The organism is Mesorhizobium sp. CNPSo 4671 (assembly GCF_057784245.1).
Window position 1 is genome coordinate 1 of the sequence record NZ_JBWLUW010000014.1, and the last position, 55,832, is coordinate 55,832.

A 55,832-nucleotide genomic window follows, 5' to 3' on the forward strand; every position below is an offset into this window, starting at 1 on the left:
CGGTGAGGCCGATGATCAGCCGATGATGCCCATAATGTCGGATTCCTTCATGATCAGAAGGTCTTCGCCATTGAGCTTGACTTCGGTGCCCGACCACTTGCCGAACAGGATGCGGTCGCCAGCCTTGACGTCCAGGGGGACCAGCTTGCCGCTTTCGTCACGGGCGCCGGAGCCGACGGCGATGATCTCGCCTTCCTGCGGCTTTTCCTTCGCCGTATCGGGGATGATGATCCCGCCGGCGGTCTTGGATTCGGATTCGACCCGGCGAACGACCACGCGGTCATGAAGCGGGCGGAACTTCGACTTTGCCATTTTTTCTTCCTCGAATGAGAACGGTGAGAAACAGTTCCTCCGTCCGGCGAAGCCGGACACATAGTTAGCACTCACCAGGGGCGAGTGCTAACGTGGCGCTGAAATAGGCCGCCGACCTGCGAGAGTCAAGGCGCGCGGCAGCCTCGAAAGACGGTAATTTTTTCCACGGATTGGGGCTTAGAGAAACAGCCGCAACTGTGTGTGGATGATCGACCGGTAATCCTCGATGGTCCGGCGGCTTTCCGCTTCGCCCTCCGCGAGCGCCAGGCGCACCACGCCACCGGCGAGCTGGAATATCAACAGAACCATGCGTTCGAACTGCTCGTGCTTGCCCGGTTCGATCAAGGCGGTGACATGATCGCAGAACATCTTGGCCTGATGGCGGGTTTCGGCGATGTCGAGATTCTTAAGCGCCTTGTCGGCCTGGATGGCGTTCTGCAGGTCCTGGATGGCCGGATCGCCGGCAACACGGCTGAGGTAGTCGTCAAGCAGCCGGTCGGCCGCAGCGATAACGTCCTTGGCTTCGCGGACGTCGGCGATGATCGCAGTCAATCGCGCGCGGCTGACCTCCGAGAACCGCTCGTAGAGCATCGCAAGGATCGCCGACTTGTTGGGGAAGTAATGATAGACTGTGGCGATCGGCCCGCCCGCCAGCATGCCGACCTCCTTCATGGTGACGGCGTCAATGCCCTTCTCGCCGATCAGCCGCATGGTCGTCGACAGGATGGCGTCGATGCGCTCGCGGCTGCGCTCCTGCTTGGGTTTGCGCCTCGGCTCCGTCGCTGTTCGCCTTGCTTCCATCATGCACTGATCTTTCGCACGAATTGCCAAATTCTGGTTGACAAAAAATATGATCAAGTATCAGTTTCTGAAATGCTGACAGGTTGTCAGCTTTTTTGCCGTACGGCAAGGACGTTGGGAGGCGCCTTTGACTTCGACAAGCACCGGTCATCTGGGCGACGGCGACTGGCTGGTCGGCAATCCGACCGGCGGGCAGCTTGCCTCGGCCCTGTGGATCGGCTCGGTCGGCCTGCTCATTCTCGGGCTGCAGCCCGTCCTGCTCGGCGCGCTCTACACCGAGGGCCATGTCAGCGGCGATGAGCTGGCACTGGTCGCCACCGCCGAGATGATCGCCATTGCGATCGGTTCGGCTGTTGTGGCGATGCTGCTGTCGGCCCGCAACATGCGCTGGAAAAGTGCGGTCCTGCTGCTCCTGCTGGCACTGGCGAATGTCTGGACGGCCTATGCCGCCGGCGTCAATACGCTGATGGCGGCACGTGCTTTGGCCGGTCTCGCCGAAGGCGGCTTGGTCGCGGTCGCCACCGAACTGATCGCCCGTTCGCGGCGTGCCGAACGCATCGGCGGCTATTTCGTCACCATGCAGACGCTGGCGCAATGCGCGCTTGCCTTGCTGCTGGCGCTCTATGTCATTCCAGCGGCCGGGTCGGCCGGCGGCTTTCTCATTCTCGCGGTCGTCTGCGTCCTGTCGCTCGTGATCGCCTTCATCGTCCCTGCCGATTACGCCGACCTGCCCAAGGATGAGAATCTGGCCAATGTGCTGACGGTTCCTTCTATCACCGCGCTGTCGTGCGTCTTCTGCTATTTCATGTTCTTCGGCTCGGTCTGGGCGTTTCTGGAACCGCTTGGCGCGCAGTTCGGCATCGACGGCCGCACCGTCGGGCTGATCGTCTCGGCGAGCCTCGCGGTGCAAGTCATGGGCGCGATGACGGCGACCGTGTTCGAGGCACGCATCGACTATCGCCTTGCCATCGCAGCCATTGGCACTGTCGCGCTTGTCGCCTCGCTCATCCTTGCCAGCGGACCTGGCCTCTCGACATTCTGGGTCGCCGCCCTGGTCATGGGTTTTATCCTCCTGTTCATCGTGCCCTACCAGATACGGCTGGCGATCACGGCTGATGACACCCGCACCGCCGTGCTGCTGGTGCCGGCCGCCCAGCTCTTCGGCCTGGCGATCGGGCCGGTTGCGGCGTCGCTGCTCATCGACGGCAAGGATTTTCGCCCGGTTCCGGAATTTGCCGCCGCCAGCGCTGTCGCCAGCGTAGCGCTGCTCGGCTTTTTTGTCCTCGTGGCGCGGCATCGCCGGGTCGTCGCGTGAGCGCCATGTCGAACATCTGGAGCAACTGGTCCGGCTATGTCACCGCAAAGCCGAGGCTGATCGCCAGCCCCGCCGATGCCGGCGAGCTCGGCGACCTCGTGCGAACGGCACCAGGTCCAATCCGCGTCGTCGGTGCCGGTCACTCCTTCACGCCGCTGGTGAAATCGCAAGGTACCATCCTATCCCTGGAGAGGTTGGAGGGGCTGGTTTCGCATGACGCTGAAAAGCATCAGGCGCGCGTGCGGGCAGGGACGCGGCTTGGTTCGCTGATGCACATCCTGCAAGGCATCGGCCAGGGCCTGCCCAATATGGGCGATATCGACCGCCAGGCGATCGGCGGCGCATTGGGCACCGCCACCCATGGCTCGGGACCGACACTCGGCGCCTATCACACGCAACTGGAAACGGTGCAGATCGTCGACGGGCTTGGCAAGGTTCGCGAGTTCAACATAGCAGGGGATCAGGACACGATCCACGCCATCGGCGTCGCGCTCGGTGCCTTCGGCGTGTTGAGCGAAGTGACGCTGAACAACATTGCGACCTACCGGCTGCGCCGTCGCAAATGGGTGCTGCCGATCGCCGACATGCTGCGCGACTTCGAGAAGATGATGACCGCGCACCGCTCTGCCGAATTCTACTACATTCCGTTTTCCGGCTATGCGCAGTTCATCGCCAGCGATTTCAGCACCGAGGCGACCACCACGCGCCCGACCGACGATGACGAAGGCTCCTTGCGCACGCTGCGCCGGTTGCGCACCGGGCTTGCCTGGCTGCCGTCGCTGCGCCGCCGGCTGATCCTGGGCGCCGTCGCGAAAGTGCCGTCCGAGGATTATGTGCAGGACTGGCTCAACGTCTATGCCAGCGACAGGCAAACCAAATTCAACGAGATGGAATATCACCTTCCCTTCGAGGAAGGGCCGAAGGCGCTGGCCGAGATCATAGAGCTGACCGAGAAGCGCTTTCCCGAGGTCTATTTCCCGATGGAGGTGCGCAGCGTCGCGGCCGATCAGTTCTGGCTCTCGCCCTTCTACAACAGGCGGACCTGCTCGATCGCCATCCACCATGATGCGGCCAGCGATCCGTTGCCCTTCATGCAGGCGGCCGAGCCGATCTTCCGCAGATATGGCGGCAGGCCGCATTGGGGCAAGATGCACAGCCTGAAGGCGGCGGACTTCAAGAAGCTCTATCCGCGCTGGGATGACGCCATGGCGGTGCGCCGCGACATCGATCCGCAGAACCGCTTCGTCTCGCCCTATATGGCCGGGCTGTTCGGCATCGAAGCATGAGGACCTATTTTTCCGCCCTATCGGAGGCACTGAGGCAAGCCAGCGTCTTCCAGCCTTGCCTGCTGCTCGACCTTGATCGGCTGGACGGCAACATCGCGCTGGTGAAAGGTAGGCTTGACCCCGGTCTTGCGGTGCGGCTGGTCGACAAGTCGCTCGCTTGCCTGCCGCTGCTGTCGCATATCGGAAAAGCGCTCGGAACCGATCGCTTCATGACTTTCCACCCGCCGATCAGCGCGGCGGTGCTGAAAGCGTTTCCGGACGCGGATCTGCTTTACGGCAAACCAATGCCGGTCGGCGCAGCAAGGGCGGCGCAGGTGAAGGATGACGCCGACTGGTCGCGTGTCTGCTGGCTGATCGACAGCGACGAAAGACTGGCCGAATATGGCGCTCTCGCCGCCGAACTCGGTGTCGACCTGCGTATCGCCTTCGAGATCGACGTCGGGCTGCATCGTGGCGGCTTCGCCGACCCGGAGGCCTTGTCGCGGGCGTTGGAGGTGCTTTCGACCCACAAACGGCTACGTTGCGAAGGCGTCATGGCCTATGAAGCGCATGCACCGCACATTCCTGGCCTGTTCGGTGGCCCGGCCAAGGCGTTGGCACAGGCCTCGGAACGGGCCGAAGCTTTCGTCGCATGCCTTGGTGCGGATCACCGAGGCATTCTCAACATTGGCGGTAGCAAGACCGCGCTGCTGCATCACGGCGGCATTGCCAATGAAGTGTCGATGGGGTCGGCCTTCGTGCTGCCCAGCGATTTCGACACGCCTAGCCTCGACGATTTCTTGCCGGCGGCCTTCATCGCGACGCCGATCCTGAAAGTGGTCGAGCCGATGCTGCCGGGTTCGCCGGCCGCTTCGCGTCTGCTGCAGGCGCTCGGCCGGTTTCCCCGCAAGGGCTGCTACCTCTATGGCGGCAAATGGATGGCCGAGCCTGTCTTTCCCGAAGGCATGAAGACGAATGGCCTGCTCGGCTTGTCCTCGAACCAGCAGTTCATGGGTCTGCCCGCCGATAGTGCCGCAAGGCCTGGCGACTACGCCTTCCTGCGGCCGACGCAGAGTGAGGCCGTGCTGCAGCAGTTCGGCCCGATCGCGGTGCTTTCCGGCGGCAAGATCGTCGATCGCTGGCCGGTTTTGCCGATGATGTGATCGAGCCGGGCCAGATAATTGACTCTGTCAAGTAAATGGTTGATCCTGTGCGGACAGGAGATGCTCATGACGATTCACCATCAGCCCAACAATGATGCACCCAACAAGCAACTGATCGATGCTGTGCGGGCCTTCAACCGCTTCTACACCCGCCAGATCGGACTGCTCGACGAAGGGCTCTTGAAAAGCGCCTTCTCGCTGACCGAAGCGCGTGTGCTTTACGAGCTGGCGCACCGCGACGGTCTGACCGCGACCGACCTTGGACGCGACCTCGGTCTCGATGCCGGCTATGTCAGCCGTCTGTTGAAGAAGTTCGAGCGGCTTCAGCTCATCTCCAGGTCGACGCTGGTATCGGACGCCAGGCAATCGTCGATCGCGCTGACGCCGGCGGGCAGGAATGCCTTCGCACCGCTGAACAAGGATTCGCACGACCAGGTCGCGGCCTTGCTCGATCGGCTGCCGGCGTCCGAGCAGGACCGGCTGGTGAAGTCCATGCGCACGGTCCAGGCACTGCTCGGCGAAAGCGCCGAACCGAAAATCCCTTATCTGCTGCGGCCGCTGCAGGTCGGCGACATCGGCTGGATCACCCGCCGGCAAGGCATGCTCTACGCACAGGACTATGGCTGGGACGAAACCTATGAGGCGCTGGTCGCCGAAATCCTCGCGGCCTTCGTGAAATCCTTCGATCCGAAATGGGAGCGCGGCTGGATCGCCGAGCGCGATGGCGAGGTGGTCGGCTCGGTCTTCGTCGTGCGCAAATCGCCGGAGCTGGCCAAGCTGCGCCTGCTCTATGTCGAACCCTCAGCGCGCGGCCTCGGCATCGGCAAGCGGCTGGTCGAGGAATGCATCGGCTTTGCCCGTGCGAAAGGCTACAAAACGCTGACCTTGTGGACCAACGACATCCTGACCGCCGCCCGGCACATCTACCAGGTGGCCGGCTTCAAACTGATCGAGGAAGAGCCTCACCATTCCTTCGGCAAGGACCTTGTTGGCCAGACCTGGGATCTCGACCTTTAGCGAAGCTTCTCCGCCATCCGTTTCCATGATGCGCGGTTGTTGGCGGCTTGCGCCGATGCTATGAAACGCGGGTCGAAAAGGACCCTGGAGCGGCAAACGGTAAGCCCGCTCCCTTCCACCGGCTGGAAGCTCCGTTCCCATCCAAGATGGGAACCCACGGCAAGCCCACGGCGTGCTTTTACGCCAGGCTTGGCGTTCGGAGTTTTCGCTGATCGGCGTTCCTTCGTTTGCCAGGCGCCAACGAGGAGAAGAAGAATGCCCATCATTCGCGCCGAGACCAGCGTCATCACCCAGATCAATGTCTTCACCGTACCAGAAGGCGGACAGCAGGCGCTGATCGACCTGCTGCGCGAGGCGGCGATGAGCTGCCGCGGCGTTCCCGGCTGGATGTCCGCCAGCCTGCACTGAAGTCTCGATGGCACGCGTGTCGTCAATTACGCCCAGGCGCATGACCAGGCGGCCATGCAGCGGGTGTTCGAGCATCTGCGCGGCAGTGGTTTTCTCGATCGCAACCAGGCCTTGGGTCAGGCCCAGCCCGGCCTTTATGAGGTCGCCTGCACCGTGGAATAGGCGGAGCGGCGGACCGTCTCTTGGCCATGCCAAGGGACGGTTGCCCGATACCTATGACTTGACCGGTATCCAGATCTCCAGCCCGCCATTGCCGCTGCGCGGATCGAACTCCGGGCCATAGCGTTCGAATTCGGGCGCGTCAGCTATTTCGTGCCCTGAGGCCGGCAGCCATTTGTTCCAGATCGTGTTGACGGTGCGGCGGATGGTCGAGATGTGTTCGCGATGGGCAAAGACCGCGTATTTCTGCGCGGGCACGCGAACACGGCTGAATTCCCTGGGAAGGTCGGAAAAGTCTGTCACCTCGACGCCGGCGATGTAGTCGAAATTGCCGGCATCGTCGCCATTGACGCAGACGCCATAGGCAACGTCGCCGGTCTCGCCGGGAATGTTGCCGATATAGGGGCCGAAGCGTTGCCACTGCATCGGAATGGCGGCGCTGGTTTCGCAGCTGTAGCGCTCGCCGATCCCGGCGATCAGGAACGGCCGGCTGGTCTCGAAGCGTGGCGGTTCGAGGTTGGTGAGAAGGGACTGGTCCATCAGGATCGGCTCCACGAGGTCGAGGGTCTTGGTCGAGCCTTGCGCGCGCACCAGTTCCGGCGTGGTGCCGAACTGATCGCGGAAGGCGCGGGTGAAAGCCTCATGCGAGTTGTAGCCGGCGTCGAGCGCCACCGAGAGGATGTCGGGCGCCCCGCCGGCCAGCCTGCGCGCCGCCTCGGTCAACCGGCGCGCGCGCATATAACCCATCACCGAACGGCCGGTGGCGGCGCCGAAGGCGCGCGTCACATGAAAGCGCGACACGCCGCTGCTTTGCGCGACGTCGTCGAGTGTAACAGCCTCCGGTAGGTGGCTCTCGACGAACCACAGCGCTTTCTCGGTCGGGTTCATGGCTCCTCGCATTTGGCTGGGCCATCTTGCCCTCTCCGCACGCGGCAGTTTGATCGAAATTGCGCTTGCCGTGCAATCAACGCGGCGATGATCGGCAGCGCTCGCCGAAGCCGCAGGTCAGGAAGCGGCCGGGGCGGCGCAGGAATCTCTGACGACGAGCGTCGATTTCAGTCGCACCGAACGTGGCGCGGCGGTCAATCCGTTGATCCGCTCGACAAGCATCTGCGCGGCCCTGTGGCCGATCTCGTTGCAGGGCTGCGCGATGAGGGTCAGCCGGGGTTCGAAATAGTCCGCCCACTCGAAATCGTCGAAGCCGGCAAGCGATATGTCTTGCGGTATTCTCAGGCCCGCTTTGCGGATGGCCGCCACGGCGCCGATGGTTGTCAAATTGTTGCCGGTGATGATGGCGGTTGGCGGATTTGCCAGTTTGAGCAAGGCTGCCACCGCGTTTTGAGTGGCTTCGAAATTCATGTTCGAAGGCTGCACGAGATCCGCGTCGAAACCGATGCCGTTGCGTTTGAGCCCCAGTCGATAGCCTTCGATGCGCTCCCTGGTGGTGCTGAATCCCGCCTGGGCGCCGAGCATGCCGATTCGCCTGTGGCCAAGTCCCGCAATGTGCGAAACCAGATTGGCGACGGCCTGCTTGTTTTCGACGCCGACATGGTCGAAGGCCGACTCGGCGAACCGGTCGACGAGCACGGTCGGAATGCCGCTCCTTTCCAGATAGCGGACGGTCGCGTTTTCAGGGTCGCCACAGGGGGCCAGAATGATGCCGTCGACCCTTCGCTCCTGCAGCGCCTGCACCACGGCGAGTTCATGACCGGGCTCGTCGCGCGTGTCGGCAAGGAAGACCAGCAAGCCGAGGCGCGCGCACTCGTTCTCGATGGCGCAGATGATGTCGCTGAAATAGGGATTGGTGATCGCCGAAATGGCGATGCCGACATAGTTGCTGACCTTGCGCGCCAGCGATCTTGCCAGCGCGTTCGGCTGGTAGCCGGTCGCGGCGATCGCCTCGTTGACCAGGGCGGTTTTCTCGGGGCTGACGAGACGCGTGCCGTTGATGACATGGGACACGGTGGACGTGGACACCCGGGCGCGGCGCGCAACGTCGCTGATCGTTGCAGCCGCCTTCGCCATCCCGTCACCTCAATCCGGCTTTTGCCTGTCCATGAACCTTGTGCGGATGCCGGTCCGCGCTCCGACTATTCATTGTTGCCGGCTATAATCAATGAGGTTTGTGCCGCTGTCGCCGTCGAAATAGTGGACATGGTCCATGTCGATGGAAAACAGCCGATTTTCCCCAACCTTGGAACGGTCTCTGGGCGGCAGCCGTGCGATGCACCGGTGATCGCCCGCACTGAGGTCGAGAAGAACTTCATGCCCCAGATGCTGGATCACATCGACATCGAAGGCGATGGAATCGGGCTCGGGTACGGCACCTGGCGGCAGGATGCTGAAATGCTCCGGCCGCACGCCGAGCGTGACCTTCTTTCCCTTGTGGCCGGCAAGTGCCGCACGCCGGTTCTGCGGCACCGCGATCCGCACTGCGCCGGCCTTGTCCAACAGGGAATTGCCATCGTACAGCAGGCTCAGGAAGTTCATGGCGGGCGATCCGATGAAGCCGGCGACGAACTGGTTGGCTGGCCGATTGTAGACTTCGAGCGGCGCCGCCGCCTGCTGGATCTTGCCGCCATACATGACGACGATCTTGCTGCCCATGGTCATGGCCTCGGCCTGATCATGCGTGACATAGACGGTCGTGGTGCCGATCTCCTGATGCATCTTGGTCAGGAAACTGCGCGCCTCGATGCGCATCTTGGCGTCGAGGTTGGACAGAGGTTCGTCCATCAGGAACACGCCGGGGCGGCGAACCAGCGCGCGTCCAAGCGCGACGCGCTGCCGCTGGCCGCCGGACAGCGCCTTGGGCAGTCTGTCGAGCAGGTCATCGATACGTAGCCGCTGCGCAACTTGCCGTATCTGCGCATCCATATCGGCTTTCGGGGCTTTCCGGATCTTCATGCCGAAGGCAATGTTGTCGCGAACCGTCATATGCGGAAACAGTGCATAGGACTGGAACACCATGGCGATGTCGCGGTCCTTCGGCGGCAGCGTGGTAACGTCGCGCGCACCAATGCGCAAAGTGCCGCCGGTGATCGATTCCAGCCCGGCGATCATGTTCAACGTCGTCGTCTTGCCGCAGCCTGACGGTCCCACCAGCACGGTGAATTCGCCATCTTGTATGTCCAGGTTCAGCCCGGACAGCACCGGCACCATCGCATAGCGCTTCTCGACGTCCTTCAGGGACACTTCAGCCATTGCAAATTCCTTGTTGCGAAAAGACCAGGGGCATCAGCCCTTCACAGCGCCCGAGAGATTGCCGCCCGAGATCTGCCGGTAGGTGAGGATGAACAGGATGACGATCGGCAATTGCGAGATGACGAGACCCGCGGCCGGCAGATTGAAGACGGCGAGGTAGCGGTCGCTGTTCAGTTTCAGCATGCCGACGGTCACCGGAAAATTGTCTTCGCTGTTGAGGAACACCAGCCCGAACACGAATTCCTTCCAGATGGCGATGAAGTTCAGCGTGTAGCCGACCAGAATGCCGGGAACCGACAGCGGCAGGATCACCTTCCAGAAGACCTGGAAATCGGTCGCGCCCTCGACATAGGCGGCCTTCTCGATTTCAGGCGGAATTGTCGTCATGAAGCCGCGCAGGATCAGCACCTGCAACGGCATTCCATAGACGCCGTGCACGATGATCAGCCCGATCTTGGTGTCCAGCAGGTGGAATGTGCGCAGCGTGTCGTAGAGCGGGATCAGCACCGTCTGCTGCGGCAGCATCAGGCCGGTCAGCAAAAGGCCGAAGATCCACTTGCGCCCGGGAACATTCATGCGGCTGAGCGCGAATGCGGGAACCAGCGCCAGTGTCACCGCGAGCGCTGAGCCTGCGGTCGCATAGATCAGGCTGTTTCTCAAAAGCGTGCCGAAGCCGAGACCGAACCAGACATCGATATAGGGCTGGATCGTCGGCGACTTGGGCAAGGCGAAAGGCCCTGCCAGGAACTCGGCGTTCGACTTGATCGACGTCATCACGATCAAAAGCAGCGGTCCAAGCCATACGGCCGCCAGGACCAGCATCAGCGCGGTCGCGGCGAGTTTGGGCAGAACCGCAAGGAGACGGCCGCGGCCGGCGGGATTGATGGCCATATCAGACATCGAAAGCACCTTTCAGCACCTTGCCGAGCAGCACGGCCGCCAGCGACCCGGCAATCACCAGGATGACGACGCTGAGCGCCGCGCCGTAGCCGAAGCGGGAATTCCAGAAGCTTTCCATGTAGACGAGATAGCCAAGCACGTTGGTCATGCCGAAAGGCGCGCCCTTGGTCAGCATGGCGATCAGGTCGAAGGCGCGCAGCGATTCGAACAGCGTGAGCATGACGATGATCGCGGTTACGGGGCGCAACTGCGGCAGGGCGACGCTGCGGATCATGCGCCAATGCCCGGCGCCCTCGATGCGGGCGGCGTCGAATGTTTCTTTCGGAACGTCACCGAGGCCGGCGAAGTAGAAGATCATCGGCATGCCGGTGAAGGCCCAACCGGAAATGACCGCCAGCGTGTAGAGCGCGATGCGGTAGTCGCCGAACCATTCATGCACCAGGAAGCCGAGGCCGACAGACCGCAGCAATGTGTCGAAGGCGCCGAACACCGGATTGAGGATCAAAAGGAACATCAGGCCGACCGCGATCAGCGACATGGTCACCGGAAAGAAGACGATCGTGCGCAGCAGCGACGGCGCAAACACCAGGCGCGCCTTCATCACATAGGCGATCAGGAACCCGAGCGAGACCGGGAAAACCAGCGAAACGACCAGCCACTTGGCGTTGTTGATCAGCGCTATGTAGAAATACTTGTCCTGGAACAGGTAGGCGTAGTTGGCGAAGCCGACGAATTTCTTCTGCGGCGCCATGCCGTTCCATTCGAAGAAACTGAGGTAGATCGTGTAGAGGATCGGGTAGCCGATGAAGCAGGCGAACACCAGCAGCGGCACGGCCACGCCGAACACGGTCACGAACACATGCTGGCGGGCGTAGCCGACGAAGGTGCCGTCATCGAAGCGCCTTGCGCTGCTGGCCATGGTGTCGCGCCTTTCGATTGATTCAGGAAATGGTTTTGGCAGCGCCCGCGATGCGCGTCGCCACCATCCCGGTTCGGGAGAGGATGACTGCCTCTGCAATGAAGCACGTCGTGACGGACCGGGAGAGGCGCCTTGCACCTCTCCCGGTCCGTTCGCGTTACGACTTCTTGACGCGCGCGGCCTCGTCCTCGGTCAGCTTCATCGCGTCCTCAGGTGACATGGCGCCGGCCAGAACACCCTGTACGCCGTCGAGGAACTTGTCGGAAATCGCCGGCGGTGTGGCATGGTCGACATGCATGAAGGTGAAGGAGCCGGACTCGGCCATCGCCTTGCCAAGGCGCTGCTCCATTTCGCTCAGCCGCGACAGGTCGGAATTGACGTTCGACGGGAAAGGCTTGTCGAGCTCGAGCTTCTTGCTCATAGCTGCGTCGGAGACCATCCAGTCGAGGAACTCCGCCGCCGCATCCTTGTTGGGGCTGTTCGCATGGATCATGATGGTGTCCTCGGCGAAGACCGACATGATCGGCTTCTTGTCCGGGAAAGCCGGCATCGGGAAGAAGTCCATCGGCACGACGCAGCATTGCGGCTGGTCGCCGCGGAAGCGGCCGAGATTGAACGAGCCCTGATACCAATGCAGGCCCTTGCCCTGAGTCCACGGCACCATGGCAGGCCCGAGATCGATCGAGTTGAACGACGGCTCGAACATGCCGTCCTGGGCCAGCTTCTGCATCATGGCGGTCACGTCGACGGCGCGCGGGTCGGTCCACGGTATCGTGCCGTTGATCAGCCCGTCATAGACGTCCAGCCCGTGCTTGTTGACCAGGATCGCGGACCACATGAATTGTGAGGGCCACTTCTTCTGGTTGGCCAGCATGAAGGCGGCAAGGCCGGCTTCCTTGCCCTTCTGTGCATTGGCCATCAGCTCATCCCATGTGGTCGGAACCTTGAGGCCGAGCTGTTCGTAGATGTCCTTGCGGTACCAGACCACCGACGCGCTCATCTCCGTCGGCACGAAATGCTTCTTGCCATTGTAGACCGACAGCGCCACGCCGGCCGGGTTCAGCTTCTTGTCCCAGCCATACTTCTCGTAATAGGGCGTCAGATCGGCGGAGAAACCGTTGTCGACGATCTCCTTGCCGCGGCCGCCTTCCCAGGAATAGAAAAGATCAGGCGGATTGCTCGATGACAGCTCGATCGTCTGCTTGGTCTTGTAGGTCTCGCCGTCGACGCTGGCTCCGGTGACATGGACCCGGTCGCCATTCTTCTTGTTCCATTCGTCGATCAGCCAATTGGCGTAGACCTCCGAGGACGGCCATGGCGCCCGGTAGAAATACCTGATTTCGGCGGGCGCGGCCCGCGCCACCTTGACCCCTGACGCCGCCGCCACTGCGGTCGCGCCGAGTGCAGCGGAAGCCTTCATGAAAGTGCGGCGGGACAGTGCATTCTGTTTGATGTTCATCGTTTTCCTCCCGGTTCGATCTGACAATGACAGGCAGCAGCAAGCCGCCGCGAAGCGCGAGCGCGACGCGTGTCGACAGTGACTGTTGCTGACCCTCCGAAGGCGAAGTTGGTGGCGTGGTTCTTCCGTCGCCAAATTCGTCACGGAGATTGAATTAATCTAATCGAAGCGCTTGCGCAAGCGCTTCGATGGTCAATTTCGGATATTTTCGGTTGCCTCCAGCCGGGCTGGTTTGACTGAACTCCGCCTTGCGCGGTCGCAACCTTGCCGACAAGCCGACATGGCTCTCACGACAAGGGGATTGACAGCGGCAGAGGATATCATTCTAACGTTATGTTATGACATTACGAATGGAAATATCACATGTGTCTTCTCTGATGAGGCCAAGGCTGCTGGTGCCGCGATGGTGACAGGCTTGGTCGAAAAGAATCGTTGCGATGCGCCGGGGGCAAATCTACGATGCTCGGCTGATGGTCCCCGCGCCGAAAGGCAAGGGGTGAAAAGGGAACACGGTGAGACCCTCAAAGGTCGAGGCCGTGGCTGCCCCCGCAACTGTAAGCGGTGAGCAAGATCCGACACGCCACTGGCCGGCAAGGCTGGGAAGGCAGGATTGCGCAACGACCCGCGAGCCAGGAGACCTGCCATCACTGAGTTGACCGGACGGGGTGTGCCGGGAGGAAACGTGGACGTCGGTCTTGTCGGCCGGCTCGCCAACATCCTTCCGTTGCCAGTTTTGGAAAGTGACGGAAAGTTGGACGGCGCCATCGATCATCGCATCATCGTGTGCACGCTTTGCCGTGACATCCCGACCGGCATCAGGTCGGGCGAGAGCCTGTGCGCCGATTTGCGCTCCCGGCTCGCGGCCTACCATGAGTCGGCCTTGGCGGATTGCTTCACGATCGAAGGCGTCGAATGCATGGCGGGCTGCGCGCGACCGCTGACGGTGGCCTTCCAGGCACCAGGCAAGGCTTCCTATCTTTTCGGCTCCATCGACGCTGAGGCCGACGCCGGCGATCTCGTGCGATTTGCCAGGCTTTACGCGTCGCTCGCCGACGGCTGGTGCAATTCCGGACAACGTCCGCCGCGACTGGCCGGCAAGACTCTGGCCCGCATTCCCGGACCGGTCAAGATTGCGGGCGACAGCCGATGACAATGCCGCTTCTCGAAGCCCGCGACCTCTGCGCGATGGCGAATGGCCGCGATCTGGTCCATGCGGTCAGCCTGTCGGTGGCCTCTGGCGATCGTCTCGCCATCATCGGCCCCAATGGTGCCGGCAAGACCACGCTGCTGCGCATGCTCTCTGGCATGCTCAGGCCAAATGCGGGCGAGGTGAAGCTCGGTGGGCGCCGCCTGGACAGGATCTCGACCGCCGAGCGGGCCCTGCACATCGCTGTCGTCGGCCAGACCGACCAGCCCGATCCGCGCCTGGCGGTGATCGACTATGTCGAGCTTGGCCGCGTCCCGCATGCGGGCCTGAGACGCAGGAGCGAGGAACGCGATATCGTCGTCGACGCGCTGCGCCGGACCGGCCTGTTGCCGCTGCTTGCCCGCAGCATCGGCTCGCTGTCGGGCGGCGAACGCCAGCGCGCCCAGTTGGCGCGCGCCATCGCGCAGCAACCGAAAGTGCTGTTCCTGGACGAGCCGACCAACCATCTCGATCCGCGTGCCCGCGCGGAATTGCTCGAGCTCGTGGCCGGCTTCGGCATGACCGTGATCGCGGTGCTGCACGATCTGGCCCTGGTGGCGCCCTTCGCCACCAGGGTCGCGGTGATGCACGAAGCGCGGCTGCATGCGCTGGCCGCGCCGCGCGAAGCGCTGACCCAAAAACTGATCCGCGAGATCTTCGGCGTCGACGTGTTTCGCCTGCGCCATCCGACCGAGGACCGCGAACTGACGGTGTTCGATGTTCCAAACCGCGCCGCGCCGCCATCCTGATCGAACCCATCCCCCATCCCACACTGTTCAACCAAGGAGCAAAATCCGTGAAACGTCTCGCACTGTCGCTCGTCTTCTCGCTGCTGGCCTCGACAGCCTTCGCCTTCCCGGTCACCGTCGACAGTTGCGGCAAACCGCTGATCTTCGACGCGCCGCCCAAGCGCGCCGTCATCCATGATCTCAACATGGCCGAGATGGCCTTCGCACTGAAGCTGCAGCCATCGATCGTCGGCCTGACCGGCATCACCGGATGGTACAAGGTCGGCCCCGAATTCAAGGCCGAGCAGGGTGCCATCCCGGAACTGGCGCCCAAATATCCGACGCTCGAAAACCTGGTCGCGGTCGAGCCCGATTTCTTCTTCGCCGGCTGGTACTATGGCATGAAGCCGGGCGGCGACGTGACGCCCGACACGCTCGCCCCGCACGGCATCAAGACGCTGGTGCTGACCGAGAGCTGCGTCCATCTCGACAAGAACCGCCCCGCCGCCTCGATGGATCTTCTGTATGGCGACGTCGAAAAGCTCGGCAAAATCTTCGGCAAGGAGGCGGACGCGGAAAAGCTCGTCGCCGGCTGGAAGGCGCAACTGGCTGACATCACCACCAAGGTCGGCAGCGCCAAGGGGACGCGTGTGTTCCTCTATGACTCAGGCGAGGATAAGCCGTTCACCGCCGGAAAATTCGCCATCCCCAGCGCCATGATCTCGGCGGCCGGCGGCGACAACATCATGGCCGACATGGACACCAGCTGGGGCAACACAGACTGGGAAACGGTGGCATCACGAAATCCGCAATTCCTCATCCTGCTCGATTACCAGGATGGCGGCGGCTACAAGAAACTGCTCGATTTCTTGAAGGCTCATCCGGCAATGAAAGAGACGGACGCGGTCAAGAACGAGCGCTTCGTGGCGCTCCGCTATGCCGAATTGACGCCCGGACCGGCAAACATCGAGGCGATCGCCAAAATCGCCAAGGCGATGCATCCGGAAGCATTCTGATGCTTCTTGCCCCCGGACCCGGTGCGCTTTCAGGGCACAAGGCATTCGCGCTGGCGATGGTGGCGGGCACGGTGGCGGTGGTCGCCCTCGTGCTCATGTCGATCGCCTATGGGTCGACGCTTATCCCGCTGACCGACGTCATCGCCTCGCTTGGCCATGCCGTCGGGTTGAACGAGCACCAGGTGTCGGGTCCGGTCGGCAAGATCGTTGTCGATTTGCGCCTGCCGCGCACGATCCTGGCGGTGTGTGTCGGTGGCGGCCTCGGCATGACGGGCGCGCTGTTGCAGACGGTAACCCGCAACGATCTCGCCGATCCCTTCCTGTTCGGGCTGTCGTCGGGAGCCGCGGCGGGAGCGGTTTCCGTCATCACCGTCTTTGGCGACAGTTTCGGCATCTGGACCTTGCCGGTCGCCGCCTTCACCGGCGGCATATTGGCCGCCTGCATCGTCCTGCTGCTTGTGGCGCGGGTGCGGGGGCAGGGGCCGGAACGGTTGATCCTCGCCGGCCTTGCCGTCTCCTTCCTGTTCACGGCCGTCACCAACTATCTGGTCTTCGCCGGCGATCAGCGCGCCGCCCATTCGGTGCTGTTCTGGACGATGGGCGGGCTCGGGCTGGCGCGCTGGGACAATGTCTGGCTGGGCGCCTTGGGCGCCGGCACGATCGCGGCCTACGGGCTGTGGAACCATCGCAGGCTGGACGCCTTCCTGGCCGGTGAAAGTGTCGCCGAAAGCCTTGGCGTGCCGGTGGCGAGGATGCGCAGGACAACGTTTCTCGTCGCCGCCTTCTCGACGGCAATTCTCGTCTCGGTCGCCGGCGTCATCGGCTTTGTCGGGCTGATGATCCCGCATCTGTCGCGGCCGCTGGCCGGTCCGCTGCATCTGCGCCTGATCGCCAGCTGTGCGCTGTGCGGAGCGGTGCTGTTGCTGGCAAGCGATCTTCTGGCGCGGACCTTGCTGCCGCCGCAGGAACTGCCGATCGGCATCATCACCAGCTCGCTCGGCGCCTTCTTCGTCGTCACGCTGGTCGTGCGAAAACGGCTCTGACCGCCGGGGTGGAGGCTGCCGGTTCAGACTGTCCAGAAATAGCGCACGATGTGGAAGAAGATCGGGGCGGCGAAGATCAGGCTGTCGGTGCGGTCCATCATGCCACCATGGCCTTCGATGAGATGGCCCCAGTCCTTGACACCCTGGTCGCGCTTGATGGCCGAGGCCACCAGCCCGCCCAGAAAACCCATCGAACAGGCGACGAAGGCGACACATGCCGCCTGCAGCGGCGAAAACGGCGTCACGAACGACAGGAGTGCGCCGAGCAGGCTCGCCGACATCAGTCCGCCGATCAGGCCTTCCCAGGTTTTCGACGGTGACACGGTCGGCGAGAAACGGTGTTTTCCGAACAGCTTGCCGAAGATGTATTGCAGCACGTCGCTGCCTTGCACGACGATGATCAGGAAGGCGATCAGCAGCAGGTTGCGGCCTTCGAAGCCGGGCACGTCGAGTGTCAGCAGCGCCGGAACATGGCTGACGCAATAGACCGATATCATGACAGCCCATTGCTGCGCGGCGATCCGTTCGAGAAAGCGTTCGGTGTCGCCATGCAGCGCGGTGATGGCCGGCATCAGCAGGAAGCAATAGACCGGAATGAAGATGACGAAGAGGCCGTACCAGGCGGTCCACACCAGCCAATACTGAAACGGGATGATGATGCCGAACATGCCAAGCAGCACCCAATGGTCGCTGCGGCGCGTGTGCGTCAGCGTCACGAATTCGCGCAGCGACGCGAAGGAAATCAGCGCGAACAGGATGGTCAGCCCGTAGCGGCCGAAGAAGAAGGCGACCGTCATCAGCGCCACCATCACCCACCAGGCATTGATGCGTTGGGTGAGATTGACCAGCGTCGAACTGAGCGGCTTCGGCGCCCGCGCCGAAAGTATGGCGGCGACGATGCTGGCGGTCGTCAGCACCGCGAACAGGCCGATGATCAGGATCGAGATGTCGTGGCGCATCAATCGTCTCGTTCGGGGCGCGGGTTGAGCGCCAGGAGCGTGGCGTGGGCTCGGTCGAGGAAGGCGCGCCGCTCTTCGCCCGGGGCCACCGTCACCGGCGCGCCGAAGACGACGCGGCACAGAAGCGGCACCGGCAGGAACTGGCCCTTGGGCAAGACGCGCGACATGTTCTCGATCCAGCACGGGATCAGCTCGACCTCAGGCCGCGCCATCGACAAATTGTAGAGCCCGGAGCGGAAGGCCAGCAGTGGCTCCTCGGTCATGTTGCGTGTGCCTTCGGGAAACAGGATCAGCGAGTGGCCCTGGTCGAGAACCGACAGCATGATCTCGATCGGGTTTTCCTCGGGCTTCGTCCATTGCCGGTTGATGAGTACGGACGACAGCATGTCCTCGGCAATGAAGCGGCGCAGCCGCGATTTTCCCCAGTATTCGCCGGCAGCAACCGCATGGGTGATCGCGCGCTCTTTTTCACTCAGGCAGGCCGACAAAAGGATGAAGTCGCCATGGCTGGTGTGGTTGGCGAAATAGATGCGCTGCCGGTCCGACGGCAGGCTGCCGTTCCAGATCGGGCGCACCCCGGTCACCACCCAGGCCAGCGCCGAGAGTCCGACGGAGGTTACCGTCTGCAGCAGCGTAAAAGTCTTTAATGCAAGCTTGCTCATCGCGGCGCCCAGAATCCGGCCGCCAAAAGCATCGCCACGAACAGGCCAATGGCTATGCGTTGCCTGGTGAGCAACCGGCGCGTACCGGCCATGCGCTCGTCGAGCGAACGCGTGGCGGGCGGCAGCGGCTTCAGGCGCATGCGCGCCAAGAGCTCATCCACCGCGGCGCCGCCGGAAATCTCGTCGTCGTGGCTGGCCATCAGCCGGAACAGCAGCGCATCGAACGCCAGCAGCGCCGATAGCGCCAGCACGGCAACCGCGCTCGCGGCGGCGAGCGACAGGGCGAGGGCCGCATGCCGGGTCTCGAAGGCGCCGCGCGCCGAAGCGGCCAGCGGCGCAAGGATGTTCGCTGCCACGACAACTGCGGCCGGCCACGCGGCCTGCCGCATCAGGATGCGAGCGAAGCGATCGGTGCTTTCCTGGTAGGCATTGCCGGTCATGACGTCGCCCGCTCCGTGGCCTCGGCAAGATGAACCGGCCGGCCGGCGGTCGTCAGCATCTCGCGGGCCAGGGCAGGTGTCCTCGCCCTGCCGGTCGCCACCAGCCATTCGGCGACAACGCCGGCGCTGCGCTGGAAGCCGAGCGCGCAGCAGACCAGCACCGTTCCGTCGCGGCGCGCTTTCTCCACCGCACCGGCTGCTTGTTGCTGCATCGTCACCGGTGGCGGCAACAGGTCGACCGTCGGAAAGCTGATCCAGCCGCACGTCGCTCCCGCCGGCCTTTCAAGTTCGGCGGCGAGGTCGATGACCGTGCCGAAGCCGTTGGCCTCGCTTGCACTGGGAAAGCGCCCGAGAAAGACGCCGTCGGTCACCGCGACCTGCGGCGCAAGATCACGCGTCCATGCCCATATGTTTGTCTTGACGCCGAGGCGGTAAGGCAAGAGCAGGATGCGGCTTGCGAGCGTGACGCTGCCATCCGCGGATTTCTGGAACACTTTTGCGCCGGCTCCGGCATAGGCAAAGGCGACGACGGCCAGCGCCAAAGCCGGCCAAAGCAGGATGAGTGCGACGGCGGAAAGGAAGGCGCCGAGTGCAGCGCCGGCCAACGCAAGGACGCTGCCCAGCCCGTAGAAGAGCGCCAGCCGGCGGGCTTTCGCATCGCTGGTCAGCCGGCCGCCTGAAAACGGCAATTCGCCGCCGCGGGGAAACAGCCACAGCGCAAAGAAACCGAGCAGCGCGCCGGTCGGGATGTCGATGAAATGATGTTGCCAGGTCGTTAGCACCGAGGCGCCGATCAGGAAGCACCAGCCATGCCAGAGCGGCAGGAGAAAGCCGGAGAGCCGGTGGCGCCAATGGTCCCAGATGATCACCAGCAGGGCGATATGCAGCGAGGGCGCCTGGTTGAACGGCTTGTCGAAACCGCCAAGCACGGCAAACATGAAGCCCGGCAGGCCGGTCGTTGTCGGCCGCACGAATGTCGCGGTCAGCGGGAACAGGATGAAGCAAGAGACGGCGACGATCTGCGCGGTGAGAAAGCGGCCGGCCAGGCGGTCGACCCCTTGCCGGCTGTCGTTGAGCAGCAGCGACAGGCCGTAGAACAGGTTGATCGACCAGTAGGGCACGATGGTCCAGGCGACGAACGGGATATTGTGTTCCCAGGAGAACACGATGCTGCCGACATCGTCGCGGCGCGACGCCAGCCAGTTGGCGAAGCTATAGGTCAGGTAGAAGAAAGGCGCCAGGAACGCCAGCCACAACGCTGCCCTGACGACCACCCGGCCATAGGGTTCGGTGGTTACTGTGGCTGCGGATTGCGAAGCTTCAGGGTCAGTCGGCATGCCTCGGCTGGTCCTACAGGCGCCGCGCGACCGAGACGGTGAAGATGCCCCATTGGTCGATGCGCTGGTCGAGTTTCTCGAAACCGGCGGCTTCGACCAGCTGGTCCATTTCGCCTTGCGTGCGCCGGCGCATGACCCAGGCCTGGCCACCGCGATGCGAGGTCAGGCTGCGCGCGATCATCTCGAGCTGCGGATGCCAGGGCTGGTTGGTGTAGAGGAGCAGGCTGCCCGGCTGCATGGCGCGGGCCAGTCCACCGAGCGAGCGGGCGATCATCGCGTTGTCGGAGAACAGTTCGTAGAGGCCGGAAACGATGGCGAGGTCCGGCGCCGGATCGATCGCGGCGAGCATCTCGGCATCGAAAGCATCGGCGCGCTGGAACGAGACACTGGGCGGCAATTGCCGCTCGGCAATCAGCTTGCGGCCAAGCTCGACATTGAGGTCGGAGTAATCCTGCAGGCGCACGCTTGCCGGCTGGTCGGGGCTCTTCACGACGGCATCGAGAACATAGCGGCCGTGGCCGGCGGCGATGTCGAGAATGTGCGCCGGCCGGCCGGCGGCCTTGAGCGTCGCCAGGCAAGAGCCGATCAGTTCTTCGAGATGCAGCTTGCGCTGGCGAATGCCGCGCCAGCCGATGGCCTCCAGGAAGATGCGATCGACGAAGCGGCCAAGCGGCGTCAGCCCGCGCGCCTCGTTCTCGTAGACATAGTCCAGCGTCGAGCCGGAATCGAAGCCGGTGGTGACGCCGGCCTTCATGCCCGACGAGACCCAGGCGCCCATGCGGATGGAGGCGCGGCTGAAGGCCCAATAGAGGCCCTTGGGCGACAACAGGTCGAGCGGCGAGGCAAGCCGGTCTGCCTCGTCGCGGGTGTAGCCGGCGATGTCAGCCTGTTTCAGGTCGACCACTGCGTCCGGTGCCGTAAATTGCCTGGCCAGGAACGGCCGGATCAGGTCGAGAGCCTGTCCCCGGTCGCGCTCGCCCAGCGTATCGTGGAAGAAACCCGGCAAGACATGGCGTTCCTTGGTCCGGCTGCCGAGATTGACGAAGAATTCGTGCTGCGGGCCGTGGCGCACCACCCAGTCGCTTCCCGAAAGCAGAAGCTGCGTCGGCACGGTGATGGCGCGGGCGTCCGCAACGATACGGGCGGCGTGCTGGTAGAGCTCGACCAGGATGTTGGAGGCGATCGGCCGCGTGATCAGCGGATCGCTCTCGAAAGAGGCGATGCGCACGGGATCATGGGTCAGGAATTTCGCCTTGACGTAGGAGTTGACGAAGAAGCGGCCCTTGAGCTTTTGCCAGAGCGCGATGCCCTCCTTGGCGAAGGGCACGTAGAGCTTGACCGAAAAGGCCGGCGAGGCCAGCACCATGGCGCGCAGTTTCGGCGCGTAGTCGTGCACCCAGGCCGCGGCAAGCACGGCGCCGAAGGACTGCGCGATCAGCGCGATGTCCTGAGTGGCGAAGCCATCCCTGGCGGCGATCTCGCGCGTGAAGCAGTCGATGTCGCGCACCAGCGCCGAGAAGGACGGAGCATAGCCGCGCTCACCGGAGGAGCGGCCATTGCCGCGGGCGTCCCAGGCGTAGAAGGCGTGGTCCGGCATCTGCAATTCGTCGACGAGATGGGCCATGCGGCCGCCATGTTCGTGGCCGCGATGGAAGAGCACCACCGCGCCCTTGGCACTGGCGGAGGCAGCCGGCCAGAACCGGTAGAAGATTTCTGTCCCGTCATGGCTTTGGAAGACGCGCTCCTGCGCTTGGCGGCCAAGATTTTCCGCAGCCGCTGCGATCGGTCCGTGCATCATGGTTTTTCCCTCTGCCGGCATGGCGAGCCTCAGTGCTCAGCTGGCGCTGCCAATAAGACCGGCGCGTATCCGGTTTATGGCGGTCAGCAGCGAAAGCGTTGCCATGGCCGGAAACACGAGCGCCGCGATGGATGCCGGCCACAGCCCGGCGGCGCACAGGATCGCCACCACGCCCAGCGCCAGCGCCCTGTCGCTCTTGCCGAACGGTCCGGCATAATTGCGTCCGATGCCGGCGGCGATGCCGAGCACACCGGCGAACTCGGTCAGCACCGCGGTGATGGCGAAGGCGATGACGCCCCATGCGCCGAACAGCGCAAAGGCTGCGAAAGGCAGGATCAGCGCCAGGTCCGAAACGACGTCGCAAATCTCGTTCAGATACATGCCGAGCGTCGAAGCCTGGCCGTGTTCGCGCGCCAGCATGCCATCCACCGCATTGAGCGCCATGCGCACGAACAGCACGACGGGAATTATCAGCAGCGGCCAGCGCCGTTCATGCAGGATCGCGATGGCCGCTCCGGCCACGATCGACATCAGGGCCGCCAGGATGGTGATGCTGTTGGCGGTGACGCCGATTGCCGCCAGCCGGTTGACCAGCGGCCGCAGTCTTCCCTGGAAAGCCGGCTTGAGCGCGTAGAGCGTCGGCATGGCGTCGATCCCCCGATCCTGACCTGCGGCTGTACATGAATATGTCACACGCGACCAGCGGCCGCAGCGCCCAAACGGGCACTCGCGTCTTGATGCGGCCGGTATTTGAACGCCGCCCGGCGATGCGCGGTCGCCGTGTACCCATCTCGGGCCACGGCTCTTACCAGTTGCTAACCATGATCATGCTGCGCCATTGCCGTGCACATTTGCCGGCTTCCGAGATCACACAGCCGCTTGAATAGTAAGCACGCTTATTATATATACCGCTCATGGTTTCAGACGGCACCGACAGATTGGGATTTTTGATCCACGACGTGCAGCGCCTGATGCGCAAGCGTTTCGAGACGCGTGCCAGTGGGCTTGGCCTGTCTTCGGCGCAATGGCGCCTCATGGTGCGCGTCGCCAAGGAGGAGGGCGTCACCCAGGCCCGGCTCGCCGAACTGCTCGAAATCGAGCCGATCAGTGTCTCGCGCCTTGTCGACCGGATGGAAGAGGGCGGCTGGATCGAGCGCCGCGCCGACGCCGCCGACCGCCGCGTGCGCATGATTTTCCCGACCGCCAAGGCAAGCGCTGCCTATGCCGAGGTCAAGAGCCTCGCCGGCGAAGTCTATGAGGAGTCGCTTGTCGGTGTTTCGCCGGAGGACCGTCGCGTCCTGATCAGGGCGCTCGATGCGATGGCGCAGAATCTGGCGGACGGCGATACCTCGGAAAAAGTCGAGCCTACGAAAGGCGCAGCAGCATGAATGCGGTAGCCAAAGTCGACGAAAACGCCGCCAAGGTGGAGATGGAAGCTCCGGCCCAGCCGACTGCTGCTCCCGTCGCGGTCGCTTCTCCCATAGAGCCGGTCCAGGCGCCCAAGAAGAAGCGCCGCATGGGCCGCTTCCTTTTGATGTTTGCCTTGCCGGCGGCGCTGATCATCGGTGGCGGCTATGTCTGGGTGACCGGCGGGCGCTATCAGGAAACGGAAAACGCCAATCTGCAGCAGGCCAAGGTGTCGATCGCCTCGGACACGGCCGGCCGCATCGTCCAGGTTGCGATAGCGGACAATCAGATGGTCAAGCAAGGCGATCTCCTGTTCGCCATCGACCCTGAGCCTTACCGGATCGCGCTTGCCCAGGCCGACGCGGCCGTGGCCGCCGCGCGCCTCAACGTCGAGCAGCTGCGCGCCGCCTACAGCCAGTCGACGGCGCAGGAGAAATCCGCCAGCAGCGAGGTCGACTACGCGCAGTCGCAATATGACCGCGCCGCCGATCTCGCGCAGAAGGGCATCAACGCCAAGTCGTCGCTGGATCAGGCCCGCAACGACCTCGACAAGGCAAAGCAGCAGGTCGCCGTCGCCCAGCAAGGCATCATCAGCGCCAAGGCCGCACTTGGCGGCAACCCCGACATCGAAACCGACAAGCACCCGACCGTGATGGCCGCGCTCGCCGCACGCGACAAGGCCGCCTACGACCTGGCGCAGACCACGGTGAAGGCGCCCGCCGATGGCGTCATCTCCCAGGCCTCGTCCTTCAAGGTCGGCCAGTATGTCGGCTCCGGCACGCCGCTGTTTTCGCTGGTCGAGACCAACGACACCTGGATCGATGCCAATTTCAAGGAAACCCAGCTCACCAATATGCGGCCGGGCCAGAAGGCCGAGATCGTCGTCGATACCTATCCGGGCAGGACCTTCGAGGCGACGGTCAAGGCGATCGGTGCGGGAACGGGTGCTGAATTCTCGCTGCTTCCCGCCCAGAACGCCACCGGCAACTGGGTCAAGGTCACGCAGCGCATTCCGGTACGCTTGGAACTGACCGATCCCGACGCCAGGATGGCGCTGCGGACCGGCATGAGCGCCTCTGTCACCGTCGATACCGGTGTTGCCCGCGGTTTTCCCGCAATATTCGGTCACGCCACCGCTGGCGAGACCGCGCACTAAAAATCAGCTGAAGCCCGCGGCGACCAGGCGTGTGGAAGTGGATAGCAGGATTGGTCTGACGGGAGGAGTGTGAAGGATCAGCGTTTGGTTCGAGCCGCGTTGCGGCCTGGCCGAAATCTGAAATCTTCGGCACGGACCCTTCGGTCCTCATGTTTCCGGGCGGCAGGCATCCGCTCATCAGAGACTTTCGATCGATGTAACCCCCACATCGATAATCGCGTCCCACCGCGATGAAGCGTCTCTCAACGGAAGGCGTTGCCGCCCGGAAACCCTTATGTACACGGTTTTGTTACCTGCTGGAAGTTCCGCATCATGAGCACGCCAGAACCATTCCGAGAGGTACCGCATCGCGGCCTGATCACCGTAGCGCTGATGCTGGCGACCGTCATGCAGGCACTCGACACCACCATCGCCAACGTCGCGCTGCCGACCATGACAGGCGATCTCGGCGCCTCTCCCGACAACATCAACTGGGTGCTGACCTCCTATATCGTCGCCGCCGCCATCATGACGCCGGTCACCGGCTGGCTCGCCGATCGCTTCGGCCGCAAGGAATTGTTCCTGACGACCGTGGTCGGCTTCACCGTCTTCTCCATGCTGTGCGGCCTGGCATGGAGCCTTGAAACCATTGTGCTGTTCCGGCTGATGCAAGGCGTGTTCGGCGCCGCCATCGTGCCGCTGTCGCAGACCTTCCTGCTCGACATCAACCCCAAGGAACGTCACGGCCAGGCCATGGCCATCTGGGGCGCCGGCATCATGCTGGGACCGATCCTGGGCCCGACGCTGGGCGGCTGGCTGACCGACAATTTCAACTGGCGCTGGGTGTTCTTCATCAACCTGCCGGTCGGCATCGTCGCCTTCCTTGGCATGGCGGCCTATCTGCCGGCCGTTGCCCGGCGGGTGCGCAGTTTCGATTTCTTCGGCTTTGCCATGATATCGCTCGGCGTCGGCGCGCTGCAGCTGATGCTGGACCGCGGCGGCGAGGTCGATTGGTTTTCCTCGGTCGAGATATGGATCGAACTCGGTCTGGCCATCACCGGTTTCTGGGTTTTCATCATTCACACGGTGACGGCGGAACATCCCTTTATCGATCCGAAGATTTTCCTCGACCGCAACTTCGTCACCGGCCTGGCCTTCATCTTCATCATGGGTGTGCTCATCCTGGCCTCGATGTCGCTGCTGCCGCCGATGCTGTCGACGATTTTCGGCTATCCGACCATCACCATCGGCATCGTCATAGGTCCGCGCGGTATCGGCACGATGATTTCGATGCTCGTCGTCGGGCGGCTCATGAACAAGATCGACGCCAGGATTCTCGTCGTCATCGGTTTTCTGCTGACCGCGCAGTCGCTCTACACAATGGCGAGCTTCACGCCGCAGATGGATAACTGGCTGATCCTTAGCTCCGGTGTGATTCAGGGCCTGGGTATGGGAATGGTGTTCGTGCCGCTGTCGACAGTTGCCTTCGCCACGCTCGACGCACGCTACCGCACCGATGCAACCGCGCTGTTCAGCCTGGTGCGCAATCTTGGCTCGTCGATCGGTGTGTCGGTGGTGACGGTGCTCCTGGTGCGCAACACGCAGATCAATCACGCCGAGCTTTCAGCCTTCATCAACCCGTTCAATCCCAATCTCTGGGCGGTCTCGCCGGCGGCCGCGGGCGGCGATCCGATGGCGCTGTCGGAGGTCGATCGCATGGTCAATCTCCAGGCGATGATGATCTCCTACGTCAACGACTTCAAAATCCTGATGGTGATGACGCTGCTAGCCATCCCGTTCGTCTTCCTGCTGCGCAAGCCGAAGGCTGCGCCGGCCGGCGGCGCACCTGCAGCGCATATGGACTAGGCCCTCGGCGGGCAATGTGCCCGCAGCGCAGATGGACTAGAATTGCCGGGTCGATTGGTCCTAGCTCATGGCCAAACCTGACGGCATCGTTTCGTTGACAGACTGGATGCAAGAACGATGCAGACGACATTCCCGGTGTTCGATCTCGATAAGTTCGAAAGCTCCGGCGCCGAGGAGAAAAGAGCGCTCGGCGCCGAGGTCGACCGCATCTGCCGCGACACCGGGTTTCTGGCTGTGACCAACCACGGTATTCCGCAAGCGGTGATCGACGCGGCGTGGTCGAAGGCCCGCGCCTTCTTCGATCTGCCGCCGGAGCAGAAGCAGTGCGCGAAGGCGCCCTACAAGGGCTATCCGTACGGTTATCTCGGCCCCGAACTCGAAGCCTTGGCCAAATCCCGCAACGTCGACACGCCACCCGACCTCAAGGAGAGTTTCAACGGCGGACCGCTCAGCGTGCCGCAAGGCATGTCCGATCCAGAGGCGCTTGCCTTCTGCTATGCGCAAACGATCTGGCCTGAAGAACCGGACGGATTCGTCGACGCCTGGAAAGCCTATTATGCGGCGCTCGAGGATCTGGCGCTGCGCATCATGCGTGTCTTCGCCACGGCGCTTGGCCTGTCTGAAAATCATTTCGACAGCTATCTCGATGCGCCGATCAGCGCGCTGCGGGCGCTCAACTATCCCGAACAGCATGTCGCGCCGAAGCCCGGCCAGATCCGCGCCGGCGCCCACACCGACTATGGCAGCCTGACCATCCTTTTGCCGCAGGCCGGATCGCGCGGCCTTCAGATCATCACGCCGGATGGAGAATGGACCGAGGTGCCGCCGATCCCGGGAGCCTTCGTCATCAACATCGGCGACCTGATGGCGCGCTGGACCAACGACCGCTGGGTCTCCACCCTGCATCGTGTGGTCAATCCATCGACAGAACAGGGCGGCAGGGACCGGCGCCAGTCGATGGCCTTCTTCCATCAGCCGAACTGGGATGCCGAGATCAAGGTGCTCGACGGCTGCCTTGCCGATGGCGAGGCGCCGAAATACGCACCAGTGCGCTCCGGCCCCTATCTGATGGGAAAATTCAAGGCGACGACGAAGTAATGCATGCCGCCCAAAAGTGCTTAGCGGTTTTGGGACAGCGACATGCGTCAAACAGGAAAATGAAGCCTACCTGCCGAGAACCAGCGACCAATAGCGCAGGTTGGGGTCACGTCCGTCGCGGACATAGGCGAGCCCGAAGCGACTGAAATCCGCATCGAGTATGTTGCGCCGGTGACCTTGCGAATGCATCCAGATGTCGAACAGTTTTTGCTGGTCGAAGCGGCCTTCGGCGATGTTCTCGGCCGCGGCTCCCCGCACGCCGTTGTCCTTCATGCGCGAGGCAAAATCCTTGCCCCAGCCCGTGGTGTGGCTCATGCGCTCCCGCGATGCCATGTAGCCGGCCTGCTGCAGCGCCGCCTGCTCGAGCTGGGCGTCCGGCGTCAGCGGGCCGAGCCCGGCTGTGGCGCGCAAACCCGCCAGGGTGGCGGTGGCTGAGGAGGAGACGCCTGCGCCTTCGCCCGTCGGGACTGAGACGGTGCTGCAGGCGGAAAGCACGGCAATGGCTGCAAGGCCGGCTACCTTGAGCAACGTGCGCCTGTTCGGATTCGGGATTGGGGAGTTTGCAGTTTTCGCGATCGTCATGCCCACCTGACATAATGGCGATCATGGCTTTTGCCGGGCAGGGCGGTAAAATCTGAGATGGAAATGAGAGGCCAACCGCTCATTTCACAAGCGTGATCAGGCGGCTGGCATACATCTCGCGATTTCCAAACACGGCCGAGCAGTCGGTTTTGATGGATGAGTTTCCGGTCATCTGCACGGTCAAGCCAACAAGCCTCAGACAGTCCCCCTGACCGCTCATATCTGAGTTGCCGGCAAAGGAAATGGCCGCGTCAGGCGCATAGACGAAACCGCTGATCACGGAATTTGCGCCGCCATTCAGCGTCAAGGCCGACGTGTTGCCGCGGTCCTCGAAAATGGTGATGCCGGCGTAGGGACCGCTGGTGGGTGGCGATAGATTCACCTGTTCATTGGCATTTATGGTGATCTGTGAGCCCTCCATGAGGAATAAGGTCACGCCTTGACCGGTCAGGCTGCCGTTGCCGCCGGGTTTCAAGGTGACGCCGCGGAAAATGTAGACGCCCGGATTGAGCGTGATGTTTCCCGACAACGTCTTGTCGCAATAGGTTCCGGGCGACAGCGTATAGGTTTTGCCGTTCGGGACCGGCAGGCACAATGTGTAGGGGGGAGGGACGACATCCGCCAGAGGGTCGAAAGACGCATATTGATGTTCGAGCGGGGTTCCGCAGGTGAGATTGGCGCTGGGCGGCGAAAGGCCGTAAGTGCCGCCGACGGTCGAGACGCAGCCCGCCGAAACCTGCGCGGAACCTCCCATGCTGACAGCATCGGACGCGTCCGAGTTTGCTGCGATCACGCAGCTGCTCATAGCGACATTGGTCGAGCCCTGCAGGCTTACGGCTGCCGAAGCATGTGGATCGAGCGCCAGCACACAGGCCTGCGCACCGGGGTTCATCTTGACCGTGGCTGAGCGGTGAGCTGGCCAGGGGGCCGCGCCATTGATGAAGCTCGGATGGTTGATGCTGGACGAAAGCGAGATGTAATAGGCGCTCGGGTCGCCGCTGGCGGTTGTCGAAAAAGTGGAGACGCTGTCGGAATATTCCTGCTGGTCGGCCAGGCTCAAATTGGCCGCAAAGAATGTCAGCCCAAGTCCCTGGACATCGCTCGCGGCCATGCTGGGCAGGTACTTCGTACCGACGGCAAGCCCTGCCGCGTCCAGCGAGTTCTGCAATTGCGCGGCGTCGTCACTGGTGCCCGTCAGATCGATCGTGCCGGCCACGACAACCATTATCGGCAGCATCGCTATGGCGGTCGCCATGGCAAAGTTGCCGCGCTTCGAAGGCCAGAAGCCCCTCAATGTGAACATCGTCCGCCGCCAAGGTTTGCAATGCCTAGGTGATACGCTTGGGGTCTCTATGAGTAATTTAAGCAATAACTAAAATGCATGGATTCTAAAATGAGGCGAGGTGGCTCGCCAAACGAAGGCCGCCCGGCACGCCCACGAGGGGCAACAGCCGGAGATGAACCGACAACGACTGGTTCCAGCCATTGACGCGGCGACAACCGACGCCAGATCTGCTATCGTCACTCTCGTTCTTGCAGTGGCAGCTACGGGCGGCCTCACCGCGTGACCGCCCCCGACACACGGGAGGATGGTTATGGCCGGCTTTCATGTCATGGCGGACGCGTATGGGATGCATGTGCAGCCCACGGTGCGCCGCATCACCACGACGGACCTCTGGGACGCGCTCAAGCTCGGCGCCGAGGATTTCTGGGCAAAACCGTCTCACTACGTGTTCCTGTGTTTGATCTACCCGATTGTCGGCCTGATCCTCACGCAGTGGAGTTCGGGCTCCAACGCCATTCAACTCGTCTATCCCTTGATGTCGGGCTTTGCCCTGGTCGGGCCTTTTGCCGCGATCGGGCTCTACGAGATCAGCCGCCGGCGCGAGCTGGGCATGAACACGGATTGGCGCCATGCGCTGGATGTGCGCCGGTCCCCGGCGCTGCCGTCGATCGCAGTCATCGGCATCATGCTGTTTGCGCTGTTCCTTTTGTGGCTGTTCACCGCGCAATCAATCTACACCAGCCTGTTCGGCGACCAGCCGCCGGCATCGATCGGCGCCTTCGCCCGCGACGTGCTGACGACCGGCAAGGGCTGGACCCTGATTCTGCTTGGCAACGCGGCCGGGTTCGTCTTTGCCGTGGTGGTGCTCGCCACGACGGTGATCGCCTTTCCGCTGCTGCTCGACCGTGATGTCGGTGCCGTCTCGGCAATCGAAACCTCGGCCCGGGCGGTGATGGCAAACCCGCTGCAGATGGCGCTGTGGGGGCTGCTGGTTGCAATGCTTCTGGTGATCGGCTCCATCCCGCTGTTTGCCGGGCTGGCGGTGGTCATGCCGATCCTGGGCCACGCCACCTGGCACCTCTACCGCAAGGTGGTCGAGCCGGCGCAGATCCGCCCGATCCGCCGGCCGATGTAGACCAGAGCATGGTCCCCGAACGTGGGAACCGGTTTGGGATCATGCTCTGCCGGAAGGGCTCAGCGCTGGGCGTCGGTCGCCATCTTCAGCGCCAGCGCCGTCAGCACCCCTCCCATCATCCAGCGCTGGATGACCAGCCACAATGGCCGCCCGGCAAGGAAGGTGGCGATCGAGCCGGCCGTCACCGCGATGATGGCATTGACGGTCAGGCTGATTGAGATCTGCGTAGCGCCCAGAACCAAGAGTTGCGACAGGACATGGCCTTTGCCGATGCTGATGAATTGCGGCAGCAGCGACAGATAGAGAACCGCTACCTTGGGGTTGAGCAGATTGGTCATCAGCCCCATGGCGAACAGCTTGCGCGGCCGGTCTTTCGGCAGGTCGCGCACCTGGAACGGTGAGCGGCCGCCAGGCTTCACGGCCTGCCAGGCAAGCCACAAGAGATAGAGCACGCCGGCAAAGCGCAGTGCGTCATAGGCATAGGGCACGGCGAGCAGCAGCGCCGTAATGCCGAACGCCGCCGACACCACATAGAACAGGAAGCCGACCGCGACCCCGCCAAGCGAGATCAGTCCGGCCTTCGGCCCTTGCGACAGCGAGCGCGAGATCAGGTAGATCATGTTCGGGCCTGGCGTCAGCACCATGCCAAGGCAGACCAGCGCGAAGGCGATATGATTGGCGGTATCGGGCATTGTTCGTCCCCTAAGCGTGCCGCGATGGACGCACGATCCCGCGAGCGGCTGATATGTGCCTGTCGCGGCAGGCACCCGCAAGGGCTTGCCGGCGTCAGGCATTGCGCCAGAAAATCACAAGCCTGTCATCGACATGCCAATTCCCCGCTTAAGGACGAGCCGGAGTTGGCGTTTCATTTCATACAGTCTATGCCTGCAAGGCCCGGGAGTTCATCGTGACCACGAACAAAGCCATCAAACTCGCGGTGATCGGACGTGGTCTGATCGGCTCGGCGGCTGCGCGACATTTGTCCAAAATGGGCCATGATGTTGCACTGATCGGGCCCGATGAGCCGACCGATTATCCGCGCCATGGCGGTGTCTTTGGAAGCCACTACGATGAGGGCCGTATCACGCGGGTTTTTGACGCCCATCCATTCTGGCGGCAGGCCAACAGCGCTGCGATTTCTCGCTACGGCGAGATTTCCGCGGAGAGCGATGTGGAATTCTACCGGGAAGTCGGCGTGCTTCATGTCGGCCCTCGCGAAGGCACTGATATCGCTTCGGTTGGCAAAATCGCCGCCGAGGCTGGCATTCGCTGTGAAGCCTATGATGATACTGCGCTCGCGGAGCGATTTCCGTTTCTGAAATCGACGGCGGGAATGTCGGGATATTTCGAGCCGCGCAATGCCGGATACATCAGCCCGCGCCGCCTGGTCCGGGCGCAGACGATTGCGGCGGAGCGCGCCGGGGCTCGCATCATCGACGAACCTGTCCTGGGGATTTCGGAAAGCGGCTCAGGTGTGACGATCCGGACGCGATCGGGCAGTGTCGAGGCCGAGCGTGTTCTTGTCGCGGCAGGCGGGCATACCCAGTCACTGCTCGGTCAATCCCTGGGCTTTACGGTCTATGGGCGTACCGTGGCGATGTTTCGGCTCGGTGCGGGGGAGGTTCAACGCCTGGCCGGAATGCCGTCGATGCGTTGTTTCGGACCCAAGGGCGAGGATCCCTATATTCTGCCGCCGATCCCCTATCCGGACGGGCAAACCTGGTTGAAGCTCGGCGGCGACCCGGTCGATCTGCCGCTCGAAAGCGAGGCGGATATCAAGGACTGGTTCAAATCGGGCGGGTCGATCGAGGTTGCCGATGGGCTTCAAAAGCAGATCCTTGAGCGTATTCGCGACCTCGATTTCGAAGAACGCCGGGTCGTGCCTTGCATGACCACCTTTGGCGCCTCGGGCTTGCCTTGCATCCGGCCGCTTTCGCAGCGTGTAGTGGTTGCATTCGGCTGCTATGGCAAGAGTGCGAAATGTTCGGACGAATTGGGCCGGTTGGGCGGCATGGCGCTGCTCGGCGAGATCAGAGCCGAACTCGCACCCAAGAACGTGTTCAGCGCCGCTTCCTAGCCGACCACCCGCAGGTTCGACAGTTCGTTGCCGATTTCCTTGAAGTCGTTCGACAGGCTGGCGCCGGTCGCATTCCAGAACAGCTTGGCCGGCTTGGTCGGATCCGTCGCGTCCTTGCGGAAGCGCGAGTCCGACGAGCAGGATTTCAGCGCATCGATCGCCAGCTTGTCGCTTGCCTTGGTCGTCGACAGGTCGAGCGCCACCGTCATCACCATGATGTTGGCTGCCTTGGCGTTGTTGCAGAGCGTTACCATCTGCTCGTTGAGCGCGTTGGTGTAATTGCCGTTCGAATAGTCGAACTGACCGATGGCGCTCGATGTGCCCATGAACATGCGGCCGACCGTGGTGCCGTTGTAGCCGGGGTTGAGATAGCCGTAGGACGCATAGGTCGATTTCGAATTGGCGGGATCTGAATAGCCCAGCGAAGACGGTGTGTAGTAGGTGTTGGCGCCGTCGGTCAGCACGATCACCACCTTGTCGTTGCCTTTCTCGGTTTCCGCGCGCCCTTGCGTGAACGGCTCGCCACTCGAAACCACCCGCCAGCCCCACGCCAGGCCCTCGGGAACATTGGTGCCGCCATTTGGCTGCATGAGGTCGATCGCGGCCTTGATCGCGGTGGCCCCATCGGTGACGCTGACATCGGTCAGCGGCGTGATCGGGTTGGTGGTGCAGCTGTAGTTCGGGCCATTGCCTGAGGGCAGCGCCGGCGCATCTATTGGCCGCGGCTGGAAATATTTGGCCATATTGCGCAGCCGCGATTGACCGGTGCTGCTCGAAGGATCGTCGTTCCACCAACTGTTCACCGCGCCGTAGGTCACCGGGGCGGCTTCGTCGGGGTCTTGGGTGAGCTTCCAGTGATTGCCGGGCTCGTCGGGAGCGAACATCGGCACGAACATCGTTGCCGGATCGCCGACGCCTATGCCGGTGTTCGCCGAACCGCCGGATGGCGGGGTGTCGTTGACATTGTAGGGGTAGGGCCGGGCCTCCACGCAGCCCTGCCAGCTGGCAAATGGACCGTAGGAATCGATGTAGTCATATTCGTCGTGGCTGCGTTTGCAGGTGTTGTTCGAATTGTACTCGTCGCAAACCACCCGCTTGCTGTTGACGACACGCTCGTGGTTGGTGACGACCTTCATGTCCCGATACAGCGAAAACCGGGTCAGCATCTGGCCTTCCTCGGTGCCCCAGCCAGTGCCGCGCTTGTACCAGATACCGTTGGTCTGCTGGGCGTATTTGTTGGCCGCATTCAGCGTCGACCAGTCGAAATTCTCGTTCGACACCGGCGACAGGCCTTCGGTGTCCATCCAGGGCGCGTTGCCATTGCCGGGACCGACATTGACCGAAGCGGCAAAGGGCACCAGGCCGAACTGCACCGGCTTGTCGACCTGCTTGATCATGACCGCCTGCTGGGCCAGCGTGTCGACCAGCTGCTTCGACGCAGTCTTGAGAAGATCGATGCGCTTTTGTCCAGAGCCGGTGCCGAGTGTGGTCATCGATCCGGAATTGTCGAGCACCAGGGCAACTTCCAGCGTGTTCTTCAGCCGCACCTGGGAGGTGACGTTGAAGCTGATCCTCTGGTTCGCATCGGTCGCGGATTTGCCGACCATCTGGGTGAAGGCGGGATAGAAATAGGGCTTGTAGGCAAGCTGCGCCGTCATCGTGAGCAGGCCACCGCCGCTGGTGTTGCTCGGCAAGGTGACGTTGAGCGTCGTGCTGGCGGGATCGACATCGTTCAGGTTGGCATTGAAGAAATCGAGCGCATAGGCTCTCAACTGGTCGTCGGTCGCACCTTCCGTCAGCCGGCGCGCCGTGGCGAAGTTGGCGGCGTCGAGCGCATTCGTTACCATCTGCTTTTCGCGGTTCATTTCGGTGAAGTCGACCGCGATCGCCAGGCCGCCCATCAGCGGCACCATCGCCACAACCGTCATAAGAGCATAGTTGCCGCGCCTGTCGCGGCGGAACTGACGCCAAAGTTCATGCATGTCTTGGAGCGGCCCCCGCCGGCGGATTCTCGGTCGGCGCCAGCTTTTCACAAAACGCTGAATGGTGGGTTTGGGAAACCGCTCTATTGCTTGGTTGGCGGTTCACCAACCACTAACCAATCCAAGGGCCGCGGCCGCGAGCCCGTCCTGAAACAAACGCCCTGCCGAGGCAGGGGAACCGGTCGTTCAGCGGACGATGCTTGAAAGCTGGTGACAGCTTGTACCGGTTCGGATAATTCGAACCGGCCACGGCGAACTGTCGGCCACGGCACTCGCAACGCTCATAATGAAGGACACGGCATGGCGGATTCGCCTGAAATCGTTGGCTCGCTCGAAGAGGTCTCGAAGGCCTATTCGGCAATTCTTTGCGATGTCTGGGGCGTGGTGCACAATGGCGAATGGCATTTCCCTGCAGCCGCGGCAGCGCTGGCCAAGGCAAGGGCAGCGGGTATTCCCGTTGTCCTCATCACCAACTCGCCCCGCCGCAGCGCCGATGTCGTGGCTCAGATGAGCGCAATCGGCGTTCCGCCATCAGCCTACGACCGTGTGGTGACCTCGGGCGACGTGACCCGTGACCTGATCGCGGAAGGCCCGCGAAAAGTCTTCCACATTGGCGCAGAGCGCGATCTGACCCTCTATGACGGCCTCGATGTCGATCTCGTCGAGGAATTCGAAGCCGCCGGCGTTGTCTGCACCGGGCTGTTCAACGACGAGGTCGAGAAGCCTGAGGATTATGCGGAAATGCTGCGCCGATTGCGGGCCAGGAACCTGCCGTTCATCTGCGCCAATCCCGATATCATGGTGGAGCGCGGCGAACGGATCATCTGGTGCGCCGGTGCCTTGGCGCGCGACTATGCCCAGCTCGGCGGCCGCACGCTGATCGCCGGAAAGCCCTACGCGCCTGTCTATGACGTCGCGATGAAAGAGGTGGCGGAGGTGCTTGGCCGGCCGGTTGAGCGTTCCCGGATATTGGCCATCGGCGACGGGATGATGACCGATGTGAAGGGCGCGGCCGACAATGGTTTCGACGTTCTCTATGTCTCCGGCGGCATTCATGCTCGTGACTACGGCGATGCATCCCGGCCGGATCCGGCAAAGCTCGGGCTCTTCCTGGAACGGCACGGCTATCGTCCGGTGGCCGTCATGATCAGACTGCAGTAGGTGGCGATGGTAGCCTTCCAGCATCTCTCGGCAACCGCGCCGCTGCCCGCCGATCTGCGTGGCGGCGTTGTCGCGATCGGCAATTTCGATGGCGTCCACCGTGGCCATCAGGCGGTGCTCGAACGGGCGTTGGCCGAGGCTGCGCGGCGTGACGTGCCGGCCCTGGTGCTGAGCTTCGAACCGCATCCGCGAAAGGTCTTCAGGCCTGACATGCCGTTGTTCGTGCTGACGCCGCCGCCGATGAAGGCGCGGCTCCTGTCGTTGCTGGGCTTTGCCGCACTCGTCGAGCAGCAGTTCACGCGCGACTTCGCCTCGCTGTCGGCGGAAGCGTTCGTCACCGACGTGCTGGAGAGGACGCTCGGCATCACCCACGCTGTGACCGGTTTCGATTTCCATTTCGGTAAGGATCGCCAGGGCGGACCGGCCTATCTGATGGCAGCCGGCGAACGCCATGGCTTTGGCGTCACACTTGTCGACGCCTTTCGCGACGAGGGCGCCGAGGTGGTTTCGTCGAGCCGGATCCGGGCCTTGCTCTGCGATGGCGAGGTGGCCGAGGCCGCCGGTCTGCTCGGCTATCGCTTCACGGTGGAGAGCGAGGTCGTCGGCGGCCAGCAACTCGGACGGACGCTCGGCTTTCCCACGGCGAATATGCGGCTTCCCGCGGAAGCCACCCTCAAGGAAGGGATCTATGCCGTCCGCTTCCGGCGCACCGACGGCACGTTGCATGACGGCGTCGCCTCCTTCGGCCGCCGCCCGACCGTTGATGACAATGGTGCGCCGCTTCTGGAAACCTTCGTCTTCGATTTTTCCGGCGATCTCTATGGCGAGACCTGTGAGGTCTCGTTCTTCGGCTTCCTGCGCAGCGAGATCAAATTCGACGGGCTCGATGCCTTGGTGGTGCAGATGAAGCGCGATGAAGCCGAAGCGCGCGCGCTGCTTGCCAGCGTCAAGCCGCTATCCGGTCTGGACGCTTCGGTGGCGTTCTGAGCTACTTCTTCAGCGCAAGGCCGACCGCGATGAAGGTCCAGCCCTGGAAGATCAGGTCGATCGCCAGGAACAATCCGAGCACCCATAGGCTGTTGACCGGCCAACCCATGGCGATGATCAAGCCAGCAACCACGCTGATGATACCCGCCGCGACGATCCAGCCCCAGCCCTGTTGCGGGCGGTGACTGTAGCCGACCCAGGCCCGCAGCGCGCCGGAAGCGACGAGCGCAACGGCCAGCAGGAAGGTCAGCACCGCCGAGGCCAGCAGCGGATTGTCGAAAGCGAAAAATCCGGCGACCGCGTAAAGCAGTCCGCTGAGCAGCCAGTAGAAGAAGCGGCCCCAGGTTTTGACCCCGAAAGCATGCATGATCTCGATGATGCCGGCCACCAGCATCAGCCAGCCGACGACATAGACGGAAGCCACCGTGGCGATGAACAGATTGCCGAAGGCAATGCCGCCGAGGATCAGAAGCAACACGCCCAGACCGACAAACCATCCCCATTTTGCTCGGGTCTCCCCGATCGCGTTCTTCAGTGTATCGCCGTGCAAGGTCATGTCGCCACCTCCGTCGAGGACCGCCAGCATGCAACGAAGTTAGCTCCGGTGCCTGTCCGCGTCCAGCCGGGGCGGCCCGATGGTGCAGCCAATTCGAGGCGGATGTCTCGGCCTTAAATCAAATTTTACCAAAGCCTCGTCAAAGCTGTCACCGAAGGACAGTTGTATCGTGTTAGTGGAGTGGCCATGAGTCCGGTCGGGAAGATTTCTGCAACCTTGGCTACCTTAATGCTGGCCACGTCAGGCGCGGCCGAGGCCGGCGACGGCGCTTTCGGCTGGCTGTCCGGCGACTGGTATCTGACGGTTGGCGCCACTGGCCTGATCGCGCCCAATTTCGAGGGCGGCAAGCAATACATGCTGAGTGCCCAGCCCATCATCTCCTTGGGCAAGGCGGGCCCCCAGGCACGCTTCACCTCGCGCAACGACAACATTTCGCTGGCGCTGGTCGATGACGGCAGCGTCCGCGCCGGCCTGACCGGCAAGTTCCTGTTCTCACGCGATGACAGCAATGCCGACGAGCTCAAGGGTCTCGATCCGGTCCGCTGGGGCGGCGAAGTCGGCGGCTTCTTCGAATTCTATCCGACGGACTGGATGCGCGCGCGTGCCGAATTGCGGCATGGCGTCCGTGCCCATAACGGCTTTGTCGCCGATATCGCCGCCGACGCCTTCTATGATGTGACGCCAACCGTCAGGATTTCGGGTGGTCCGCGCGTGTCCTTTGCCTCGGCCAACTATTTCGACGCTTATTATGGCGTCAACGCACAGGAAGCCGTGGCCTCGGGCCTGAGCCAATACAATCCCGGTGGCGGCCTGAAATCCGTCGGTCTCGGCGGCGCGGTGACCTGGAAGGTGACCGATCCGATGACCGCCAGCCTGTTTGGCGAATATTCACGCCTGGAAGGCCCGGCGGCCGATTCCAGCCTGGTCAGGGAGCGCGGCGACCGCAACCAGTTCATGGTCGGTGTGTCGACCACCTATCGCTTCGACTTCAAGATGTAAGCGAATCGAACGAGACGCTTTATTCCTGCGCCTATCTCCGCTAAAAGCCACGCCATGATGAGCTTTTCGCGCCTTTTCGCGATCGCGATACGAATTACTGGCCCGGTGTTCCGGGTGGCCTGAGCGCCGCCGGAGCCGCCGGGAGTTTCGCGCGCGCCCTCGCGCTTTTTCCAGATCATCGACGCATATCGCCCAAAAGTGGGTCCGGTTTTGGGAAAACGATATGCGTCAACCAAAGACTTCAACGCCCGGGCCTTGTGCCGACGGGTTACCCAGATGGCAGATCAATGACCGACACTGTTGAAACGATCGACTATTCCAAGACGCTTTACCTGCCGCAGACGGATTTCCCGATGCGCGCCGGCTTGCCCGAGAAGGAACCAGTGCTGGTCAAGCGCTGGCAGGACATGGACCTCTACCGCAAGCTGCGCGAGAGTGCCGCCGGCCGCACGAAATATGTGCTGCATGACGGCCCGCCCTACGCCAACGGCAACATCCATATCGGCCATGCGCTGAACAAGATACTCAAGGATGTCATCACCCGCTCGTTCCAGATGCGCGGCTATGATTCCAACTATGTGCCCGGCTGGGACTGCCACGGCCTGCCAATCGAATGGAAGATCGAGGAGCAGTACCGCGCCAAGGGCAAGAACAAGGACGAGGTGCCGGTCAACGAATTCCGCAAGGAATGCCGTGAATTCGCCGCGCACTGGATCTCGGTGCAGGGCGGTGAGTTCCAGCGGCTCGGCGTCGTCGGCGACTTCAAGAACCCCTATACGACGATGGCTTTCCATGCCGAGGCGCGCATCGCCGGCGAATTGCTGAAATTTGCCATGTCGGGCCAGCTCTATCGCGGCTCGAAGCCGGTGATGTGGAGCGTCGTCGAGCGCACCGCGTTGGCCGAGGCCGAGATCGAGTACCAGGACTATGAGTCCGATACGATCTGGGCGAAGTTTCCGGTGGCCAATCTCGTCGTTGCCAGTGTCGTGGACGGGCAGCCGGCGGAACTCAATCCGGACCTGAGCGGGCGGTCGCTGGACTTGCTGGATGCCCATGTCGTCATCTGGACGACGACGCCGTGGACCATCCCGGGCAACCGCGCCGTCAGCTATTCGCCGCGTGTCGCCTACGGGCTCTACGAGGTGACGGCGGCCGAGAACGCGTTTGGCCCACAGCCGGGTGAGAAACTGATCTTTGCCGACGCGCTGGCCGAAGATAGCCAGGCCAAGGCCAAGGTCACCTTGAAGCGCCGTCACGGCATCAGCGCTGAACAGCTTGGAAATCTTGTGCTTTCGCACCCCTTCAAGGGCCTCGGCGGGGGGTACGAATTCCCAGTGCCGATGATCGCGGGCGACCATGTGACCGACGATGCCGGCACCGGTTTCGTCCACACCGCTCCCAGCCATGGCCGCGAGGATTTCGACGCCTGGATGGACGCCGCGCCCCAGCTGCGCGCACGTGGCGTCGACACGGTGATCCCCTTCACGGTCGACGATGCCGGCTTCTTCACCAAGGAGGCGCCGGGCTTCGGTCCGGATCGCGAGGGCGGGCCCGCGCGTGTGATTGACGACAATGGCAAGAAGGGCAACGCCAACCAGGCGGTCATCGACGAGCTGATCAAGCGCAACGCGTTGTTCGCGCGCGGCCGCCTGAAGCACAGCTACCCGCATTCCTGGCGGTCGAAGAAGCCGGTCATCTTCCGCAACACGCCGCAATGGTTCGTCTACATGGACAAGGACCTCGGCGACGGCACGACGCTGCGCAGCCGCGCCTTGAAGGCCATCGACGACACGCGCTTCGTGCCGGCCGCCGGCCAGAACCGCATCCGCGCCATGATCGAGGAGCGCCCCGACTGGGTGCTGTCGCGCCAGCGCGCCTGGGGTGTGCCGATCGCCGTCTTCGCCGATGAGGACGGCAACGTGCTGAAGGACGAGGCGGTCAACCAACGTATCATGGACGCCTTCGAGGAAGAGGGCGCCGATGCCTGGTTCGCGGCGAACGCCAAGGAACGCTTCCTCGGCAACCATGATGCTTCCAAATGGAAGCAGGTGATGGACATCCTCGACGTCTGGTTCGATTCGGGCTCGACCCATGTCTTTACGCTGGAGGATCGGCCCGACCTGAAGTGGCCGGCCGACGTCTATCTCGAAGGCTCCGACCAGCATCGCGGCTGGTTCCACTCCTCGCTGCTCGAAAGCTGCGGCACCAGGGGCAGGGCGCCTTACGACACCGTCGTCACCCACGGCTTCACCATGGACGAAGACGGACGCAAGATGTCGAAGTCGCTTGGCAACACGGTGGTGCCGCAGGACGTCATCAAGCAGTCCGGCGCCGACATCCTGCGCCTTTGGGTGGTGACGACGGACTATTGGGAAGATCAGCGGCTCGGCAAGAACGTGCTGCAGACCAACATCGACGCCTACCGCAAACTGCGCAACACCATCCGCTGGATGCTGGGCACGCTCGCCCATGACTATGGCGAGACCGTGCCGCTGGAAGCGATGCCGGAGCTGGAGCGGCTGATGCTGCATCGGCTGGCCGAACTCGATGAGGTGGTGCGCCAGGGCTACGATGCCTTCGAGTTCAAGCGCATCACCCGCGCGCTCATCGATTTCATGGTGGTCGAGCTGTCGGCCTTCTATTTCGACATCCGCAAGGACGCGCTCTACTGCGACGCACCGTCGAGCGTGAAACGCAAGGCCTCGGTTCAGGTGGTGCGCCATCTGTTCGAATGTCTGGTGAAATGGCTGGCGCCGATGCTGCCCTTCACCATGGAAGAGGCCTGGCTCGACCGGCATCCCGATGCCGTGTCGGTGCATCTCGACCAGTTTCCGGAAATCCCGGCGGGCTGGAAGAATGAGGCGCTGGCGGAAAAATGGCGCAAGGTCAGGCAGGTGCGCCGCGTCGTCACCGGCGCGCTCGAGATTGCGCGTGCCCAGAAGGTGATCGGCTCCTCGCTGGAGGCGGTGCCGGTCGTCACCATCAACGACGCGACGCTCGAGGCAGCGATAGCGGACGTCGACATGGCCGAGATGGCGATCACTAGCGATCTCGTCATTGTCCATGGCAAGGCGCCGGAAGGCGCCTTCACGCTCGACGATGTCAAGGGCGTCGCCGTTGTTGTCGAGAAGGCGGAGGACCGCGGCCTGGTCAAATGCGCGCGTTCCTGGCGCTACACGGCCGATGTCGGACAGGATCCTGCATTTCCCGATGTCTCGGCGCGCGACGCCGCCGTGCTGCATGAGCTGAAGGCGCTCAGCCGGCTTTAGGTGCATGTCGTCCAAAAGCATGCCCTCGGGGCCTGACCCTAGGGTGTGCCGCGGTTTTAGGAAAACGACATCCACCCGATCAATAGTGCACAAATGCCACGCCGGGCGGTGCAAATCCGCCCGTGCGTTGCCCTTAACGAGTGGTTGAGGTAAACACGCGAAACTCCGGAAGACAAATTGTCGCCGGATTTCCGTCGCAAGTGCTTGGACGATGGGGATCGGTCATAAGACCGGTGGCGATCGAGAGGCTGTCTAGAGTGGGACTTTTTGGCATGACCGAGAGATATAACGCGCGCCTTGCGCTGCTGGCGCCGCTTGTCGCATCGGGCCTCGCATTGTCCGGCTGCATGGGCTCTCCGACCTACGGAACCGATAAGACCGCGGCCGAACAGCTGGCCGGCGATCTCACCGGCGCCGTTTCCTTCGCGCCCAAACACAAGGACCCGATCGACTACAAGCCGCGCCCCACCTTGGTGAAGCCAGCTCCCGGACAGAAGGATGCGCTGCCTGCACCGCAGGAAAGCATCGAGACGGCAAGCGCCGAATGGCCCGAATCGCCCGAGCAGCGCCGCGCTCGGCTGCGCGCCGACGCCACCGCGCACCAGAACGATCCGAATTACCAGGCGGAGATCGTTGACGATGTGCAGACCGATCCGGCCTCTATCAAGAAGGCGATGGCGGACTCAGGCTCCAGCCACCCGCCAGCGTGGTCGCCCGCTGACTCCGACAAGGGCCGCGCCGCTGAAATTCAGCGTCGTCTTGCGGCGAGCAAGCAAGGCGACCCCAACACCCGCAGATATCTGAGCGAGCCGCCGTTGGCCTACCGTGTCGCATCCGACACGGCGCCGCAGAACGAACTCGGCGAGGACGAATACAAGAAGGAACGCCGCCTGAAGAAAGAGGCGGAAGGCAAGAAGGGCGGCTGGTTCGACTGGTTGCCGTCCCTGTAAGAACGGCCACGCCGCCCTGTTCGGGCGGCATGGCGTGGTTCAGTCGCGACGTTCCCTGAAAAAATCCTTCAGCAGCAGGGCCGCTTCGGTCTCGCCCATGCCCGGATAAATGTCGGGCGTATGGTGGCAAGTCGGCGAGGCGAAGAAGCGTACGCCATTGACGACCGCACCGCCCTTTTCGTCGGCGGCGCCGAAGTAAAGCCGGCGCAACCTGGCGAAGGAAATGGCGCCGGCACACATCGCGCAAGGCTCCAGCGTCACATAGAGATCGTGGCCGGTGAGCCGTTCGGCCGAGAGTTTCCCACAGGCTTCGCGGATCACCAACATCTCGGCATGCGCCGTCGGATCGGCAAGCTCGCGGGTGCGGTTGCCGGCTTTTGCAAGGACCGTGCTGCCGCTGGCGATGACGGCGCCGACCGGCACTTCGCCGCGCAAGCCTGCCGCTTCGGCCTCTTTTAGCGCCAGCGCCATGAAATCCGGCCGCCTCACGCGGTTTCCATTCCGATTATCTCCTCGCCACTCCAGGCTTTTGGTTTTCGTTTGTCTTTTCGGGAAAACCAGTCTCCACTTTTCGCTGACAAACTCTGATGATCCTGTTTTTCAGGGAAAACCGGTTTCCACTTTTCCCTGACAAACTCTGGCGATCCTGTTATTGAGCGCATCAACCCGAAAATCGGACTCGATTTTCGGAAATGATCATGCGCCAAATCAAAGTGCACCAGCGTTCGTTGCGCGCCCGAAAGGATGCGCCACGCTGTAGCAGCGCAAACGGACAAAGGCCACATGGACGACAACGACAAGAAATCTCCGCGCCAAAAAGGCCCGGGCAAGAAACCTGCGGCTCCGCGAGGCGGCGGCAAGCCATCCTTCGGCGCCAAGAAACCTTACGCGCCGCGCGGCGATCGGCCGATGGCCGCCGAGGGCGAACGCCCAAAGCGCGACTTCAAGGGCGGCGACAAGCCGTTCAGCAAGGGGCCACGCCCAGCGGGCAAGCCCTATGAAAAGCGCGAAGGGCCACGCAAGCCCTACGCGCCGCGCGGCGACCGTCCGATGGCGGCCGAAAGCGAGCGCAAGCCCTATGAGAAGCGCGAAGGACCGCGCAAGCCCTACGCGCCGCGCGGCGACCGTCCGATGGCGGCCGAAGGCGAGCGCAAGCCCTACGAGAAGCGCGAAGGACCGCGCAAGCCCTACGCGCCGCGCGGCGACCGCCCGGCTGCCGCTTCGGCGGAGGGTGGTGAAAAGCGTTTCGACCGTCCCAAGCGTGATTTCGGCGATCGTCCGAAGCGTGACTTTTCTGACCGTCCCAAGCGCGACTTCAGTGATCGCCCGAAGCGTGACTTCGGTGATCGGCCGCAAGCGGCATCGGGCGGCGGCTTCAAGCCGCGCCCACGGCCCGCCGAGGCCACGGAAGAGGCCGGCGAGCGCATCGCCAAGCGGTTGGCGCGCGCCGGCCTTGCCTCGCGCCGCGACGCCGAGGAATTGATCGCGGCCGGCCGCGTCAAGGTCAACGGTCGCGCTCTGACTTCACCGGCTTTCAATGTCATGCCGGGCGACATCATCCATCTCGACGGCATGGAAATCCCGCCGATCGAACGCACGCGCCTGTTCCTGTTCCACAAGCCGGCCGGCGTCGTCACCACCAACCGCGATCCCGAGGGCCGTAAGACGGTCTTCGACGTGCTGCCGGCCGAATTGCCGCGGCTGATGACCATTGGCCGGCTCGACATCAACACCGAAGGCCTGCTGCTGCTCACCAATGATGGCGGCCTATCGCGCGTGCTAGAACTGCCGGCCACCGGCTGGCTGCGCCGCTACCGCGTGCGCGTCCACGGCAAGGTCGAGGAAAGCGCGCTCGCCGGCCTGCGTGAAGGCATTGCCGTCGACGGCGTCTTCTATGGCGCCATCGAGGCCAGCCTCGACCGCGAGCAGGGCTCCAATGCCTGGCTGACGATCGGTCTGCGCGAAGGCAAGAACCGTGAGGTCAGGAACATCCTCGGTGCGCTCGGCCTCGACGTGACTCGGCTGATCCGCATCTCCTACGGCCCGTTCCAGCTCGAGGATCTTCCCGAGGGCCATGTGCTGGAGATCAAGGGCCGCGTGCTGCGCGACCAGCTGGGCGAGCGCCTGGTGGAGGAATCCGGCGCCAATTTCGACGCCGAGATAACAAAGCCGTTTTCCAACAAGCCGGTGCGGCGTACTGAAGTTCGCGAACCAGAACCCGAACGGCCGAAATTCACACGCGACGGCGAGCGCCGGCCGATCGGCGAGGGCGGGCTGATCAAGAACCGCAAGCGCCGCGAAGGCAGCCGCGATGAGGCACTCGGCAAGTTGTCGACCAGTCCCGACAGAGCCGAGAGGCCGGAAAAGAGCTTTGGCGAACGCGGCCCGAGGCCCGAACGCGGCGGCTTTGGCGACAAACCCCGTGGCAGTTTCGGCGACAAGCCGCGTGGTGGTTTCGGCGACAAGCCTCGCGGCGGTTTTGGCGGCAAGAAAACCGAGCGCGAGCAGCGGCCGATCGAGCCGCCCGGCCAGCGCAAGGCCAATGTCTGGATGGCGCCCGGTGCTAGGCCGATCGGCAAGGGCAGGGCGGAAGCTGACGCCGCCAAGGCGGCGGACGCCAAGGCGCGCAAGGCCTCGTTCAAGCCGTCCTATGGCAAGCCCGCTGGCAAACCGGGCGGCGCGAAGCCGTTCGGCAAGCCGCGTGGCGAGCGTCCGGGTGGCGCCGGTGGCGGCGAGCGGCCGCGCGGCGGCCCCAAGGGTCCCCGCACAAGATGAGAATCGTCGGCGGTGAGTTTCGTGGGCGTCCGCTGGCGACGCCCCGCAGCAGCGCCATCCGTCCGACGACCGACCGCACCCGCGAGGCCGTCTTCAACGTGCTGGCGCATCGCTTTGCCGAGCATTTGGACGGCGCGCGCGTGCTGGACCTGTTTGCCGGCACCGGCGCGCTTGGTCTGGAAGCGCTGTCGCGCGGCGCGTCCTATGGCGTCTTCATCGAGGAATCGGCCGAAGGCCGCGGCCTTATCCGCGACAATGTTGAGGCCTTCGGCCTGACCGGCCGCACCAAGATTTTTCGCCGTGACGCCACCGGCCTTGGCGAGGCGGGCACGCTGGCGCCATTCGGTCTCGTCTTCGCCGACCCGCCCTATGGCAAGGGACTTGGCGAGCGCGCCTTGCAGTCGGCGAAGGCCGGCGGCTGGCTGCGGCCCGGCGCGCTGTGCGTGGTCGAGGAGACCGCGGCGGTTCCCTTCGAGCCGGGCCCAGGCTTTGCCGTGCTGGATGAGCGCAACTATGGCGAGACCATCATCCGTTTCATCGAGGCTGCCTGATACGCCTGCGTTGCGGCGGCCTCTTTGCCGCCGCCTTTGCCGGCAACAACAATTCACTTTGCTTGTCGCCTGCACCTTGCCCTATCGTCGTACCGAGAAAACCGGAGCCATTGATGACATTTCAGGCTGAATGGCTGCACGGAACACTGCTGGCAACGTCGCTGGCCTTCACGCTCACCGGCTCCGCGCTGGCAGATAGCGCCGTGCCGCCCAACACCAAGCCGGCCGAATTCAAGGTGACGGATTTCCTGCTCGACAACGGCATGGAGGTGGTCGTCATCCCTGATCACCGCGCGCCGATCGTCACCCATATGGTGTGGTACAAGATCGGCAGTGCCGACGAGCCGCCCGGCAAATCCGGCATCGCGCATTTCTTCGAACATCTGATGTTCAAGGCGACGACACATCATGCGGCCGGCGAGTTCGACCGCGCCGTCTCCGACATTGGCGGCTCCAACAACGCTTTCACCTCCTACGACTACACCGCTTTCCACGAGACGGTGGCGCCGTCGGCGCTCGAGCAGATGATGGGCTTCGAGGCCGACCGCATGCGCAACCTCATCCTCACCGACGATGTCATCAAGACCGAGCGCGATGTCATCCTCGAGGAGCGCCGCTCGCGCATCGACAACAATCCGCAGGCGGTGCTCGACGAGGAAGTCGATGCCACGCTCTGGCAAAACCAGCCCTATCGCATCCCGGTGATAGGCTGGATGCAGGAGATGGAACAGCTGAACCGCATCGACGCCACCGCTTTCTATGACAAATACTACCGTCCCAACAACGCCGTGCTCATCGTGGCCGGCGATGTCGAACCCGCCATGGTCAAGGCGCTGGCCGAAAAAACCTATGGCAAGGTAGCGCGCGGGCCGGACCTGCCGCCGCGCATCCGCCCGGTCGAGCCGGAACAGAACACCAAACGCACCGTCACGCTCTCCGACGCCCGCGTCAGTGTGCCGAGTTTCTCGACGCAATGGGTGGTGCCATCCTACCACACCGCCAAGCCGGGCGAGGCCGAAGCGCTTGACCTCCTGGCCGAAATCCTCGGCGGCGGCAACCGCAGCCGCCTCTACCAGGCCCTGGTCGTCCAGCAAGGCATCGCTTCCAGCGCCGGTGCGTATTTCCAGGGCACCATGCTCGACGACACCAATTTCACCGTCTATGGCGCGCCGCGCGGCGACGCCAAGCTCGCCGACGTTGAGGCCGCGGTCGATGCGGAGGTGGCGCGCATCGCCAGCGGCGGCGTCACGGCGGACGAGCTCGAAAAGGCCAAGGACCGCTATGTCAGGTCGATGGTCTTTGCCCGCGACAAGCAGGATTCCATGGCCGAAATCTATGGCTCGACCCTGGCCACCGGCGGCAATGTGCAGGACGTCCAGCAATGGCCTGACCGCATCCGCAAGGTCACGGCGGACGAGATCAAGGCCGTCGCCGCGCGCTATCTGGTGCTCGCCCGCTCGACGACCGGCTATCTCTTGCCGCAGCAACAGGCGGGGAATTGATGATGAACTCGATGCATATGCGCGAGGCAGTGAAAGCGGGTGACCTTCTCCCCTTGGGGGAGAAGGGAAGACCGCGCGTGGGCGCCACCCTCGCGACCCTCTTCCTCTCCATCCTCTTCCTGGTCCTGCCCGCACTTGCCGCCCGCGCCATGGACATCCAGCAGGTCACCTCGCCAAAAGGCATCACTGCCTGGCTGGTCGAGGATTATTCGGTCCCGATCGTCGCCGTCCGCTTCGTCTTCGATGGCGGCTCGACGCAGGATCCGGTGGGCAAGGAGGGTCTGGCCAACCTGATGACCGGCCTGTTCGACGAGGGCGCCGGGCCGCTCGATTCGGAAGCCTTCCAGATCAGGCTCGACGATGCCGGCGCCGAGATGAGTTTCGAGGAGACCCGTGACGGCGTCTATGGCTCCATGCGTATGCTGGCCGAACAGCGCGACGAGGCGTTCGACCTGTTGCGGCTGGCGGTCAACGAGCCGCGCTTCGATCAGGCGCCGATCGACCGCATCCGCGCCCAGATCCTGTCCGGCATCATCGCCAACGAGAACGATCCCGACACGGTGGCGCAGCACAAATGGGCGCGCGCCATCTATGGCGACCACCCCTATTCGCGCTCCGACCAGGGCTCCAGGCAGAGCATCGCCGCGATCACGCAGGACGATCTGAAAACCCTGCACAAGGCGGTCTTCGCGCGCGGCGGCCTGCATGTCGCCGTGGTCGGCGCCATCGACGCCGAGACCCTGAAGAAAAAGCTGGAGATGGTGTTCGGCGACCTGCCGCAGAAACAGGCGCTCACCCCGGTCGCCGATGTCGAGCCGAAGCTCGCACAACGCCTCGAGGTCAATTACGACCTGCCGCAGACTTCGCTGCAACTCGCCTGGCCGGGCGTGAAACGCAAGTCGGCGGATTTCTTTCCGGCCGTGCTGATGAACGAGATCCTTGGCGGCGGCACCTTTACCTCGCGCCTTTACCAGGAGGTGCGCGAAAAGCGCGGGCTGGCCTATGGCGTCAACTCCTCGCTGGTCAACCAGGACCATGCCGACGCGCTGATCGTCACCACCGGCACGCGTTCCGACCGCGTGGCCGAGACACTCGGCATTGTCCGCGACGTCGCCAGGCAGTTGGCTGAGGATGGCCCGACCGAGGCTGAGCTCGCGGCAACCAAGAAATACCTGATCGGCGCCTATGCCATAAGCAATTTGGACTCTTCGAGTTCCATCGCCGCGACGCTGGTCGAATTGCAGCTTGACGATCTCGGCATAGACTACATGCAGCGCCGCGCCGGTTACATCAACGCGGTGACGCTCGACCAGGTCAAGGCGGCGGCGAAAAAGCTGCTGACCGCCGAGCCGACCATCATGGTGGTCGGGCCGCCGCTGGCCGGAGCCGGCAAGGGATGAGCCCGACCTTCGGCATAGCTTTCGGCGGCGGCGGTGCGCGCGGTTTGGCGCATATCCATGTCATCGAGGCGCTGGACGAACTCGGCATAAAGCCGGTTGCGATCGCCGGCTCGTCGATAGGCGCCATTATGGGCGCCGGCATGGCCGCCGGCATGACCGGCAGGGACATCCACGACTATGCCCGCTCGATCCTCGGCCGCCGCGCCGAAGTGGCGAGCCGCATGTGGCGCGCCCGGCCGGGCACCATCGCCGAAGCCATGCAGAACGGCATCCGCGTCAGCCAGTTCAATGTCGAGCGCATCCTCAAGGCGTTTTTGCCCGAGGCCATTCCCGAAACCTTCGCCGAACTGAAAATCCCGCTGAAGGTGACGGCAACCGACTATTTCGGCCACAAGCTCGCCGTGTTCGACGAAGGCGACCTGCACTCAGCGCTTGCCGCCTCGGCTGCCATTCCAGCCGTCTTCCGCCCGGTGACGCGCGACGGCAGGCTGCTGATCGATGGCGGCATCTACAACCCCGTGCCGTTCGATCTCATAGAGAACGACGCCGACATCATCATCGGCGTTGACGTCGTCGGCGCGCCGGAAGAGGCCGACCGCAAGCATCCCACCTCCGTCGACCTGATGTTCGGCGCCACGCAGCTGATGATGCAGTCGATCATCGCCAACAAGCTGAAACAATGCCGCCCCGACATATTGGTCCGCCCGGCGGTGTCAAAATACCGCGTCCTCGATTTCCTGAAGATTGATGCGCTGATGAACGAGACGGCTGATATCAAGGATCAGCTGAAGCGGGAAGTGGCGAGAGTGGTGGAGGCGCGGGATGGCGCTGCCAGCAAGGGGAGGCGAGGGAAGAAGGCCGGTTGAGTGGTGAGGTCGGCTAAGACTTCGCTGGCGCATACTCCAGCGCAACAACGCCGTTGCTGAACGGCGTGGCCGAAATCAGCTCGAGCGGTACTTGTTCGCCCGGTGGGAACAGCGGCTTGCCCTGGCCGACGGCGCCGGGATAGCTGAGCAGCCTGACGCGGTCGACCAGCCCGTGGCGCAGCAATTCCTGTGCGACGCTGAGGCTGCCATGCACATAGATGTTGCCGCCGCTGCCTTGCTTCAGCGTCCTCACCGCATCCGACAACGCACCCTTGAGGAGTTCGGCCGGTTTCCAGTCGAGCGCCTTGAAACTCGTCGATGCAACGTATTTCGGCAGCGCGTTGAACCGGTCGGCAAAATCTCCGGTTTCCTTGGGCCATGAGCCGGCAAAAATCTCATAGGTCTTGCGTCCCAGAAGCATGGCGCCGCTGTCGGCAAGTTCATCTTCCTTGAACCTGTTCATCTCGTCGTTCCAGGTCACGCCGGGTAATTTCTCGACCTCGGCAACACCATCGACGCTGATGAATTCGGTGACGATGAGTTTTCTCATGGCGTTCTCCTCTTCGCTCAAAGGACGAACCGGATGAGCCTTTTGCTACAGGCCCTGAAAAATCCGGGTGGTTTGTCGGAGAAGGGGTTTCTCTGGCCTAAGCTAGGCACCAAAGTCGAATTTTGGTGCTACATCTCAGCGGATATTTCCAAAGCTACAGGAAGATCATGGGATTCGGGGTCTTCATCCACCGCTCAGATTCGATCTACGATGACAGCCCCGCTGAGCGATATCAGTTCCCCAGCCAGTATCTGCGCCGTGTGGAAGCATGCATTGGCGATTGGATCATCTACTATGAACCTAGCAAAGTAGACGATACCCGTGGCTATTTCGCTCTGGCCAAAGTCCAGGAAGTTATCCCTGACCCTGTCGCGCCTGGTATGTATCTCGCTTTGATTGAGCCGGGGTCGTACCTCGATTTAGCCAATCCCGTTCCATTCAATGGGATGGACGGGCTCGTTGAGCGAGGTTTGCTTAACGACCAGGGACGGATTTCCGGCCGCGCTCAATCGGCCGTACGACCGATCAGCCCGAGCGACTTCAACCGCATTCTCGATCTGGGCCTTGACGCCCGTGAGCCGTTGCTGCCACGCGTCGATGAAATCGGCATTTCATCCGGATTTCAGGATGAAGAGGCGCCATTCCAGTTCGAGCACAGCCGCGACCGCATAAGTTACATCGGATCGCGAATCGTGCGGGACCGCATTTTCCGCCGCATCGTCTTGCGCGCCTATGATGAGCGCTGCGCAATCACGGGACTGAAGTTGATAAATGGCGGTGGTCGGGCAGAAGTTGCCGCGGCACATATTCGGCCCGTCGAAGCGAACGGGCCCGATGTCGTCAACAACGGGCTCGCACTATCAGGGACCGCGCATTGGATGTTCGATCGCGGATTGATCAGCCTCTCCGACGATCTCGAAATCCTGATTTCGCGGCAGGTCAACGCCCTCGAAAGCGTGCAAGGGTTCATAAACAAGACCCGCCGCGCGCTTCCGCCTCGCCGACAGCTCGAACGCCCGCACCCTCATTTCTTGCAATGGCATCGCGAGCACTGCTTCAAGCAGTAAGGCGACGCCCTTCGCCTTGGGATTGGCAGACTTTAGGGCCCCTCAGTCCTTCGCCCGCTCCACATAAGACCCATCGGCCGTCATCACCACCACGCGGGTGCCGGGCGCGATGTGGGGTGGCACGGCGGTGCGCACGCCGTTGGAGAGCACGGCGGGCTTGTAGGAGGACGAGGCCGTCTGGCCCTTGGTCGTCGGTTCGGTCTCGACCACTTCGAAAGTGGCGCGCTGCGGCAGGACTAGGGAGATCGCGATGCCGTTGAACTGCGAGACCTGCACCGGCATGCCTTCCTGCAGATAGGGGGCTGCGTCGCCGACCACGGCTTCGCTCACCGCCACCTGATCGTAGGTTTCCGGGTTCATGAAGTGATAGCCTTCACCATCGGCGTAGAGGAAGGTGTGCTCGCGCTCCTCGACATAGGCGCGCTCAACCTGCTCTGTGGTGCGGTAGCGCTCCGACACCTTCACCCCGTCGCCGATGCGGCGCATGTCGAGCTGCGTCACGGGTGTGCCCTTGCCTGGGTGGATGTTTTCGGCAAAGAGGATCACATAAAGCTTGCCGTCCTTGTCGACGACATTGCCTTTGCGGAGCGAACTGGCGATGACTTTCACCACGGTTTTAAATCCTGCGAGAGTTGGCGGGCGTTTGCCGGCTTGTGCGGCGCTGGTAGCGCATCTTGGCGCGAACCGCCAGCCCCTAAGGCGCGCCAGCACGCCTTCAAATCGCTCATGACCGCCGCTTCGCCCTGGTGGACGCCGCATGTCCATGCCGACCGCCGCCCGCGGCTGATGCTGCGCAATAGCCTGACCGCGGCCTTGCGCGACTGGTTCGCTGGCCGCGATTTCATCGAGGTGGAAACGGCGGCGCTGCAGGTCTCGCCCGGCAATGAGGCGCATCTGGCGGCCTTCGCCACGGAGGCGGTCGGGCCGGATGGCGCGCGTTCGCCGCTTTATCTCCACACTTCACCGGAATTCGCCTGCAAGAAGCTGCTCGCGGCCGGTGAACAGCGCATTTTCAGTCTTGGTCCGGTCTGGCGCAACCGCGAGCGCGGTCCCTTGCACCAACCCGAATTCACCATGCTCGAATGGTACCGGGTGGGCGAGGCCTATGAGAGCCTGATGCGCGATTGCGCCGATCTGCTGGCGCTGGCCGCGACGAGGGCAGGGGCGCCGCGCTTTTCCTTCCGGGGCCGCGGCTGCGATCCGCTCAGTGAGCCGGAGCAGCTGACAGTGGCTGACGCTTTCTCGCGCCATGCCGGCATCGACCTCCTGGCCACGGTCGCCACCGATGGCGGCACGGATCGGGACGCGCTCTACGCCGCCTTGACGAAGGCCGGCCTGCGCACGGCGCCCGACGACAGCTGGGCCGACCTGTTCAGCCGGGTGATGGTGGAAAAGATCGAACCCAATCTCGGCATCGGCCGCGCGACCATCCTGTGCGAATATCCGGTGGCCGAGGCGGCACTTGCCCGGCCAAGCCCCAGGGATTCACGTGTCGCCGAGCGTTTCGAGCTCTATTGTTGCGGCGTCGAGCTCGCCAACGGCTTTGGCGAACTGACCGATGCCGAGGAGCAGCGCCGGCGCTTCATCCTCGAGATGGACGAGAAAGAGCGCATCTATGGCGAGCGTTATCCGCTGGACGAGGATTTCCTCGCCGCCCTAGCCATCATGCCGCAGGCCAGCGGCATCGCGCTCGGCTTCGACCGCTTGGCGATGCTGTCGACCGGAGCGCAAAGGATCGAGGATGTCATCTGGACGCCTGTGGCCGCGTCCTGAGACAACCAAAACGCTCGCGCCGCCCTTCTTTTGCCGGTCTTGAGCCACAGGCAATCACGCTACTGATTCCGGCCTTCGCCATTGCACAAGCCGGATCGGGACAATAGATGGGTGGGCGCGGCCGCAAGCTGGCCGCGACGAGCAGGATCACAGGCATGGCCGACACATCAGACGCTAAAAAACTGACCGACCGCGTCGCGGCGCTGGTCGAGGCTGCCAAAAAGGCAGGCGCCGATGCCGCCGATGCGGTCGCCGTGCGCGGCCGTTCGACGGGCGTGTCCGTGCGGCTCGGCAAGGTCGAGGCCACCGAATCGTCCGAGGCAGAGGATGTTTCGTTGCGCGTCTTCGTCGGCCAGCGCGTGGCGAGCGTCTCGGCCACCGCCGCGTCCGACCCGCGCTCGCTTGCCGAGCGCGCCGTTGCGATGGCGAAAGTCTCGCCCGAGGATCCCTATCAGGGTCTCGCCGATCCGGCGCTGCTGGCGAAACGAACGCGCGATCTCGACCTGTTCGACGCCACCGAAGTCTCCGCCGATCAGCTGAAGGAAGCCGCCCTTGCGGCGGAAGCGGCCGCCCTTGCCGTCAAGGGCGTGACCAATTCGGCCGGCGCCAGTGCCGGTGCTGGCCTTGGCGGCATGGTGCTGGCCACTTCGCACGGCTTCCTCGGCCACTATGTCGGCTCGCGTTTCTCGCGTTCGGCCAGTGTCATTGCCGGCGAGGGCACCGGCATGGAGCGCGACTATGAATTCTCCTCGCGCCAGCATTTCGCCGATCTCGACGCGCCTGATGACATCGGCCGCAAGGCTGGCGAACGCGCCGTGCGCCGCCTCGGCGCGCGCAAGGCGGCGACTGGGCCGGTCGACGTGGTGTTCGACCCGCGCGTGGCGCGCGGCATCGCCGGCCACATTGCCGGTGCCATCAACGGCGCCTCCGTCGCGCGCAAGACCTCGTTCCTGCGCGACATGATGGGCAAGCAGGTGGCCGCATCCGCCATTACGGTCACCGACGAGCCGCTCAGGCCGCGTGGCCAGGCCTCGCGTCCGTTCGATGGCGAGGGCGTCGAGGGCGAGAGGCTTCTCATGGTCGAAAAGGGCGTGCTCAACCACTGGTTCCTGTCGACCTCGGCCGCGCGCGAACTGGGATTGATCACCAACGGGCGCGGATCGCGCAGCGGCTCTTCCGTTTCACCGTCCTCCACCAATCTCGCCATCGAGCCGGGCGAACGCTCGCCCGGCGACTTGATCAAATCGCTCAAGACCGGCTTCTACGTCACCGAAGTGTTCGGCCAGGGCGTCGACATGGTGACCGGCGAATACAGCCGCGGCGCCTCCGGCTTCTGGATCGAGAATGGCGAACTGGCCTATCCGGTCGCCGAGGTCACCATCGCCTCGAACCTGAAGACCATGTTCCTCAACATGGTGCCGGCCAACGACCTCGACCGCAATTTCGGCACGGCCGCGCCAACTCTGCTGATCGAAGGCATGACCCTTGCCGGAGCATGAGTTGACCGCTGCCGGTGCCTCCTCGGGCGCCATCGGGGATCTGCCGCTGCTGCGCGACGCCGCCCGCGAGGCTGGTCTCATCGCCATGCGCTACTTCGGCAACAGCCCGCAGGTTTGGATGAAGGGAGGCACCTCGCCGGTCAGCGAAGCCGATCATGCGGCCGACGCCTATCTGCGTCGCACGCTGCTGGCGGCACGGCCCGACTATGGCTGGCTGTCGGAAGAGACGGTCGATGACCCGGTGCGGCTTTCGGCGCGCCGCACCTTCGTCGTCGATCCGATCGACGGCACGCGCGGCTTCCTCGAGGGCCAGCGCACCTGGTGCGTCAGCGTCGCTGTCGTCGAACAGGGCCGCACGCTTGCCGGCGTGCTCGAATGCCCGGCAATGGACGAGACCTACTGGGCGCTGCCTGGCCAAGGCGCCTTCCGCAACGGCAAGCGCATCGCGGTGCGCACGCTTGGCGACAAGGCCGAGATTTCCGGGTTGAAGCAGTTGATCGACCTGGTGCCGGCCGGCTGGCAGAAGCGGCTGACGCGGGCACCCTACAGCCCCTCGCTTGCCTACCGCCTGGCGATGATCGCCAATGGCACGCTCGACGCCACCTTCGTCAAGCCGAACGCGCATGATTGGGACATCGCCGCCGCCGATCTCATCCTGGGCGAGGCCGGCGGCCGGTTGCTCGACCCGCATGGCCGCGCGCCGCTCTATGCCGGTGAAGTCACCCGCCACGGCGCGCTCGCCGCCGGCAGCGGTGAATTGCTGGCTGTGCTCGTCGATGTCATCGCCGGGCTGGATGCGTGAAAGCACATTCGCAGGTTCCAAAGTCGGCGGCTTTGGTCTAGACCTGTCACAAACTCACAATATGTGAAGGACCGACATGACCGCGGAAGACGGGAAGAAACAGCTTTTGCATCTGGTGTTCGGCGGCGAACTGAAGAAGCTTGGCGGCACCGAGTTCCGCGATCTCGACGGGCTCGACATTGTCGGCATCTATCCTGACTATCAATCCGCGCACACGGCGTGGAAAGCCAAGGCGCAAGCCAGCGTGGACAATGCCCATATGCGTTATTTCGTCGTTCATCTGCACCGTCTGCTCGACCCCGACAACAAGGCTGTCGGTTGACCTCGATGGAGCATGACCTGGCGAAAGGGCCAGCGAGCGAGGCAACGCCCACCGGCAGGGGCGGCAGCCGCGCGACCAAGGCGTTCTGGCGCAAGGTGCGCGAACCGCTGGCGCAGTCGCGATTCGTCAAGAACGCCATTGCCAG

General features: G+C 63.3%; 53 protein-coding genes and 1 riboswitch (1 of these 54 running past the window's edge). Of the genes, 31 read left to right on the forward strand and 22 right to left on the reverse strand.

The annotated features are described in order from the left end of the window. Positions 1-15 precede the first annotated feature (15 nt). Together groES and AC04SF_RS30110 are read right to left on the reverse strand one after the other, a co-directional pair. The gene (groES, locus tag AC04SF_RS30105) at positions 16-312 is read right to left on the reverse strand and encodes a co-chaperone GroES (protein WP_010915433.1); all 297 of its coding nucleotides are present in this window, start codon (positions 310-312) and stop codon (positions 16-18) included. A gap of 177 nt (positions 313-489) precedes the next feature. Next, complete coding sequence (locus tag AC04SF_RS30110; RefSeq protein WP_096456698.1) at positions 490-1,116, reverse strand: TetR/AcrR family transcriptional regulator; 627 nt, start codon at positions 1,114-1,116, stop codon at positions 490-492. 124 nt (positions 1,117-1,240) lie between these two features. On the opposite strand from AC04SF_RS30110, the gene AC04SF_RS30115 reads away from it, so the two are divergent. The 5 genes from AC04SF_RS30115 to AC04SF_RS30135 all read left to right on the forward strand — a co-directional run bounded on the left by AC04SF_RS30115 (position 1,241) and on the right by AC04SF_RS30135 (position 6,281). Next, positions 1,241-2,428 carry an MFS transporter gene (locus AC04SF_RS30115; RefSeq protein ID WP_488480749.1) on the forward strand — a complete coding sequence of 396 codons (1,188 nt, stop codon included), beginning with the start codon at positions 1,241-1,243 and terminating at the stop codon, positions 2,426-2,428. 5 nt (positions 2,429-2,433) lie between these two features. After that, positions 2,434-3,714 (forward strand): D-arabinono-1,4-lactone oxidase, encoded by a 1,281-nt coding sequence (locus AC04SF_RS30120; RefSeq protein WP_488480836.1) that lies wholly within the window; start codon positions 2,434-2,436, stop codon positions 3,712-3,714. Continuing rightward, positions 3,711-4,856 carry a DSD1 family PLP-dependent enzyme gene (locus tag AC04SF_RS30125; RefSeq protein WP_488480750.1) on the forward strand — a complete coding sequence of 382 codons (1,146 nt, stop codon included), beginning with the start codon at positions 3,711-3,713 and terminating at the stop codon, positions 4,854-4,856. The genes AC04SF_RS30120 and AC04SF_RS30125 overlap by 4 nt, the downstream gene beginning before the upstream one ends. Before the next feature lie 66 nt (positions 4,857-4,922). Further along, positions 4,923-5,873, forward strand: a complete 951-nt coding sequence (locus AC04SF_RS30130) for a bifunctional helix-turn-helix transcriptional regulator/GNAT family N-acetyltransferase (RefSeq protein ID WP_488480751.1) — start codon at positions 4,923-4,925, stop codon at positions 5,871-5,873. 255 nt (positions 5,874-6,128) lie between these two features. After that, positions 6,129-6,281: an antibiotic biosynthesis monooxygenase family protein gene (locus AC04SF_RS30135; protein WP_488480752.1), complete on the forward strand. Its 153-nt coding sequence runs from the start codon at positions 6,129-6,131 to the stop codon at positions 6,279-6,281. Positions 6,282-6,494: 213 nt separating this feature from the next. Here the strand turns inward: AC04SF_RS30135 and AC04SF_RS30140 are convergent, their stop codons facing one another. The 6 genes from AC04SF_RS30140 to AC04SF_RS30165 all read right to left on the reverse strand — a co-directional run bounded on the left by AC04SF_RS30140 (position 6,495) and on the right by AC04SF_RS30165 (position 12,922). After that, positions 6,495-7,328, reverse strand: a complete 834-nt coding sequence (locus AC04SF_RS30140) for an AraC family transcriptional regulator (RefSeq protein WP_488480753.1) — start codon at positions 7,326-7,328, stop codon at positions 6,495-6,497. Positions 7,329-7,445: 117 nt separating this feature from the next. After that, on the reverse strand, positions 7,446-8,465 hold the full coding sequence (locus tag AC04SF_RS30145; RefSeq protein WP_096456711.1) for a LacI family DNA-binding transcriptional regulator: 1,020 nt from the start codon (positions 8,463-8,465) through the stop codon (positions 7,446-7,448). Between the two features lie 69 nt (positions 8,466-8,534). Next, positions 8,535-9,644, reverse strand: a complete 1,110-nt coding sequence (locus AC04SF_RS30150; RefSeq protein WP_488480754.1) for an ABC transporter ATP-binding protein — start codon at positions 9,642-9,644, stop codon at positions 8,535-8,537. Between the two features lie 33 nt (positions 9,645-9,677). Beyond that, complete coding sequence (locus AC04SF_RS30155; protein WP_096456715.1) at positions 9,678-10,544, reverse strand: carbohydrate ABC transporter permease; 867 nt, start codon at positions 10,542-10,544, stop codon at positions 9,678-9,680. Beyond that, positions 10,537-11,463, reverse strand: a complete 927-nt coding sequence (locus AC04SF_RS30160) for a carbohydrate ABC transporter permease (protein ID WP_488480755.1) — start codon at positions 11,461-11,463, stop codon at positions 10,537-10,539. The genes AC04SF_RS30155 and AC04SF_RS30160 overlap by 8 nt, the downstream gene beginning before the upstream one ends. A 157-nt stretch (positions 11,464-11,620) precedes the next feature. Beyond that, positions 11,621-12,922, reverse strand: a complete 1,302-nt coding sequence (locus AC04SF_RS30165; RefSeq protein ID WP_488480756.1) for an ABC transporter substrate-binding protein — start codon at positions 12,920-12,922, stop codon at positions 11,621-11,623. A 453-nt stretch (positions 12,923-13,375) separates the two neighbouring features. Then, positions 13,376-13,582: riboswitch (cobalamin riboswitch) on the forward strand. A 91-nt stretch (positions 13,583-13,673) separates the two neighbouring features. Here AC04SF_RS30165 and AC04SF_RS30170 point away from each other — a divergent pair. From AC04SF_RS30170 to AC04SF_RS30185, 4 genes are read left to right on the forward strand one after another with little or no spacing between them, the layout of a single operon-like run. Beyond that, positions 13,674-14,072, forward strand: coding sequence for a DUF1636 family protein (locus tag AC04SF_RS30170; protein ID WP_488480757.1), 399 nt, complete (start codon positions 13,674-13,676; stop codon positions 14,070-14,072). Beyond that, positions 14,069-14,857 carry an ABC transporter ATP-binding protein gene (locus AC04SF_RS30175; protein WP_488480758.1) on the forward strand — a complete coding sequence of 263 codons (789 nt, stop codon included), beginning with the start codon at positions 14,069-14,071 and terminating at the stop codon, positions 14,855-14,857. The genes AC04SF_RS30170 and AC04SF_RS30175 overlap by 4 nt, the downstream gene beginning before the upstream one ends. 47 nt (positions 14,858-14,904) lie before the next feature. After that, on the forward strand, positions 14,905-15,852 hold the full coding sequence (locus AC04SF_RS30180; RefSeq protein ID WP_488480759.1) for an ABC transporter substrate-binding protein: 948 nt from the start codon (positions 14,905-14,907) through the stop codon (positions 15,850-15,852). Further along, on the forward strand, positions 15,852-16,895 hold the full coding sequence (locus tag AC04SF_RS30185; RefSeq protein WP_488480760.1) for a FecCD family ABC transporter permease: 1,044 nt from the start codon (positions 15,852-15,854) through the stop codon (positions 16,893-16,895). Before AC04SF_RS30180 ends, AC04SF_RS30185 begins: the two co-directional genes overlap by 1 nt. 23 nt (positions 16,896-16,918) lie before the next feature. Here the strand turns inward: AC04SF_RS30185 and AC04SF_RS30190 are convergent, their stop codons facing one another. The 6 genes from AC04SF_RS30190 to AC04SF_RS30215 are packed head-to-tail and all read right to left on the reverse strand — an operon-like array spanning position 16,919 to position 22,736. Continuing rightward, on the reverse strand, positions 16,919-17,854 hold the full coding sequence (locus AC04SF_RS30190) for a phosphatidate cytidylyltransferase (RefSeq protein WP_488480761.1): 936 nt from the start codon (positions 17,852-17,854) through the stop codon (positions 16,919-16,921). Further along, positions 17,854-18,516 (reverse strand): lysophospholipid acyltransferase family protein, encoded by a 663-nt coding sequence (locus AC04SF_RS30195; RefSeq protein ID WP_027057501.1) that lies wholly within the window; start codon positions 18,514-18,516, stop codon positions 17,854-17,856. The genes AC04SF_RS30190 and AC04SF_RS30195 overlap by 1 nt, the downstream gene beginning before the upstream one ends. After that, positions 18,513-18,956 carry a hypothetical protein gene (locus AC04SF_RS30200; protein WP_488480762.1) on the reverse strand — a complete coding sequence of 148 codons (444 nt, stop codon included), beginning with the start codon at positions 18,954-18,956 and terminating at the stop codon, positions 18,513-18,515. The genes AC04SF_RS30195 and AC04SF_RS30200 overlap by 4 nt, the downstream gene beginning before the upstream one ends. Next, positions 18,953-20,293: a phosphatase PAP2/dual specificity phosphatase family protein gene (locus AC04SF_RS30205; RefSeq protein ID WP_488480763.1), complete on the reverse strand. Its 1,341-nt coding sequence runs from the start codon at positions 20,291-20,293 to the stop codon at positions 18,953-18,955. The genes AC04SF_RS30200 and AC04SF_RS30205 overlap by 4 nt, the downstream gene beginning before the upstream one ends. 13 nt (positions 20,294-20,306) lie before the next feature. After that, positions 20,307-22,091, reverse strand: coding sequence for a bifunctional alpha/beta hydrolase/class I SAM-dependent methyltransferase (locus AC04SF_RS30210; RefSeq protein ID WP_488480764.1), 1,785 nt, complete (start codon positions 22,089-22,091; stop codon positions 20,307-20,309). Positions 22,092-22,127: 36 nt separating this feature from the next. Then, positions 22,128-22,736: a CDP-alcohol phosphatidyltransferase family protein gene (locus AC04SF_RS30215; RefSeq protein WP_488480765.1), complete on the reverse strand. Its 609-nt coding sequence runs from the start codon at positions 22,734-22,736 to the stop codon at positions 22,128-22,130. 269 nt (positions 22,737-23,005) lie between these two features. Here AC04SF_RS30215 and AC04SF_RS30220 point away from each other — a divergent pair, with 269 nt between their 5' ends. The 4 genes from AC04SF_RS30220 to AC04SF_RS30235 all read left to right on the forward strand — a co-directional run bounded on the left by AC04SF_RS30220 (position 23,006) and on the right by AC04SF_RS30235 (position 27,597). Next, positions 23,006-23,479 carry a MarR family winged helix-turn-helix transcriptional regulator gene (locus tag AC04SF_RS30220; protein WP_488480766.1) on the forward strand — a complete coding sequence of 158 codons (474 nt, stop codon included), beginning with the start codon at positions 23,006-23,008 and terminating at the stop codon, positions 23,477-23,479. Further along, on the forward strand, positions 23,476-24,654 hold the full coding sequence (locus tag AC04SF_RS30225; protein WP_488480767.1) for an HlyD family secretion protein: 1,179 nt from the start codon (positions 23,476-23,478) through the stop codon (positions 24,652-24,654). The genes AC04SF_RS30220 and AC04SF_RS30225 overlap by 4 nt, the downstream gene beginning before the upstream one ends. 312 nt (positions 24,655-24,966) lie before the next feature. Next, positions 24,967-26,499: a DHA2 family efflux MFS transporter permease subunit gene (locus AC04SF_RS30230; RefSeq protein WP_488480768.1), complete on the forward strand. Its 1,533-nt coding sequence runs from the start codon at positions 24,967-24,969 to the stop codon at positions 26,497-26,499. A 117-nt stretch (positions 26,500-26,616) separates the two neighbouring features. Next, positions 26,617-27,597 (forward strand): isopenicillin N synthase family dioxygenase, encoded by a 981-nt coding sequence (locus tag AC04SF_RS30235; RefSeq protein ID WP_488480769.1) that lies wholly within the window; start codon positions 26,617-26,619, stop codon positions 27,595-27,597. A 66-nt stretch (positions 27,598-27,663) separates the two neighbouring features. On the opposite strand, the gene AC04SF_RS30240 is transcribed toward AC04SF_RS30235, so the two are convergent. After that, on the reverse strand, positions 27,664-28,179 hold the full coding sequence (locus tag AC04SF_RS30240) for a CAP domain-containing protein (RefSeq protein WP_096456757.1): 516 nt from the start codon (positions 28,177-28,179) through the stop codon (positions 27,664-27,666). 79 nt (positions 28,180-28,258) lie between these two features. After that, a complete protein-coding gene (locus AC04SF_RS30245) occupies positions 28,259-29,482 on the reverse strand; it encodes a TadE/TadG family type IV pilus assembly protein (protein WP_488480837.1) in 1,224 nt (407 codons plus the stop codon). 292 nt (positions 29,483-29,774) lie between these two features. Between AC04SF_RS30245 and AC04SF_RS30250 the strand changes: the two genes are divergently transcribed. Further along, entirely contained in the window at positions 29,775-30,599 is an 825-nt protein-coding gene (locus tag AC04SF_RS30250) for a DUF2189 domain-containing protein (protein ID WP_488480770.1), read from the forward strand. Between the two features lie 59 nt (positions 30,600-30,658). Here the strand turns inward: AC04SF_RS30250 and AC04SF_RS30255 are convergent, their stop codons facing one another. Next, the gene (locus tag AC04SF_RS30255; RefSeq protein ID WP_027054935.1) at positions 30,659-31,291 is read right to left on the reverse strand and encodes a LysE family translocator; all 633 of its coding nucleotides are present in this window, start codon (positions 31,289-31,291) and stop codon (positions 30,659-30,661) included. Between the two features lie 215 nt (positions 31,292-31,506). On the opposite strand from AC04SF_RS30255, the gene AC04SF_RS30260 reads away from it, so the two are divergent. After that, positions 31,507-32,676: an NAD(P)/FAD-dependent oxidoreductase gene (locus AC04SF_RS30260; RefSeq protein WP_488480771.1), complete on the forward strand. Its 1,170-nt coding sequence runs from the start codon at positions 31,507-31,509 to the stop codon at positions 32,674-32,676. Here AC04SF_RS30260 and AC04SF_RS30265 read toward each other — a convergent pair. Then, positions 32,673-34,658 carry a TadE/TadG family type IV pilus assembly protein gene (locus tag AC04SF_RS30265; protein ID WP_488480772.1) on the reverse strand — a complete coding sequence of 662 codons (1,986 nt, stop codon included), beginning with the start codon at positions 34,656-34,658 and terminating at the stop codon, positions 32,673-32,675. The two genes, AC04SF_RS30260 and AC04SF_RS30265, sit on opposite strands and share 4 nt — an antisense overlap. Positions 34,659-34,958: 300 nt before the next feature. On the opposite strand from AC04SF_RS30265, the gene AC04SF_RS30270 reads away from it, so the two are divergent. Continuing rightward, on the forward strand, positions 34,959-35,819 hold the full coding sequence (locus AC04SF_RS30270) for a TIGR01459 family HAD-type hydrolase (protein ID WP_488480773.1): 861 nt from the start codon (positions 34,959-34,961) through the stop codon (positions 35,817-35,819). Between the two features lie 6 nt (positions 35,820-35,825). Further along, complete coding sequence (locus AC04SF_RS30275) at positions 35,826-36,806, forward strand: bifunctional riboflavin kinase/FAD synthetase (protein ID WP_488480838.1); 981 nt, start codon at positions 35,826-35,828, stop codon at positions 36,804-36,806. A 1-nt stretch (position 36,807) separates the two neighbouring features. On the opposite strand, the gene AC04SF_RS30280 is transcribed toward AC04SF_RS30275, so the two are convergent. Further along, on the reverse strand, positions 36,808-37,362 hold the full coding sequence (locus AC04SF_RS30280; RefSeq protein ID WP_488480774.1) for an HdeD family acid-resistance protein: 555 nt from the start codon (positions 37,360-37,362) through the stop codon (positions 36,808-36,810). 228 nt (positions 37,363-37,590) lie between these two features. Between AC04SF_RS30280 and AC04SF_RS30285 the strand changes: the two genes are divergently transcribed. The 3 genes from AC04SF_RS30285 to AC04SF_RS30295 all read left to right on the forward strand — a co-directional run bounded on the left by AC04SF_RS30285 (position 37,591) and on the right by AC04SF_RS30295 (position 42,580). Beyond that, on the forward strand, positions 37,591-38,361 hold the full coding sequence (locus tag AC04SF_RS30285) for a MipA/OmpV family protein (RefSeq protein WP_488480775.1): 771 nt from the start codon (positions 37,591-37,593) through the stop codon (positions 38,359-38,361). Positions 38,362-38,648: 287 nt separating this feature from the next. Continuing rightward, on the forward strand, positions 38,649-41,630 hold the full coding sequence (gene ileS, locus AC04SF_RS30290; protein ID WP_488480776.1) for an isoleucine--tRNA ligase: 2,982 nt from the start codon (positions 38,649-38,651) through the stop codon (positions 41,628-41,630). A 272-nt stretch (positions 41,631-41,902) separates the two neighbouring features. Then, positions 41,903-42,580 carry a hypothetical protein gene (locus AC04SF_RS30295; protein WP_488480839.1) on the forward strand — a complete coding sequence of 226 codons (678 nt, stop codon included), beginning with the start codon at positions 41,903-41,905 and terminating at the stop codon, positions 42,578-42,580. 39 nt (positions 42,581-42,619) lie between these two features. Here AC04SF_RS30295 and AC04SF_RS30300 read toward each other — a convergent pair whose 3' ends face one another. After that, positions 42,620-43,069: a nucleoside deaminase gene (locus AC04SF_RS30300; RefSeq protein WP_488480777.1), complete on the reverse strand. Its 450-nt coding sequence runs from the start codon at positions 43,067-43,069 to the stop codon at positions 42,620-42,622. 294 nt (positions 43,070-43,363) lie between these two features. Here AC04SF_RS30300 and AC04SF_RS30305 point away from each other — a divergent pair, with 294 nt between their 5' ends. The 5 genes from AC04SF_RS30305 (at position 43,364) to AC04SF_RS30325 (ending at position 49,674) form a co-directional block, all read left to right on the forward strand. Continuing rightward, positions 43,364-45,355 (forward strand): pseudouridine synthase, encoded by a 1,992-nt coding sequence (locus tag AC04SF_RS30305; protein ID WP_488480778.1) that lies wholly within the window; start codon positions 43,364-43,366, stop codon positions 45,353-45,355. Next, positions 45,352-45,906, forward strand: a complete 555-nt coding sequence (rsmD, locus tag AC04SF_RS30310) for a 16S rRNA (guanine(966)-N(2))-methyltransferase RsmD (protein WP_488480779.1) — start codon at positions 45,352-45,354, stop codon at positions 45,904-45,906. Before AC04SF_RS30305 ends, rsmD begins: the two co-directional genes overlap by 4 nt. Before the next feature lie 113 nt (positions 45,907-46,019). Then, complete coding sequence (locus tag AC04SF_RS30315; protein ID WP_488480780.1) at positions 46,020-47,408, forward strand: M16 family metallopeptidase; 1,389 nt, start codon at positions 46,020-46,022, stop codon at positions 47,406-47,408. A 77-nt stretch (positions 47,409-47,485) separates the two neighbouring features. Then, a complete protein-coding gene (locus AC04SF_RS30320) occupies positions 47,486-48,808 on the forward strand; it encodes a M16 family metallopeptidase (RefSeq protein WP_488480781.1) in 1,323 nt (440 codons plus the stop codon). After that, complete coding sequence (locus tag AC04SF_RS30325) at positions 48,805-49,674, forward strand: patatin-like phospholipase family protein (protein WP_488480782.1); 870 nt, start codon at positions 48,805-48,807, stop codon at positions 49,672-49,674. The genes AC04SF_RS30320 and AC04SF_RS30325 overlap by 4 nt, the downstream gene beginning before the upstream one ends. Before the next feature lie 13 nt (positions 49,675-49,687). On the opposite strand, the gene AC04SF_RS30330 is transcribed toward AC04SF_RS30325, so the two are convergent. Next, on the reverse strand, positions 49,688-50,224 hold the full coding sequence (locus AC04SF_RS30330) for a dihydrofolate reductase family protein (protein WP_488480783.1): 537 nt from the start codon (positions 50,222-50,224) through the stop codon (positions 49,688-49,690). A 167-nt stretch (positions 50,225-50,391) separates the two neighbouring features. Here AC04SF_RS30330 and AC04SF_RS30335 point away from each other — a divergent pair, with 167 nt between their 5' ends. Then, positions 50,392-51,291 (forward strand): HNH endonuclease, encoded by a 900-nt coding sequence (locus tag AC04SF_RS30335; RefSeq protein ID WP_488480784.1) that lies wholly within the window; start codon positions 50,392-50,394, stop codon positions 51,289-51,291. 42 nt (positions 51,292-51,333) lie between these two features. On the opposite strand, the gene efp is transcribed toward AC04SF_RS30335, so the two are convergent. After that, positions 51,334-51,903, reverse strand: coding sequence for an elongation factor P (gene efp / locus AC04SF_RS30340; RefSeq protein WP_096456789.1), 570 nt, complete (start codon positions 51,901-51,903; stop codon positions 51,334-51,336). A 114-nt stretch (positions 51,904-52,017) separates the two neighbouring features. On the opposite strand from efp, the gene epmA reads away from it, so the two are divergent. The 5 genes from epmA to AC04SF_RS30365 form a co-directional block, all read left to right on the forward strand. Beyond that, positions 52,018-53,064: an EF-P lysine aminoacylase EpmA gene (gene epmA, locus AC04SF_RS30345; protein WP_488480785.1), complete on the forward strand. Its 1,047-nt coding sequence runs from the start codon at positions 52,018-52,020 to the stop codon at positions 53,062-53,064. A gap of 155 nt (positions 53,065-53,219) precedes the next feature. Next, positions 53,220-54,563, forward strand: coding sequence for a TldD/PmbA family protein (locus AC04SF_RS30350; RefSeq protein WP_096459138.1), 1,344 nt, complete (start codon positions 53,220-53,222; stop codon positions 54,561-54,563). After that, positions 54,550-55,365 carry a 3'(2'),5'-bisphosphate nucleotidase CysQ gene (locus AC04SF_RS30355; protein WP_096456793.1) on the forward strand — a complete coding sequence of 272 codons (816 nt, stop codon included), beginning with the start codon at positions 54,550-54,552 and terminating at the stop codon, positions 55,363-55,365. The genes AC04SF_RS30350 and AC04SF_RS30355 overlap by 14 nt, the downstream gene beginning before the upstream one ends. A gap of 76 nt (positions 55,366-55,441) precedes the next feature. Continuing rightward, complete coding sequence (locus AC04SF_RS30360; RefSeq protein ID WP_095202347.1) at positions 55,442-55,687, forward strand: DUF4170 domain-containing protein; 246 nt, start codon at positions 55,442-55,444, stop codon at positions 55,685-55,687. A gap of 5 nt (positions 55,688-55,692) precedes the next feature. After that, positions 55,693-55,832: the 5' end (the start) of a lysophospholipid acyltransferase family protein gene (locus AC04SF_RS30365; RefSeq protein WP_488480786.1), read on the forward strand. 652 nt of this gene lie beyond the right edge of the window; the window shows 140 of its 792 coding nt (coding positions 1-140); its start codon is at positions 55,693-55,695; its stop codon lies off the right edge, out of view.

Excerpts from the sequence above, each read along its gene's own strand:
- AC04SF_RS30325 (WP_488480782.1), top strand. The coding sequence starts at position 48,805 with ATGAGCCCGACCTTCGGCATAGCTTTCGGCGGCGGCGGTGCGCGCGGT.
- AC04SF_RS30155 (WP_096456715.1), bottom strand. The coding sequence starts at position 10,544 with ATGTCTGATATGGCCATCAATCCCGCCGGCCGCGGCCGTCTCCTTGCG.
- AC04SF_RS30230 (WP_488480768.1), top strand. The coding sequence starts at position 24,967 with ATGAGCACGCCAGAACCATTCCGAGAGGTACCGCATCGCGGCCTGATC.
- groES (WP_010915433.1), bottom strand. The coding sequence starts at position 312 with ATGGCAAAGTCGAAGTTCCGCCCGCTTCATGACCGCGTGGTCGTTCGC.
- AC04SF_RS30270 (WP_488480773.1), top strand. The coding sequence starts at position 34,959 with ATGGCGGATTCGCCTGAAATCGTTGGCTCGCTCGAAGAGGTCTCGAAG.
- rsmD (WP_488480779.1), top strand. The coding sequence starts at position 45,352 with ATGAGAATCGTCGGCGGTGAGTTTCGTGGGCGTCCGCTGGCGACGCCC.
- AC04SF_RS30125 (WP_488480750.1), top strand. The coding sequence starts at position 3,711 with ATGAGGACCTATTTTTCCGCCCTATCGGAGGCACTGAGGCAAGCCAGC.
- ileS (WP_488480776.1), top strand. The coding sequence starts at position 38,649 with ATGACCGACACTGTTGAAACGATCGACTATTCCAAGACGCTTTACCTG.
- AC04SF_RS30140 (WP_488480753.1), bottom strand. The coding sequence starts at position 7,328 with ATGAACCCGACCGAGAAAGCGCTGTGGTTCGTCGAGAGCCACCTACCG.
- AC04SF_RS30315 (WP_488480780.1), top strand. The coding sequence starts at position 46,020 with ATGACATTTCAGGCTGAATGGCTGCACGGAACACTGCTGGCAACGTCG.
- AC04SF_RS30195 (WP_027057501.1), bottom strand. The coding sequence starts at position 18,516 with ATGAGCAAGCTTGCATTAAAGACTTTTACGCTGCTGCAGACGGTAACC.
- AC04SF_RS30335 (WP_488480784.1), top strand. The coding sequence starts at position 50,392 with ATGGGATTCGGGGTCTTCATCCACCGCTCAGATTCGATCTACGATGAC.
- AC04SF_RS30250 (WP_488480770.1), top strand. The coding sequence starts at position 29,775 with ATGGCCGGCTTTCATGTCATGGCGGACGCGTATGGGATGCATGTGCAG.
- AC04SF_RS30130 (WP_488480751.1), top strand. The coding sequence starts at position 4,923 with ATGACGATTCACCATCAGCCCAACAATGATGCACCCAACAAGCAACTG.
- AC04SF_RS30150 (WP_488480754.1), bottom strand. The coding sequence starts at position 9,644 with ATGGCTGAAGTGTCCCTGAAGGACGTCGAGAAGCGCTATGCGATGGTG.
- AC04SF_RS30275 (WP_488480838.1), top strand. The coding sequence starts at position 35,826 with ATGGTAGCCTTCCAGCATCTCTCGGCAACCGCGCCGCTGCCCGCCGAT.
- AC04SF_RS30245 (WP_488480837.1), bottom strand. The coding sequence starts at position 29,482 with ATGTTCACATTGAGGGGCTTCTGGCCTTCGAAGCGCGGCAACTTTGCC.
- AC04SF_RS30220 (WP_488480766.1), top strand. The coding sequence starts at position 23,006 with ATGGTTTCAGACGGCACCGACAGATTGGGATTTTTGATCCACGACGTG.
- AC04SF_RS30305 (WP_488480778.1), top strand. The coding sequence starts at position 43,364 with ATGGACGACAACGACAAGAAATCTCCGCGCCAAAAAGGCCCGGGCAAG.
- AC04SF_RS30285 (WP_488480775.1), top strand. The coding sequence starts at position 37,591 with ATGCTGGCCACGTCAGGCGCGGCCGAGGCCGGCGACGGCGCTTTCGGC.
- AC04SF_RS30350 (WP_096459138.1), top strand. The coding sequence starts at position 53,220 with ATGGCCGACACATCAGACGCTAAAAAACTGACCGACCGCGTCGCGGCG.
- AC04SF_RS30175 (WP_488480758.1), top strand. The coding sequence starts at position 14,069 with ATGACAATGCCGCTTCTCGAAGCCCGCGACCTCTGCGCGATGGCGAAT.
- AC04SF_RS30110 (WP_096456698.1), bottom strand. The coding sequence starts at position 1,116 with ATGATGGAAGCAAGGCGAACAGCGACGGAGCCGAGGCGCAAACCCAAG.
- AC04SF_RS30360 (WP_095202347.1), top strand. The coding sequence starts at position 55,442 with ATGACCGCGGAAGACGGGAAGAAACAGCTTTTGCATCTGGTGTTCGGC.
- AC04SF_RS30265 (WP_488480772.1), bottom strand. The coding sequence starts at position 34,658 with ATGCATGAACTTTGGCGTCAGTTCCGCCGCGACAGGCGCGGCAACTAT.
- AC04SF_RS30190 (WP_488480761.1), bottom strand. The coding sequence starts at position 17,854 with ATGCGCCACGACATCTCGATCCTGATCATCGGCCTGTTCGCGGTGCTG.
- AC04SF_RS30215 (WP_488480765.1), bottom strand. The coding sequence starts at position 22,736 with ATGCCGACGCTCTACGCGCTCAAGCCGGCTTTCCAGGGAAGACTGCGG.
- AC04SF_RS30165 (WP_488480756.1), bottom strand. The coding sequence starts at position 12,922 with ATGAACATCAAACAGAATGCACTGTCCCGCCGCACTTTCATGAAGGCT.
- epmA (WP_488480785.1), top strand. The coding sequence starts at position 52,018 with ATGACCGCCGCTTCGCCCTGGTGGACGCCGCATGTCCATGCCGACCGC.
- AC04SF_RS30210 (WP_488480764.1), bottom strand. The coding sequence starts at position 22,091 with ATGATGCACGGACCGATCGCAGCGGCTGCGGAAAATCTTGGCCGCCAA.
- AC04SF_RS30225 (WP_488480767.1), top strand. The coding sequence starts at position 23,476 with ATGAATGCGGTAGCCAAAGTCGACGAAAACGCCGCCAAGGTGGAGATG.
- AC04SF_RS30240 (WP_096456757.1), bottom strand. The coding sequence starts at position 28,179 with ATGACGATCGCGAAAACTGCAAACTCCCCAATCCCGAATCCGAACAGG.
- AC04SF_RS30185 (WP_488480760.1), top strand. The coding sequence starts at position 15,852 with ATGCTTCTTGCCCCCGGACCCGGTGCGCTTTCAGGGCACAAGGCATTC.
- AC04SF_RS30235 (WP_488480769.1), top strand. The coding sequence starts at position 26,617 with ATGCAGACGACATTCCCGGTGTTCGATCTCGATAAGTTCGAAAGCTCC.
- AC04SF_RS30145 (WP_096456711.1), bottom strand. The coding sequence starts at position 8,465 with ATGGCGAAGGCGGCTGCAACGATCAGCGACGTTGCGCGCCGCGCCCGG.
- AC04SF_RS30330 (WP_488480783.1), bottom strand. The coding sequence starts at position 50,224 with ATGAGAAAACTCATCGTCACCGAATTCATCAGCGTCGATGGTGTTGCC.
- AC04SF_RS30120 (WP_488480836.1), top strand. The coding sequence starts at position 2,434 with ATGTCGAACATCTGGAGCAACTGGTCCGGCTATGTCACCGCAAAGCCG.
- AC04SF_RS30160 (WP_488480755.1), bottom strand. The coding sequence starts at position 11,463 with ATGGCCAGCAGCGCAAGGCGCTTCGATGACGGCACCTTCGTCGGCTAC.
- AC04SF_RS30295 (WP_488480839.1), top strand. The coding sequence starts at position 41,903 with ATGACCGAGAGATATAACGCGCGCCTTGCGCTGCTGGCGCCGCTTGTC.
- AC04SF_RS30280 (WP_488480774.1), bottom strand. The coding sequence starts at position 37,362 with ATGACCTTGCACGGCGATACACTGAAGAACGCGATCGGGGAGACCCGA.
- AC04SF_RS30255 (WP_027054935.1), bottom strand. The coding sequence starts at position 31,291 with ATGCCCGATACCGCCAATCATATCGCCTTCGCGCTGGTCTGCCTTGGC.
- AC04SF_RS30205 (WP_488480763.1), bottom strand. The coding sequence starts at position 20,293 with ATGCCGACTGACCCTGAAGCTTCGCAATCCGCAGCCACAGTAACCACC.
- AC04SF_RS30200 (WP_488480762.1), bottom strand. The coding sequence starts at position 18,956 with ATGACCGGCAATGCCTACCAGGAAAGCACCGATCGCTTCGCTCGCATC.
- AC04SF_RS30135 (WP_488480752.1), top strand. The coding sequence starts at position 6,129 with ATGCCCATCATTCGCGCCGAGACCAGCGTCATCACCCAGATCAATGTC.